Genomic DNA, 56,107 nt, shown 5'->3' on the forward strand with positions numbered 1-56,107 from the left:
GCCCTGGTAGAGCTGGTCGAGGTCCGGCCGCTCCTCGCGGTCCACCTTGATGTTGATGAAGCCCTCGTTCATCAACCGGGCCGTCTCCGGCGACTCGAACGACTCGTGCGCCATGACGTGACACCAGTGACACGCGGAGTAGCCCACCGACAGGAGGATGGGCTTGTCCTCCGCCTTCGCTCGCGCGAGGGCCTCGTCGCCCCAGGGGTACCAGTCCACGGGGTTGTGGGCGTGCTGGCGCAGGTACGGCGAGGGCTCCCGCGCCAGGCGGTTGGTGGGACCGGAGGTCGGAGGGGAGGCGGCCATGCGGACTCCAGGGAAAGGGGGCCTCTCCCGGAGATAGGAAGTGGCCGGGGGGTGGGCAAGCACAAAGGGCCCAACACTCCTCTGGCCAACGGGCGCCCGGTGCGCTTTGTCCAGAGACGTGAGCCCGCCGTCCCCTTCCGCCGCCCCCTCCCCGGCCACCGGCACTGGCATGAAGGCCTGCCTCGCCCTGCTCGGCGCGGCGGTGGTGGGACGGCTCGCGCTGTCGCTGGGCACGGACGTCTACTTCGACACGGCGTACTACTGGCAGTGGGCCCGGCACCTGGATTGGGGCTACTACGACCATCCCCCCATGGTGGCGTGGCTCATCGCCGCGCTCGGCCCCCGGGGCACGTCCCTGCTGTGCGGCGCCGGCACGGTGGCCGCGGTGTGGGGGCTGGCGCGTGACGTGTACGGCAGCCGCGAGGCGGCGTGGCGCGCGGCGGCGCTGTGGAGCGCGGTGCCGGCCAGCATGGTGGCCGGCGTGTGGGCCACGCCCGACTCACCGCTGCTGCTCTTCTGGACGCTGGCGCTGTGGGCGCTGTGGCGCGAGCGCTGGGTGTGGGCGGGACTGGCGTGCGGGCTGGCGCTGCTGTCCAAGTACCCGGCGGTGCTGCTGGGGCTCATCTTCCTGCTCGCGGCGGCGCGGGCCCGGCGGCTGCCCCGGGGGGCCTGGCTCACCGCGGTGCTGGCCGCGCTGTGCTTCGTGCCGGTGGTGCTGTGGAACGCGCGGCACGAGTGGGTGGGCTTCCTCTTCCAGCTCCGCCACGGCCTCGGCGGACAGGGTGGCTGGCAGAGCCTCGGCGAGTACGTCCTGGGGCAGCTCGCGCTCGGTGGCCCGGTGCTGCTGGTCCTGGCCGGGGTGTACGCGGTGCGGGGGCCGCCGGAGCAGTTCCTGCTGCGCATGGCGGCGGTGGTGCCGCTGCTCTTCTTCGGCTACGCGGCGGCGCGAACGCGCGGGGAGGCCAACTGGCCGGCGGCGGCGTACGTGGCCGCGTCCGTGGGCGTGGCCGGCATGCGGCCGGTATGGCGGCGCGCCGTGGCGGCCTCGGAGCTCGCGTTGGTGCTGGCGGTGGGCTCGCACAGCTTCTTCCCGGTGCTGCGCTTCGAGCGCGACACGGTGCTGTGGCGGACCCATGGCTGGAGCGTGCTGCGAGAGCTGGCCACGCCGGAGCGGCTGTTCCCGGGCATGGACGCGCGCAATCTGGCCGCCATCTACGCGCCCGACTACCAGCTCGCGTCACAGGTGGCGTACCACACGGGCCGTGTCACGCACACCGCGCCTCCCGCGAGGTTCAGCCAGTACGACCTGTGGCCGCCACCCTCCCTGCGTCCCGGGCAGGAGGTGCTGTGGGTCATGGAGGAGGGAGGCCCGGGCCCCCCGGACGAGCTGTCGTTCCGCTTCACGCAGATGAGTGACGCGGTGGAGCTGGTCAGCGGCTACCGTGGGCGGAGGCTGCACCGGTTCTGGGTGTGGCGGCTGTGGGGACTGCAGGATTGACGGTGCCGTCAGGAGGGCGGAACCTTCGAAACCTGGGAGAGAGGCCGGACGCATGCACGGCATGACGGGGCTCACGAACGAGCTGCGCGACCAACTGGAGAGCCTGGAGCCCCTGCTCGGGGCCCGGGCCTCGCTCGCGCCGGACCGGGCGCGTGCCCCCACTCCGCGCGAGCTGGCCGAGCGGGTGACCGCGGGCGGAGGCGACGAAGCGCGCCTGCGGGCCTTCACCCACGGACTGGACGCCATCATCCGCGCGCTCGCGGAGAGCTTCCCGGACAACATCTTCTGGGACCTCGACTACCCGGCCCGGTGTCTGTGGGACGCCGGAGGGCCTCGCGAGATGGAGTCCTTCACCCGCCGGGTGATGGCGCTGTGCCACGGCTTCGGCGCCAGGTCCGAGCTGCGCTTCCGCTACGCGCACGACTTCTTCTTCGGCTACGACTGGGCACGCTGGGTGACTCGTGAGCCCGCGCGGCGCTCGGCCATCCGTCCCTTCGACGCGCCCTTCCTCGACTACCTCGAGGTGCGGAGGGAGGAGCTGCTCGCGCTCATCGCCAGCAACGACGCGAAGTACTCGCGGCTCCAGGGCGCGGAGTTCCGCAACCCCTTCGGCTTCTCGCGCGAGCCGGAGGAGGAGGCGCGGCTGCACCAGGCGCTCGCCCGGGAAGACCTCATCCCCGTCAAGGCGTGGCGGCTGGACGGCGAGCCCCGGTGGAATCTCCCCTTCGCGGACCTGCGCACGCAGACGGCACGCCGGCTGGGCCTGTCGCGGGAGGCTTCGTCATGACGGGGCCGCGGGCCTGACGCCGGGGCTCGTGGGCTCCGGAAGAATCCCACCTGCTCCACGCAACCCCGGGCCTCTCCTTCCGACAATCCAGGAAACGGCTGTCCCCCGCCGGCTTGCCGGAGCCCCCCATGACCAGCATCTCCGCCTCCCGTCCACGCAGCGTCGCCACCGCGGCTGCCGCCGCGACGCCCCCCACCGTGCGCCAGGGCTCCAAGGGCCCCGTGGTCGCGGACCTGCAGCGCCGGCTGGCCGCCGCTGGCTTCAACCCGGGCCCGATTGATGGCGACTTCGGCCCGAGGACCAAGGCCGCCGTGGTGGCCTTCCAGCGCGCCAAGGGGCTGGAGCCGGACGGCATCGTCGGGCCGAAGACGTGGGGCAAGCTGCAGGCCGGTGGCGTGAAGCCCCCTCCCTCCAACCCGCCCACGGGCCGCGGCACCGCCGAGTCCTTCGTGCAGAAGGCGCTCTCCCAGCAGGGGGACCGCTACATCTTCGGCGCCGAGGTCAACCTCAACGACCCGAACCCGAAGGCCTTCGACTGCTCGGAGCTGGTCCAGTGGGCGGCCCACCAGGCGGGTGTCAGCATCCCCGACGGGACGATGAACCAGCTCCCTCACTGCCAGAAGAAGGGCACCACCATCTCCGTGGCCGAGGCGCTGCGCACGCGCGGCGCGCTGCTCTTCCGTCCTGGCCATGTCGCCATCAGCCTCGGAGACGGGCGCACCATCGAGGCGAAGGGCAGGGCCTACGGCGTAGGCATCTTCAACGCCAACGGCCGCGGCTGGACCACCGGCGCGCTCGTGCCCGGCCTGAAGTACTGAGCGGCGGGAGCCAGGGGCTTGACTTGCGTCAAGCCTTCTTGCGCGCGCGCTTCAGCGGGGCCGCCCGTTTCTTCACGCGCGGCCTCGAGGTGGCCGAGGGAGGCTTCGCCCGAGGCGCCTTCGCACGCGGCGTCACATCATCGAACTCGTAGAAGCGCCTGCGAACGAAGTACATCGCGTTCATCAGCGCGTCCACGGGCCCGACGCCGTAGGCGTATTCGATTCCCTTGGTAACGTGTTCAAAGGACAGAGGGCAGTACCAGGTCTTCCCGTCCGCAACGGGAGCGGGACGACCAATGAGGATGTGGGAGATTCGTTGGGCTCCGTCCTCGGTCCTGTACTGCCAGTGGTCGTCCGCGATCGGGTCATCAATGGAGGAGAGCTTGGGGCGCCAGTCCTTCATGGTTCATCCTCCTGACCGCAGTCGCCCGAGTCGTCACATTCGTAGATGGCGTGGCACATGCCGAAGCACGACACCTTCGAGCCCTTCGTTGCCGCCCAACACAGGGCTTGCCTCCTGGGACTCCTGAGTCGCCTGCAGAAAGGCTTCAAGGACCGCGCCGCCAGCCTCACAGGCTTCCAGGCAGGTCTTCTTGTTAGCCGGCGCTTCGGAGTCCGCCTCGGACGCGCGCCAGGATGAACCTGCATGAGGCGGGCACCCTTCCGGGTTCAATGCGCAGAAGCTTCCGGGTTCGCGTGGATAGCCATCCCGAAGAACTCCGCCTCGGATTGGAGGTGATGCCGCACATCGCGGGACCTCCAGCAACCGGGCGTCCGACAATCCGCGCCATGGTAGCCTGCTGTCGGGCCCGGAAACCCGGTCGTCTGGCGTGAGGTTCCCTGGGCGACATCTTCGCAATGCGCGTGGAGCCACATCAGGAGCCGCGCGGTGGCTCCCCATTCCCGGGCTACTCGCCCTTGGCCGCCTTGTCCTCGCGCCACCACTGCGTCATGCGCTCGTGGACCTCCGCCTCGTAGCCTTCCTTGCTCGGGCGGTAGAAGACGGCGCGCTCCAGCGGCGGGGGCAGGTACGTCTGCCCGGGCGCGTAGTGGTCCTTGAAGTTCCACGGCGTCTGATAGCCCTTCCCGTGGCCCAGCTCCTTCATCAACTCCGTGGGCGCGTTGCGCAGGTGGAGCGGCGGCCCCAGGTTGGGGTGCTGCTCCAGCGCCTCCAGCGCCGCGTTCATCGCCTGGTAGGCGCGGTTGCTCTTCTTCGCCGTGGCCAGCGTCACCACCGCGTGCGCGACGAAGAGCCGCCCCTCCGGCATGCCCACGGAGTGGAAGCCCTCCTCGCAGGCCCGGACGATGGTGATGGCCTCGGGCATCGCCAGGCCCACGTCCTCCACGGCAATCACCTTCAGCCGGCGCCATAGCGACACCACGTCCCCCGTCTGGAGCAGCTTCGCCGCCCAGAAGATGGCCCCCTGCGCGTTGGAGCCCCGGCAGGACTTCTGGAGCGCGCTCAGCAGGTCGAAGTGCTCATCCCCATCCTTGTCATGCCGCGACAGGCTGGTGCCCACCGCCTCGCGCGCCGTCTCCGGCGTGATTTCCTCACCATCCCCGGTGAGGTTCGCCGCCAGCTCCAGCGCCCCCAGCGCCTTGCGCACGTCGCCCGCGCCGCCCTTCGCCAGCAGCGTCAGCGCCTCTTCGCCAAGGGTCAGCTTGCGCGCCCCGAGCCCCCGCTTCACGTCCGCGAGCGCCCGGGTGAGCGCCGTCTGGATGTCCGCGAGCGTGAGCTCCTTGAGTTGGAACACGCGGCACCGGCTGATGAGGGCGGGGCGCACCTCGAAGCTGACGTTCTCCGTCGTGGCCCCCAGCAGGACGAGCAGGCCGCTCTCCACGTGCGGCAGCGCCTGCTCCTGGACGTTCTTCGCCCAGCGGTGGATTTCGTCGACGAAGAGGACTGTCCGCCGGGAGTACCGGTTGCGCTGGAGCTCCGCCTCGGCCACCACCTCGCGGATGCGGGGAATGCCGTCGGACACCGCCGAGAGGATGACGAACTCCGCGTCCACGCTCGACGCCAGCATCCGCGCCAGCGTCGTCTTGCCCACGCCCGGCGGCCCCCAGAACAGGGAGGACACGATGGACTTCCGCTCGATGAGCTGACGCAGCGGCGCACCGGGGCCCAGCAGGTGGCCCTGCCCGATGAACTCATCGGGCGTGCGCGGGCGCATCCGCTCGGCCAGCGGCGCGAAGCGGTTCACATCGACGGAAGCGGAGAAGAGGTCGGGACCTGCGCTCATCGCCCTGGAGGCTCCCCTCCGCGGGCCCCTCCGTCAACCCTCGGACTCCAGCACCTCGATGAGGACCTGCCCCAGCGTCAGGTCCGTCAGCGCTGCCCGGAAGGCGTCCACCCGGGTGACGGGAAGCTCCAGCCGGTAGCCCACCGTGGCGGCGTACTCCTCCGACACCACCTGGGCCTCGTACTCCGGCAGGAGCCGCCGCATGCCGTCGATGCTCGCGTACTCCAGCTCGACGGCGAGTCGGACCTTGCGCACACGCTCCGTGGTGGGAAGGCTCTCAAGCGCCTGCTGGACACAGCCGGTGTAGGCGCGCACCAGCCCGCCCTTCCCCAGCAGCGTCCCACCGAAGTAGCGGGTGACGACCATGGCCACGTCCCCCACTCCGCCGTGGAGCAGCGCCGTGAGCATCGGCCGGCCCGCCGTCCCGTGGGGCTCGCCGTCGTCGCTCATGCCCACCTGGGCGGTGGAGCCGGGCGGCCCCACGACGTAGGCCCAACAGTTGTGGTTCGCGTCCGGGAACTCGTCGCGGACGCGGGAGATGAAGGCCTTCGCCTCCTCCACCGTCGGCGTGTGGGCGGCCGTGGTGATGAAGCGGCTCCGCTGGATGTCCTGCTCCACCCGGTGGAGCCCCACCGGGATGCGGTAACGCTTCTCGTCCATGGGGCGCGTCAGTCGCGACGGCCGCGTGCGCGGTAGAGGTCTTCGTAGAGACGCTGGAAGAGGTGCCCACCCAGCGCGAGCCCCTGCTCGATTTCCTCCGCGCCGCGAGCCTCCGCGTCATACGGCGCGTCGAGCTGGCGGTAGAAGCCATCCGCGTGCTCCTCGTCGAGCGTCGCGTGCGTGGGGTAGTGCACCACCTTGTCCGCCGCCAGCCACCCGCGAGAGACGATGCCGCGACCCAGCGCCAGGGAGATGCCGCTGAACAGGTCCTCGATGGCGCCGAACACGGCGAGCCCGGTGAGCGGACTGTCGAACGCGGCGACTCCCGTCAGCGCGACGTTGAAGGCGCGCACCTCCGGCCAGGGCGCGAGCCCCACCCGGGACAGGTCCGCTCCGAGCCGCTCCAGCAACAGCCGGAACGTGCGCTCATGGCCGTGCGCCAGCTCCCCGCGCCCGTGCTCGTCGAAGATGTTCTCCACCAGGGGCAGGCGCTGGTCGGGCCGCGGCAGACGGCTCGCGAGGATGGCCATGGGCCGGGAGAAGTGCGCGACGGCGGCGAAGAACTGGAGCTGCGTCTCGACGAAGTCCTCGCGCTCGAACGAGCCGTCCCTCAGCGCGCGCAGGTAGGGCCACTCCAGCGCGTTCCACTCCGCCTTCAACACGGCGATGCGCTGGCGCAGCTTCAGATTTCGGACGAGGGAAGGTGCACCCATGCTGGCGCTTCTACCGGGAAGGTGAGGTCGAGAGAATAGACAGTGCACACCGAGTCGGGAGAAACGCCCGCGCCCCGCAGCCAGTCGATGTGGTTCTCCAGCCGTTCATCGATGCTGAAGCAGGCCAACGCGTCCCCGCCCCGCGCCACGAGCTCCTCACCGCAAGTGCGCAGGTACCCCGCCCAGCCGTGCGTCCAGGCGTCCGGCGGCGCGGCGAGGTGGACGAGCGGCCAGGGGCTCCGCGTCGACAGCCGCTGGAGGTCCTTGCTCCCCGCCGTCGTGCACCACCCAGCGCCTTCGAGCTTCCGGCCCGGCGCGGGTCCGAGGCGGAGCCCCTCCCCCACCGGAAGCCGGGGTCCCCCCCGGGGGTCCAGCTCCGCCAGCCGCGCGGGAGGCACGAAGTAGAGCACGAGCCGGCTCGCGGGCCGCCCCATCCGCAGCGGGTTCCAGCCGCGGGCGGTGCGCATCACATCGCCCCTCGCGCCCCGCATGGCGGCGCCGTAGAGGAACCGGGTGCGCCGCAGCGCGGGGATGCGGAAGAGGTGCGTGAGCCCCTCGAAGATGAGCCTCCGCGACAGCCCGGTGCCGCGAGCATGCTCCACCAGCTTGAGGTCGCAGATGTAGAGCGCCTGGAGCGACCGCGTGCCACGGCGGACCTCGCGGGCCACTCCCGTCACCGAGCCGAGCAGTTCGTCACCGCGCAGGGCGAGCAGGAAGTACGCGTCCCCCATGGACGAGAAGAAGGGGTGGTACTCGGGCCCGTGGTCGATGAAGAAGTGGTCGGCCCCGTCCGCGAGCGGATAGAGGATGCCCTGCTCCAGCCCGCGGAGCCGCTCCACGTAGGGCCCGAGCGTGTCGGGCCGGAGGACCACGAAGCGCACGCCGCTCATGCGCGCACGGGCCTTCGGAAGGCGACCTCGATGCGCTCATAGAAGAGGCTGCGGTCTCTCGCGAGCAGCTCCGCCCCGAGCGCGTCGTCGAACTGGAACGCCGGCTCGAAGAAGCGCCGGAGGTCACGCCGGTTGTTGAGCTGCCGGAAGAGGATGGCGCAGCCCGGCCGGGCCTCTTGCGAGAGCAGCCCGGCCCAGCTCGCCACGAGCGCGTCGTCCGACCAGTCGAAGATATTGGAGAGCGAGATGACGTCGAAGCGCTCCAGCCCGATGACGTCGGGGAGCGAGCCCTCCACGAGCGTGAGCGGCAGGGGCTGCTCCGCGCGCAGGTACTCGGGCATGTCCTCCGCGCGGTAGGCCCCGAGCAGCACATGCTGGAGGAACGGGTTGCGCGCGGCGTCCTCCCGCTGAAGCCCCCGCTCGAACACGGACTGGAAGTAGCCGGGGTAGGAGCCGGGCTCGGCGTGCTGTGTCGCCGCCGGGCCGAACATGGCGTGGAGGAAGGGGTCCGCGAAGGCGAGCTGGAACGCCACCGGCCAGTAGTGCGAGCCGAGCCAGCGGGCCAGCAGCGCGCGGCGCTCCGTGGCGGAGGTCGCCGGCTCGAAGAAGGCCGTCAGCTCCCCCCCGGGAGCGACGAACTCCGCGATGAAGTGGCGCAGCGTGCGGAAGAGCCCCTCGAACTCGCCACGCTGGTTCAGGCCCTCCGGGTCCGTGCTGCCCACGTTGAAGCGCTCCGGCGGCACGCGGCCGAGGCATTCCGCCTTCTGGCGCACGTGGACCAACTGGCACGGGTTGAAGTCGAAGCCCACCAGCTCCAGCTCGGGATGACGCTTCGCCAGGGTGAGGAGGGTGCAGCCCCCGGAGGCGACGGTGAGGACGGCCCGGGCCTTCGTGCGCGCGACGAGCACCAGCTCCAGCTCCGGGTCTTCACGGACGACGGCGAACTTCAATCGGTACGACATTGAGCTCACGGAAAGGCACGCGCCACGGGAGGTGACGTCGACGTCGGATTCGACTGTATGGCATGGTCCCCTCGACCGGAACATCCATGCAGACTCCGACAGCCTCCCTCACGCCCGCACGGCAGCGAGAGCTCGAACAGATCGATGCCCGCCACGTGCCACGGCTCCTCCTGTTCCTGGCGCTCTACATATCCGCCGCGGCACTGTCCGTCCTGCTCGAAGCGCACTCCCAGGCGCTGGTGTGGCTCGCGCGCGCCGGGCTGTACCTCGTCGCTGCGGCGTCACTCCATGGCATCAGCCTGTTCACCCACGAGGCGGTCCACGGCGGCCTGTCCCGCTGGCGTTGGCTCAACCACCTGGGCGGCGCCGCCTGCGCGCTGCCCGTCCTGCAGAACTACGCGGCGTACAAGGTGCTGCACCTGCGGCACCACCGCGACCTCGGCGGCGGGCATGACCCCGACCACTACGCCAACTACACCGGGCGGAGATGGCTGGAGATGCTGATGCACATCGGGCGGCTGCTGCTCGGCTATCCCGCGTACATCACCATGATTCCCATCCTGGGCTGGCGGCACGGGACGTCCTCCGACCGGCGGTGGATTGAGCTGGAGGTGGCCCTGCTCGCGGTGGGCGCCGCGCTCGCGGTGGCCTTCGTGCCGGGGCACGTGCTGCTCCATGCGTGGGTCATCCCCATGCTCATCATCAACACGCTCGTGAACATCCGGGGAATGAGCCAGCACACGTTCCTCCCGGAGAGCAACCATCCGGTCCGCGGCTCGCGCACCATCCTGTCCAACCCGGTGACGCGCTTCTTCATGTGCAACGAGAACTACCACCTCGAGCACCACCTCTATCCGCGCGTGCCCTGGTACAACCTCCCCGAGCTGCACCGGACGCTGCGCGCGGAGCTCATCGCCCAGGGCGCTCCCTTCATTCCCTCCTACTTCTCGTTCGTGCGCGGCGTCGTCAGCGGCTCGCTCATTCGCGACGCGAAGAGCGCCACTCCGGATGTCTGAGCGGCCGTACCTGCACGAGGCACTGCTGGCCGCCTTCGGGCTGGCCCTCTCCGTGGCGCTCCTGCTCGTCGCGGGCCCCGGTGCTCCCGTGACGCAGCAGGTCCTCGGGGCGACCGCCCTGTTCGTGGCCGGCGTGGCGGTGCTCGCGCGGCTGGACGGGCTCGCCCATGCGTTCCGCCCGAGGCTGCTGCTCGCCTATGCGGCGACGTTCTTCTTCTACTCCTCCGTGAAGCACACGATTCCAGCGCTCGGGCTTCCGTCGCGGGACGGGTGGCTGCTCGCCGCGGACGTGCTCGTGTTCGGCGTCACGCCCGCCGCGTGGCTCCAGCGGTGGAGCACGCCGTGGCTCAATGACCTGTTCAGCGCGAGCTACCTCGCGTTCCACGCGTACCTGCACCTCGCGATGGCGTGGGCGGTCGTGGGCCCGCGCGCGCGGGCGGAGCGCTTCTTCACCCACGTCTTCTCCGCGTACGTGCCCGGAATCGCCGGCTACTACCTGCTGCCGGGACTGGGCCCCGCGGCGGCCTGGCCGGAGCTGTTCACCATCCCCATCGAGGGTGGCTGGCTCACCCGGCTGAACGCGGCCGTCGTCGCGAGCGGCTCCTCCGCCTACGACATCTTCCCCAGCCTGCACACGTACATCACGCTCGTGCTGCTGGAGCACGACCGGCTCGCACACCCGCGACGCTTCCGGGTGCTGCTGCCCGTCGCCACGGCCATCATCCTGTCCACCCTGGTGCTGCGGTACCACTACGCCGTCGACGTCCTCGCGGGTGCGCTGTGGTTCCTCGCCTTCCGCGCCGTGTTCCCCCGCCTCCAGGAGCGCTGGACGCGGTGGTTGTCAGGGAGAACCTCCATTTCCCTGACCGGGTAATCCGGCGGAAGCTCCGGAGCCTTCACGGAGGTGCACCGTCACGAGGGGTCAGGATCTTCAGTACGTGCTGGATTGGATTGCCGTGAGGAGAAGCTAGCAAGCCTTGCCGCCGGTCCGTGGCGCGTCGGGCGCGGCGAGGCTCTTCCGCAGCGCTCCCGGAAGCGCGAAGGCCACCAGCAGCGTGGCCAGCGTGCCGCCCGTCCCGGCGACGACCAGCGTCACCGGGGCGGAGGTGGCATCGAGGAGCAGGCCTCCGCCGACGTACGACAGGGCCGCGGCCACGCCGATGGCGCCGTAGAGGTTGCCGAAGACGCGGCCGAGCATCCCCGGAGGCACCACGCGCTGGATGAGCGTGTTGGTGGCCACGTCCATCGCCGCGATGCCCACGCCGCGCACGGTCTGCATCGCCAGCGCGGCGGAGACGGCCCAGGCCAGCCCGGTGAGCAGGTTGCCCACGCTGCTCACGGCGAATCCCACCAGCAGCAGCACCGGCATCGACGCGCGCGCGCCGTATCGCGCCAGCAACGCATAACCGAGCACCAGCCCCACTCCGACCGAGCCCAGCAGGAGTCCAACCGCCGGGTCGCCCGCGCGGAAGGTCTCCTTCGCCAGCACCACCAGCGCCACGTCGTCCACGCCGTTGAACGCGACGACGGCGCAGAAGCCCAGGCCGATGCCCCGGACCGCCGGAGCCGACAGGATGTAGCCCAGCCCCAGCCTCGCCTGCCGGAGGAGCGACACGGGCGCGCCGTGCGCCTCGGAAGCAGCGGGCGGCAGCGACCGCACGGAAGCCAGCATCACCGCCGAGGCGAGGAACGAAGCGGCATCCACGAGGAGCACGCCCCGGACGCCCACGAAGGGCAGCAGCGCCGCCGCGACGAAGGGGCCGAGGGCCTCGGCGGAGTTCGTTCCGAAGCCGAGGGTGGAGTTCGCGGTCTCCAGGTCGCGCTCCCTCACCAGCGCCGGCACCGCCGCACGGGACGCCGGCTGGAACACCTGCCCGGCGACCGCGCGGACCGCCACCAGGGCCAGCAACAGCGGCAGCGGCGGCAAGGTCAGCGCGATGAGGAGAAGCAGCGCGCCCTGGAGGAGCTCGCAGGCAATCATCACCCGCTTGAGGTCGAACCGGTCGCTGATGGCCCCCGTGATGGGCCCCAGCAGCGACGGCGCGAAGTCACCAACGAGCAGCAGCAGCGACACCGCGAGCGCCTGCCCGGTGGTGCCAGCCACGTGGAGCATCAGCGCCACCAGGCTGAGCGAGTCCCCCGTGAAGGAGATGACTCGCGCGGACCACAGCGCGCGGAACGCCGCGTTGTGCCGCAGGAGCCCCAGTGCGCCCGCACCACGCTCCCCGGCTCCGTCTTCAGCAGCCGGGACCGGCATGCATGTCTCCTCGGATTCGACGACGGGGTGGCGCGCACCCTAGGCGAGCGGGCCGGGCCACTCCATCCCACGGCGCGCCGCGTCAGGAAAGGCCCGGAGATTCTTGGGGGTCCCAGGTTGCCGGCAGGATGGAGGCTGACTGAATAATGACATCTCGTGGGTACGCTCACTCTCAGTGCCTCGCCGCTCCTCTGGGAGCAGTTCCTCGTCGGCGCGCTCGACGGAGAGGCCGGGCTGCGTCCGGAGCTGCATCCCCTCCTGACACGCTGGCAGCGCTCACGGACGCTCGGGGCGCCGAGCACTGGTGTGCCCGACGAGGGCCCCAGCGTGGGACGCATGGCGCTCCTCGAGCGGCGCGCCCGGATGGAGCCGGTGTGGCGCGAGGTCGAGGGAATGATGGAGGTGCTCGCCTCGGCGCCCCAGCCATCGGGCCGGGTGGCGCTGCTCGCGGACCGTGATGGCGTCATCCTCGCCACCCGCAGCTCGGGCGGTGACTTCCGCTCCCGCGCGGACGACGTGCGCCTCATCGAGGGCGCCCGCTGGGACGAGACCTCCCGGGGCACCAACGCCATCGGCACCGCGCTGGCCGAGTCCTCCGCCGTCGCCGTGGTGGGCCCGGCGCACTATGCGCAGCTGCACCACGGACTCGTCTGCTACGCCGCCCCGGTGCACGACCCGTTTGGAGAGCTGGTGGGCGTGCTGGACGTCACGGGCCCCGCCGGTGCGGCGGACCCCCTGGTGCTGGTGGCGGTGGCGAGCATGGCCTTCGCGGCCGAGGCCCGCCTGCGCGAGCTGGCCTGGGCGCGCGTGGCCTCCTCGACGCGAGGGGGGCTGCAGGCGCGGCTGGCGCGAGAAGACGGCCCGGTCCTGCTCCTGGAGCCCCCGGGACGGGTGCGCCAGGCCAACGGCGCCGCGCGCGCCCTGCTCGGCGGCGCGGCGGTACCGGGCGCGGACTGCTCCAGGTCCGGAGTGCTCGGGCTGACGTGGCAGGAGTTGAAGGAGGCGGCGCTACAGGGAGAGACGCTCGAAGCCCGGACCTCCCGTGGCTCCTCGTGGCGCGTCCACGCCGAGGCCGTGGGGGACGGAAGCGGCGCCGCCGTCGCGGTGCTCGTGCGGCTCGAACCGCTCGTGATTCGTGCGCGTCCCGCCGCGAGCACAGAGGCACCTCCGCCTCCCGCCGAGCCGAAGCAGGGGCCCTGGGCCGCCATCAAGGGCAGCGACCCGCACCTGCTCGCCACGCTCCGGGAGGCGGCACGCTTCGCGCCCACGGGGCTTCCGGTGCTCCTGCTCTCGGAGACGGGCACGGGCAAGGAGCTGCTGTCGCGGGCCCTGCACGCAGCGAGCAACGTGGCCACCGGGCCCTTCGTGGCCGTCAACTGCGGGGCGCTCTCGCCCGCGCTCCTGGAGAGTGAGCTGTTCGGCCACGCGCCCGGTGCCTTCACCGGCGCGCGTGCGGGCGGCGCGGACGGCAAGCTCGCGGCGGCGGATGGAGGCACCCTCTTCCTGGACGAGCTGGCGGAGATGCCGCCCGCGCTCCAGGTGCTGCTGCTCCGGGTGCTCGAGGACGGGAGCTACTCGCGCGTGGGTGAGTCCCGCGTGCGCCACACGCGCTTCCGTCTCATCGGCGCCACCTGCCGCGACCTCGACGCCGCCGTGCGCGCCGGCACCTTCCGCTCCGACCTCTACTACCGGCTCCAGGGTGCCATGCTGCGGCTTCCTCCCCTGAGGGAGCGCGTGGACCTGCCCGAGCTGGCTCGGGAGCTGCTCACGGAGCTGGCGGAGGCCGCGGGCCAGCCCCGGCCCACGTTGTCGCCCGCCGCGCTCGCACGCCTCGCGGCCCACCGCTGGCCCGGCAACGTGCGCGAGCTGAAGACGGTGCTGCGCCTGGCGCTCGTGCGCGCCGCGGGCGCTCCGGTGCTGGACGTGGATGCGCTGCCGCCCGAGCTTGGAAGTGGCCCGGCTCCGGCCGATCCGAGGGTGGCCCCTCTACCCCCTCCTCCTCCGGTCCAGGAGGAGGCCCCCCGCGCGCTGAGGGAGCTGGAGGTCCACGCCATCCAGGACGCGCTCGCTCGGAGTGGTGGCAACGTGGCGCAGGCCGCGCGACGCCTGGGCATCGCTCGCAGCACGCTCTACCGGATGGTGGAGCGCTTCGGCATCGTCCTGCCGCCCCGCTCCTGAGCACTCCGCGCACCCGCGGCGCTACCGCCGGGTGGAGCGGCGGCGTGCCTTGCCGCCGCTCGCATGAGCACTCCGTGCCCTTGAACTCCACGTCCAGTTGGCGCGCCGCGGCATCGCGCTCGCATGCCCCGGACACTGTCCCGCTCCGCGCGACGGAGGTGTCCCGCCCCGCGCCACTCCTGTCCGCGACAGTGTCGCGGAGCGGGACACGACGCGCCGCGACGTCGGCGGAGGCCGGGCTGGCACGGGCGCTGCTTTGGGAGAGCCACCGACAACCCGCAGGCCAACCCCGAAGCGAAGAGGAGAGCGCAATGATCTACGCCGCCCCCAACCAGCCCGGCTCCAAGGTGACGTTCAAGTCCCGCTATCAGAACTTCATCGGCGGCCGCTGGGTGGAGCCCGTACGCGGTCAGTACTTCCAGAACATCAGCCCCGTGACGGGCCAGCCCTTCTGTGAGGTGGCGCGCTCCACCGCGGAGGACATCGACAAGGCGCTCGACGCCGCCCACGCGGCGCGCGTTGCCTGGGGAAAGACCTCCCCCACCACCCGGGCCAACATCCTCAACAAGATCGCCGACCGGATGGAGCAGAACCTGGAGATGCTCGCGGTGGCGGAGACGTGGGACAACGGCAAGCCGGTGCGCGAGACGCTCGCCGCCGACCTGCCGCTCGCCATCGACCACTTCCGCTACTTCGCCGGCTGCATCCGCGCCCAGGAAGGCTCGGTGGGCGAGCTGGATGCCGACACCGTCGCCTACCACTTCCATGAGCCGCTCGGCGTGGTGGCGCAGATCATCCCCTGGAACTTCCCCATCCTGATGGCCGCCTGGAAGCTGGCGCCGGCGCTGGCCGCGGGCAACTGCGTGGTGCTCAAGCCCGCGGAGCAGACGCCCGCCGGCATCCTGGTCCTCACCGAGCTCATCCAGGACCTCCTCCCGGACGGCGTGCTCAACGTCGTCAACGGCTTCGGCATCGAGGCCGGCAAGCCCCTGGCCAGCAGCAACCGCGTGGCCAAGGTGGCCTTCACCGGTGAGACGACCACGGGCCGACTCATCCTCCAGTACGCCAGCGAGAACCTCATCCCGGTGACGCTGGAGCTGGGCGGCAAGAGCCCCAACATCTTCTTCGACGACGTGATGGCGAAGGACGATGACTTCTTCGACAAGGCGCTGGAGGGCTTCGCCATGTTCGCCCTCAACCAGGGCGAGGTCTGCACCTGCCCCTCTCGCGCCCTCATCAGCGAGCGCATCTACGGGCAGTTCATCGAGCGCGCCGTCGAGCGCGTCAAGCGCGTGAAGCCGGGCAACCCGCTGGACACCACCACCAATCTGGGCGCCCAGGCCTCCAACGACCAGCTCGAGAAGATTCTCGGCTACATCGACATCGGCAAGAAGGAGGGCGCGAAGGTGCTGACGGGCGGCGAGCGCGTGGAGCTGCCCGGCGACCTGAAGGGCGGCTACTACGTGGCCCCTACCGTGTTCCAGGGCAACAACAAGATGCGCATCTTCCAGGAGGAGATCTTCGGGCCCGTGGTGAGCACCACGACGTTCAAGGACTTCGACGACGCGATGCGCATCGCCAACGAGACGCTGTACGGCCTGGGCGCGGGCGTGTGGACGCGCGACATCAACCAGGCCTACCGCGCCGGGCGCACCATCGAGGCGGGCCGCGTGTGGACCAACTGCTACCACCTGTACCCCGCGCACGCGGCGTTCGGCGGCTACAAGCAGTCCGGCATCGGGCGTGAGAACCACAAGAAGATGCTGGACCACTACCAGCAGACCAAGAACCTGCTGGTGAGCTACAGCCCCAAGGCGCTGGGGTTCTTCTGAATTGCTGCTGCAATAGCGTGGGCTGATGGTAACGCCCGGGCGGTCAGGCCCCAGGCAGGCTCTCCCTCGACTCCCCGCGGGAGGCGGGCAGGATGTGCTCCCCCACCCGCTGTCGAAAGGACCTGCCATGGCCTCCCGTTCCCTGCCCCTGTTCCTCCTTGGCGCCGCCGTGCTCGGCGCGTGCGGAGGCCCCGAGACGCCCGCCACCGAGACGGGCGAGGGCGTCCTCGTTCCTCCCGTGGAGACCTCCGAGCCGTCCGGCGGCGTCTCCGCCATGGCGTACTGCGATGACGTGACGACGTGGGACCCCGCGTGGGCCAACCTGGAGGCGCAGGTGCTCACCCTGGTGAACCAGCGCCGGGCCGCGGGCGCCACCTGTGGCGGCGTGGCGAAGCCCCCGGCACCCGCGCTCACGCTCGACACGCGGCTGCGCTGCGCGGCGCGCAAGCACTCGCGGGACATGGGGACGAACAACTTCATGAGCCACACCGGCTCGGACGGCTCCACGCCGTGGCAGCGCATCACCCGCGCCGGCTATACGTACCGGAGGGCCGCGGAGAACATCGCCGCGGGGTACTCCACCGCGTCCGCCGTGGTGAGCGGGTGGATGTCCAGCACCGGGCACTGCAACAACATCATGAACCCCGCCCTGGTCCACCTGGGCGTCGGCTACTTCTACGCGCCCAACAGCACCTACAAGCACTACTGGACGCAGGACTTCGCCAGCCCCTGAGAGGTATAGAGGGCGAGGCTTATGGACCTCGTCCTTCTCCTCGTCGGGCTCGTCAAGGTGGTTTTCGGCGGCCTCGTGGCCGCGCTCGGCATCTGGCTGGGGCTTCGCGGCCTCAGCCGCATCCTCGGCACCAACCCGGTGGAGGAGCTGCGCCAGGGCAACACCGCCGCCGGCGTCGTGCATGCCGCCACCCTGCTGTCGCTGGGCCTGCTGGTGCAGCACGCGGTGCAGGCCACGTCGGACGCGGTGGACCTCACCGTGCGCACCCCGCCCTTCCAGCCGCTGATGGTGGGCAAGCTGCTCGCCGTGGCGGTGCTGCACGTGGGGCTGTCGCTGGGCGTGGGCGTGGCGGTGCTGGCCATCGGCATCCTCCTGTTCGACCGGATGACGCCCGGCATCGACGAGCTGGCGGAGGTGCGCAAGGGCAACGTCGCCGCCGCGCTCATCCTCTCCGCCATCCTGGTGGTGCTCGCCATGCTGACGGCGCCGGGGCTCCAGGCGGCGCTCAACGGCCTCATCCCCTTCCCGCAGCTCCCCGAGGGGGCGCTGCGTGCGCCGGCCTGAGCGGACGGAAGGCGCGCCCATGGCCTCCGGCTCCTCCAGCCCCTGGAAGACGCTCTTCAAGCTGCTGCTCGCGGGCATCGGCTTCGGGAGCTGCCTGTGCTGCTGCGGGCTGGGGATGCTGGGACGGCTGGCGGACCTGGACGTGCGCGCGCCACTGCCGGGCTTCCCCAGCAGCGTGCGCACGGTGGACCTGGGCGCGGTGCTCCTGCCTCCCGGTACGCCGCCCCAGGGCGCGCACAACTACGAGTGGCGGGCGGAGAGCATCAGCCCCCCGCAGCACTTCCTGTCCTACAAGCTGGGCGAGGAGCTGGCGGAGGAGCTGGAGGCGAAGCACGTGGCCCTGGGCCGGCGGCTGCGCTACCGCTCCCTGGGCAGCGAGCGCTTCACCTACAACGCCCCGGCGGGGTGCAGCGCGGACATGCGCTGCATCTACGAGGAGCTGATGCGCACCAACGCGGAGCCGGTGCGGGTGCTGGGCGACCGCTTCGTCACCTCCATCCGCGAGCGCGGGCTGGACGCGGCGCAGTCCGCGCAGCTCATCGTCGCCTTCGTGCAGCGCATCCGCTACGAGCTGCCCACGGACGAGCCCTTCGGCATCGTCCCCCCGGCGCTGGTGCCCGCCCAGGACCGGGGAGACTGCGACTCCAAGGCGGTGCTGGCCGTCATGCTGCTGCGGCAGGCGGGCATCGACGCGGTGGTGCTCTACTCGGACCCGCTGGCGCACGCGGCGGTGGGCGTGGGGCTGCCGGGCAGCGGCACCCGCCTGCGGCACGGCGGGCGCAGCTACCAGTACGCGGAAGTCACCGCCGAGGGCTGGCCGCTGGGGATGATTCCTCCCCAGTACGACAAGCCCCGGCTGTGGCAGGTGCTGCCGCTGTCCGGCGCGGCGGACACCGCGGGCTGAAGGCCCCCGCCACGCTACGCGGGAGCCGGCTCCGACGCGGCGAGCACGCCGCGCAGGTAGTCCTCGTAGGCCTCCTTCATGGGCAGCTCCGAGTCCACCTTCAGCCGCCGGCGCGACGTCTGCGTGCGCTGGCCGTTGCGCGGGTCCACGCCCTCCTTCAGGTACTGCTCCCAGCAGATGGCGCTGCCGCGACGCTGCCAGAGCGGCAGCTCGTTGAAGTTGACGCCGCGCTGGAAGAGCAGCTCGTTCTTGAAGCCCACGTTGCGGCCGTCCAGCTCTCGGGTGGCCTGGGACGCCGTGCGGCCCTCCTTGCGCAGCGTCCAGTAGCACCAGCCGTGCAGCGCGCACCGGGTGCCGTCCGACTGCCGCCACTGGAAGTAGTCCAGCACGGAGCGCTCGTTGACGCCCAGCCACGCGCGGCTGTCGAACATGGCTGGCACGCCCGCCACGTGTGTGAAGGTGGCGCTCGCCAGGCCCGCGGACAGCGAGACGACCTTCTCCACCGAGCGGTCGAACAGCGACCACTCCGGCCGGAAGAGGACGGAGATTTCGTCGCTCTGCGTGTACGCGTACACGCCCTGGAGGTCCTCCAGCAGCGCGCTGGCGGTGCGAACCATGAACTGGTGGAAGGCCGGGTCGAAGGGCTTCTCGAAGCGCGCCTCGGTGAAGCGCGAGAAGCCGCGGCCGTCCACGCGCAGCACCGTCCACGCCCCCGGCAGCAGGCGCAGGCCGTGGAACGTCTCGCCCTGTCTCATGCGGTCCGCCAGCTCATCCGGTTCCATCGGACTCCTCCCTCCACTCCTCGACGCGGAAGCCGCCTTCCGCGCTCAACGTCACGTGGTACAGCACATCGAAGCCCTCGGCGCGTTCCGGCCGCCGGAGCAGTTTCACCGTGGCGAACAGCGCCACCTCCGGCACCCGGGCCCGTCCCTCGCGCTGCGCGTTTCGGGCGAGGCAGAGCTTCAGGTCCGAAGCAAAGGAGTACCCGATGACACGCGCGCCGTGCTCCCGGCCCAGGGAAATGAGGGGCGCGCGCACCTCGGGCGACGGGTTGGTGTTGTCCACCACCACCGGGCGCCCCGCCGCGAGCGCCTCGGAGATGTACCGCCGCTGCCGCGCCTCCTTCCGGCGCGCGTGAGGCCACAGGTCCTTGCTCACCAGCACGTGCGTGCCGGCGAAGCGCTGCCGGTAGAAGCTGCTCTTCCCCGAGCCTTGCAGACCGATGAACAGGACCAGTTCCATGGCGGAGCCTCTCCGGACGCGGCGCCACGACCGCGACTGACGCCCTCTCCTCTTCAGTGACGCCGCCTCGCGCGGATGTCACCTCTTCCAGCCGTCCCCCGGCGTGGGCCGGTGGTCCCCTGCTCCGGGAGCCCCGGCCCCGCCGCACACCGGGCGAACCCGGCGCACGCTCGGCGACACGGCCCACGACAGACGCTGGCCGGCGACCCGTCCCGGTGGCATGACGTGCCCATGGCCCGTGACGTCTCCTTCTTCGACCAGCTCGGCTCGCTCCTCGCCCGGGAGCGCGAGGCCGAGAAAGCCCGCCTGGCTGCCCTCGCCGAGAGCCTCTCCCTCCAGGAGCGCGAGGAGCACGGCCTGTCCGTCCTGGACCTGGAGTCCCTCGAGGAGGAGGTGGGCCTGGGCGGCCGCTTCCTCGTCACCCTGGGCCGCGCCGACCGCCGCCCCATTCCCACGCGCCTGCACAACGGCGACCTCGTCGCCGTCCTCCCCCGCCGCGCCGAGGTGAAGGAGCCCGCCCGCGCCCTCATCTCCCGGGCCACCGCCACCCGCATCCAGCTCGCCTTCGACCGCTCGCCCCCGCCCTACGTCCACGAGGGCCTCCTGCGCCTGGACGTCGTCCCCAACGACGTCACCTATGACAGGCTCCGCGCCGGCCTCCAGCGCATCAAGGCCATGGACAAGGGCACCGAGCGCCGCAAGCGCGAGGTGGTGCTGGGCAACGAGCCCCCGCGCTTCGACACGCCCCGCGACTTCGAGCCCACCCGCCCCCTCAACCCCGAGCAGCTCGACGCCACCGCCCGCGCGCTCGCCGCGGAGGACTTCTTCCTCGTCCACGGCCCGCCAGGCACCGGCAAGTCCACCGTGCTCGCCGAAATCGCCGCCCAGGCCGTTGCCCGCGGGCAGCGCCTGTTGTGCACCGCCGCCAGCAACGCCGCCGTGGACCACCTGCTGGACCTCTGCCTGGACAAGGGCCTGCGCGCCATCCGCGTGGGCCACCCCGCCCGCGTCGCCCCGCGCCTCCAGGAGCACACGCTGGACATCGTCGTGGAGGACCACCCGGACCGCGCCGTCTCGCGGGAGCTCTTCGACGAGGCCTTCTCCCTCCTCGGCTACGCGCGCCGCCAGCGCACGCAGGGGCGCAGCCGCGAGCGCTTCGCCAACGCCCGCGCCTCCACCACCGAGGCCAAGGGCATGCTCGACGAGGCCCGCGCCCTGGAGAAGAAGGCCGTGCGCGCCGTGCTGGAGCGCGCCGACGTCATCTGCGTCACCCTCGCCAGCCTCGACTCCGGCGTGCTCTCCAACGAGAAGTTCGACCTGGCGCTGCTGGACGAGGCCACCCAGGCCACCGAGCCGCTCGCGCTGCTCGGCTTCCTGCGCGCCCCCAGGGTCATCCTCGCCGGAGACCCGCAGCAGCTCCCGCCCACCGTCCTCTCCCTGGAGGCCGCGAAGGCCGGGCTCGGGGTGAGCCTCTTCGAGCGCCTGCTCAAGGACCACGGCGAGGGCGTCAAGCGCATGCTGCGCGAGCAGTACCGGATGAACGCGCGCATCATGGACTTCCCCTCGCGCGAGATGTACGGCGGCGAGTTGCGCGCCCACCCCTCCGTGGCGGACCGCACGCTCGCGGAGGTCCTCAACCCGGGCGCCGAGGTGGACGCCCCGCCCGTCATCTACCTCGATACCGCCGGCAAGGGCTTCGAGGAGGAGGTGGAGCCCACCACCAGGAGCCTCTTCAACGACGGCGAGGCGAACCTCGTCGAGGCCCGCGTGCGCGCCCTGCTCTCCCTGGGCCTCTCACCTCGCGAGCTGGCCGTGATTACGCCCTACAGCGCCCAGGCCCACCGGCTCCGCGAGCGCGTGGAGGCGCTCCATCCCGACGTGGAGGTGGACACCGTGGACGCCTTCCAGGGCCGGGAGAAGGACGCCATCCTCGTCTCCCTCACCCGCTCCAACGGCGAGGGGCAGCTCGGCTTCCTCACCGACCTGCGCCGCATGAACGTGGCCCTCACCCGCGCCCGCCGCCACCTCTTCGTGGTGGGCGACTCCGCCACCCTCAGCGGCCACCCCTTCTACGCGCGCTTCATCGAGGGCACCCAGGCCACCGGCGCCTGGCGCTCCGCCTGGGAGTGGCCCGACGCGATGGAATAGCCTCACACCCGGCGTACGGGTCCAGGACGCCCCAGCCCTGGGGTACTACGCAATGAGTGCGAGTCAGCCGCGCCAATTTTGTCGCAAGGCTGCACAAATTTTGTCACCCGGCGGGCCGGGAATGGGGTGTTCTGCCGGAAATCCGGGCATTTGGCGCAAGGGCGGTGTCCGGCACGGAACATGCTCACTCCCCAGGTGGGGAGGAACCGCCACAATGTCTCAGCGACCGACAGTGACAAAAGAGAACGACGTCTGGGTTCTCCGTATCGAGAAGGACAACGGGAAGATGCAGGAGTACCGCTGCGCCACCGAGAACCAGGCGCGGCAGCTCGCGATGGTGTTGTCCAAGCCCGACACGGGTGGACCGCCGCGCGCTCCGGCCGAGTCTCGCTGAAGACCCCGCCACCTCCGCGGCGGCCACGCGCGTGGTGGCGGTGGGCTCGCGAGCCCGATAAGGCACGGGGCAGGAGGTCCCCGTGCCCGCAGCAGCCCCACCCCTCGAGTCCCGCTTCATCGATGCCCAGGGCCTGGCCCTGCATGTGCGCCATCGCCCCATGGGCGGCGACGGCCCGCCCGCCGTCCTGTTCCTCCACGGCTGGCTGGACCACTCCCACAGCTTCGACCCCGTCCTCCCCCACCTGCCCGAGTGGCGCCTGGTGCTGCTGGACTTCCGGGGCATGGGCCGCAGCGGCCACGTGGGCGGCGGAGGCACGTACCACTTCAGCGACTACGCCCTGGACGTGGAGTCCGCGCTGGACGGGCTGGGCCTGAAGGAGGCGCACCTCGTCGGCCACTCGCTGGGCGGCATCGTCTCCCTGGCCTACGCCGCCGCGCGCCCGGAGCGCGTGAAGAGCGTGTCGCTGATTGAGAGCCTGGGCCCGTCGGGCGGCGCGCCCGCCGCGGCGCTGGAGCGGCTGCGCTCCTTCCTGAACGACTCGCACCGCCCACCCAACCGCAAGCGCTACGCCTCCGTGGAGGACGCCGCCGCCCGCCTGCGGGAGAACAACCCGTCGCTGCCGGAAGCCGCCGCGCTCCTCCTCGCCCGTCACGGCACCGAGCCCTTCGAGGGAGGCGTGGCCTTCACGTTCGACCCGCGCCACCGCCGCCGCTTCGGCATGGCCCATGACGAGGCGCAGTGGCTCGCCGTGCAGTCAGGCGTCACCTGCCCCGTGCAGCTCATCCGCGGCAGCGACGGGCTGGTGCCCGCCGAGGCCGTGCTGAAGCGCCGCCTGGAGGCGCTGCCGACGCTCGCCGGTCCGCCAGTCGTCATCCCCGGCGGCCACCACGTCCACATGGAGCAGCCGGAGGCCGTGGCCGGAGCGCTCGCCCGCTTCATCCGCTGAGCCCCGAAGCGCTTCCAAGAAGGCGGGGAAACTTCTTTCACCCCCCAGGGCAAGCGTGTTCCCTCCTTCCCCCCTGGTGGGTGCCGCACCCCACAACCCCCCGATTTCACGGGGCCTCCCCACGCGCGCGGGTTGGTACGCGATTTGATTGGAGAGCGCGCGGTGGCTCATGCACCGGGCGCGAGGCGGGTGCGTGCGGGGAGAAGGGTGGGGAGCGGAAGATGAGGATGGGGCTGAGGGGGCGTGTGCTCGCACTGGCGTTGCTCGCCACCACCGGGGTGGCATGCCACGAGGGGGATGAGACCCGCGCGGTGCAGGCGACAGCGGTGCTGGACGTGGACGTGCTCGACTTCGGCGAGGTGCCGGTGGGCGAGTGGCGGGAGAAGGAGGTGCGCATCCGGAACGTCGGCTACGTGCCCTTCTTCGCGCTCGAGGCCCTGGGGCTCGCCGGCAACCCCGCCTATGAGGTGGAGCTCGGGGAGGGCGGCGGCAGGGTGATGCCGGGGGACTCGCACCTGGTGCGCGTGCGCTTCCACCCGCTCGAGGAAGGCGCCACCGAGGAGACGGTGCACGTGTCCACGGACGCCAACCAGGGCGCCGAGGCACAGGTGCGCGTCATGGGCCTGGGCACGCCCACGCCCATCGGCGTGGACCCGCCCGTGCTGGACTACGAGACGCTGGAGGTGGAGAGCGAGCGCACGCTGGAGGTCACCGTCACCAACCCGGTGGACCTGCCGCTGACGCTCGTGGTGCAAGGTGACAACCCGGACCCCTTCACCCCGGACACCATCACCATCCCCCCCTTCGCGTCGCAGCGGGTGAGCACGAAGTACCTGCCCCGGACCCTGGGCCGCATGGGCGCCCGCCTGGAAGTCCGCTCGTGCGAGGGCTGCACGCCCTCCGTGGTGGACCTGAAGGGCAACTCCGTGGCCAACGCCTTCGCGTTCGACCCGGCGCCGGTGCCGTTCGACCAGATTCCGGTGCACGAGCGGACGCAGTCGTACACCCGCGCGCGCAACATCACCTGGCGCCCCGTCACCATCTCCAGGCTGGCCACCAGTGACTACGCCTTCCAGCCGCTGTCGAAGCCGGAGGGCACCACCGTGCAGCCGGGCGAGACGGTGGAGGTGAAGATGGAGTTCGCGGCGCGCTTCTCCGGACCCAACGTGGGCGACCTCACCGTGCACTACGACTCCGACAAGGCGCGGCAGTCGCAGGTGATTCTGGACGCGCGCGGCGGCCGGCCCACGCTGGCGGTGACGCCGGTGTCGCTGGACTTCGGTGAGCTGCCGGTGGGCGGCAAGGTGGAGCAGGTCATCCGCATCTCCAACGCGGGCAGCAACGGCAACCTGCGCTTCACCGGCGTGCGCGCGACCGGCGCCAGCGCCCAGTTCAGCGTGGACGTGCCCACCCGGGGCACCCAGCGCTACGCCTGGAGCGGCGGCACCTGGCCCACGCTGGAGGCGGACGGGTTGACCATCGCCCCCGGCAACGACGCGCTGGAGCTGAAGGTCTACTTCGAGCCCAAGGCGGAGGGGAGCTGGCGGGCCACGCTCTACGTCCGCTCGGACGACATGTTCAACCCGGAGCGGCAGATTGTCCTCACCGGCCGGGCGCGCGCCAGCGGCCCCTGCGTCTACGAGTTGCTGCCGCAGCCGGCCCTGGACTTCGGCAACGTGGTGCCCGGACGCGGCGCGGTGCTGGGCTTCTACTTCCGCAACCCGGGCCGCGCCGAGTGCGCGGTGAAGGACATCCACATCTCCAACGACGCGGGCGGCGCGTTCTTCATGCCCGGCGGCCGGCTCACCGGCGGCGTGGTGGTCTACGACACGGCCTTCAGCGCCATGGTGGCCTTCCGGCCTCCAGCGGCGGGCACGTACACCGGCGAGCTGCGGATGACGGTGAACAACCCAGCCGCCCCCACGGTGACGCTGCCCCTGAGGGGCGTGTCGCGGGCAAGCTGCCTGGTGGCGACTCCCTCCTACGTGGACTTCGGCCCCATCCGCTACGACTGCGCCACGGCGCCGCGCAAGACGTACGTCTCCAACCGGTGCAGCGCGCCCATCACCGTGTCCGGCGCGGAGATTGGCAACGGCACCAGCCGCCAGTTCTCCCTGCTGACGTCCATCTCCCAGCCGCGCGTGCTGGCGCCGGGCGAGGGCTTCGAGCTGGAGGTGGGCTACGCGCGCAACGTGCACGGCCAGCACTACAGCCCGCTGTACCTGCGCACCAACAGCGAGCCGGACCCGTTCCTCATCCCGCTCCTCGCGGAGACGAACCACGAGGGCATCCAGGTGGACCGCTACACGCAGGGCACGGACAGCCAGCTCGACGTGCTCTTCGTGGTGTCCAACACCACCACCATGGCCCCGTACCAGGACCGGCTGCAGGCGGCGATTCCGTCCTGGCTCCAGCAGGCGCGAGACAGGGGCGTGGACGTGCGCGTGGGCGTCACCAGCACGGGCCTGGTGGCGCGAGGGGCCCAGTGCGGCGGCGGCGCCAATGGCGGCGAGGCCGGGCGCCTCTTCCCGGTGGACGGAAGCAGGCCGCGGGTCGTCTCCAGCACCAACCCCAACGCGGCCCACCTCATCCAGGACAACCTGGAGGTGGGCCTGTGCCACAACCTGGTGCAGGGCCTGGAGACGATGCGCGCGGCCCTGTCCGCGCCGCTGTCCGAGCAGACGGATGACCCGCGCACCCCGCAGGCCAACGACGGCAACGCGGGCTTCACCCGCGCGGCGGCCCGCATGGCGGTGGTGGTGCTGGCCGACGAGGACGACAACTCGGGCTTCAGCCCGGATAGCTACATCCAGTTCCTCCGGACGCTGAAGGGCACGGGCATGTCACACCGCAGCCAGCTCTACGCGCTGGTGCCCACGGACAACAGCTGCACCACGGCGGGCAACGAGGCGGACCGCTTCACCGGCGTGGCGAGCGGCACGGGCGGAGCGGTGGACTCCATCTGCCGGGCCAGCTACCTGCCGCTCTTGGAGTCGGTCCTCCAGCGCGCCGGGGCCCTGCAGGCGGACTTCCCGCTCACCGCCGCCCCCACCGGCACCGCGGAGATGACGGTGCGGGTCCAGGGCCAGGTGGTGCCGGCGGACCGGTGGACGTATGACGCGGACCGCAACGCCATCATCTTCGGCACGGGGGCCGTCCCCAGCCCCGGCCAGGCGGTGGAGGTCCGCTACCGCAGCGTGTGCCGGGCCCCTCCGCCCGCTCCGTGAGGATTCACCGGCCCGGGGGTTGACAGCGGGGTCCGGGCTGCGCGGGAAATGACGCGCCGCGGGCTTCCTCCCCCGGGCCCGGCGCGGCTATCGTTGCGGTCGACGTGGAAACGTTCGGCCGCTACGAGCTGCTCCGGAGACTCGCCATCGGCGGCATGGGGGCCGTCTATCTCGCCCGGCAGAAGGGCCCCGTGGGCTTCCAGAAGCTGCTGGTGCTCAAGCGGCTGCTGCCCCACCTGTCCGAGGACGACGAGTTCATCCAGATGTTCCTCGACGAGGGGCGCATCGCCGCGCACCTCAACCACCCCAACATCGCGCAGATATACGATTTGGGCGACGTGGACGGGCAGTACTACATCGCCATGGAGTACGTGCACGGCGAGGCGGTGGGCCCCCTGGGCGTGCGGGCCCAGCAGCGCAAGGTGAGCATCCCCCTGGGGCTGAAGTGCCGCATCATCGCGGATGCGGCCGCCGGCCTGGATGCGGCGCACAACGCGCGCAGCCCGTCCGGGCGCAAGCTGGCGCTGATCCACCGGGACGTGTCACCGCAGAACGTGCTGGTGGGCTTCAACGGCGGCGTGAAGCTCATCGACTTCGGGGTGGCCAAGGCGTCCGGGAAGCTGTCCCAGACGATGGTGGGCACCATCAAGGGCAAACACGCGTACATGTCGCCGGAGCAGGCCCGGGGCGAGCCGCTGGACTGCCGCTCGGACGTGTTCGGCCTGGGGACGGTGTTCTACGAGCTGCTGACGCTGACGCGGCTGTTCAAGCGGGACACCGAGTTCGCCACGCTCAAGGCGGTGGTGGGGGCGAAGATTCCCCCGCCGTCCGAGGTGGTGCCGGACATCCCGAAGGCGCTGGACGCGATTGTCTTCAAGGCGCTGGCGCGCAAGCGCGAGGAGCGCTTCTCCACCGCGGGTGAGTTCCAGCTCGCCCTGGAGGAGTTCCTCATGCAGCACAAGCTGCACTCCACCACGGCGCACCTGGCCGCGTTCATGCGCGAGATGTACGCCGAGGAATTGGAGGAGGAGCGCTTCGCCGCCGAGCCCACCGTCATCCACTACGACCCGAAGCTCGCGGCGCGGCTGGCGGCCAGCGCGCCTGCTTCGGAGGCGAAGCCGGCGCGGCAGGGCGGTGCGAGCGGTGGTTCGTCGCCCGGGGCCTCGCCGGTGCCGGCGGCGCACGGCAAGGGGCCGGGGGGTTCGTCCGCGTCCGCCTCGCCGGTGCCGCCCGCCCAGGGCAGGAGTGCCGGCGGCGCGGCCCGGAGCGCGGGGGGTGGCTCTTCCGCCTCGGCCGCGCCCGTGCCCTCCTCGCAGGGCCGGAGCCCGGGGAGTGGCTCGCCGGCACCGGGCAGCCACTCCTCCCCGTCCGCTTCGCCGCTACCGCCCTCACCGGCACAGGGCCGGGGTGCGGCCATGAGCAAGGCGCCGGCGGCCCCCGCCCCGAGGCCCGCTCCGAAGCCGGCACCGCGAGCGGCGCCGGGGGACGTTGCCCCGGCCCGGCGCGTGCCTCCGCGAGGCAACGGCGGCCACGGAGATGGCGAGCCGTAGCTCCGAGCCTTCCGCCGCGCGACAGGACACCCGCTGAAGCGCCGGAGGGGCCTGACGGAATGCCGTGTGTCCCTCCGGTTCAACGGGCATCCGGAGCCGTCAGAAGCTCTTCCCGTCGACCTTCATCACCTTGATGCTCTCGAGGTCGACGCCGTCGAGGCAGCGCACGTTGACGGCGACCATCTGCCTGCCATCCGGCGTGGTGCCCTTCCCGAAGGAGCGCACGCCACACGTGGAGCAGAACAGGTGGTGGATGACCTTCTTGTTGAACTGGTAGTCGGTAAGGTCCTTCTCCCCGGAGCGCAGGGTGAAGTTCTCCACCGGGACGAAGCCCAGCATCGTCCCCGTCTTGGAGCAGATGGAGCAGTTGCACGACACCACGGGCTGGGACAGGTCCAGCTTCACGGAGTACCGCACCTTGCCGCAGTGACAGCCACCCTCGTACGTCTTGAGCTCGGTCATGCGCGCATCCTGCCGCCGGCCCCCCCCGGAGTGCATTGTAGAAACGCGACAGGTGCCGGCTACAGGCTCGCCAGCGCCACGCGGTACAGCGCGCGGTAGCCCATGCGCGGCGCGGCCTCGAAGCGGTCCGCGTTGAAGATGTCCTTCAGCAGGGCCAGGCCCTCCGCGGACGACTGCAACGCCAAGAGCGACGTCTCCAGCGTGCGCACCAGCTCCGGCTGCAGGCCCATGGCCACCGGCACCCCGTCATTCGGGGCCTCGTCCGTGTACGCAATCAGCTCGAAGCGGCGCCCCGCGCCCGCGCCCAGCACGTCCTCCACACCCGTGGAGTACGTCAGGCCCGTGGAGGCCGGCGGGCAGAAGACGCTCGCCACGTCCGCCTTGCCGTCCAGCACCGCCTCCAGCACGCCCCGGTACGAGCCCGTGAAGTGCTGCGCGAAGAAGGCCCGCGAGGGCTCCAGCCCCTGCGTCTTGAGGTAGGCCGTGGGCAACAGGTAGCCCGCCACCGAATCGCGGTCCACCCACGCCGCCGTGGTGCCCTTGAGCCGGTCCAGCGTCAGCCCCGAGCCCGCCCGGCCCACCAGGGCCGCCCGGTACGAGGACATGCCCCGGCGCACCCCTCGCACCACCACCCGCACGCCCATGGCTTCCATGCGCGCACAGACGAAGGGCGGCGCCCAGGCCGCGTCGGCCCGCCCGGACAGGAGGTCCTTGGCGAGCGTCTCGTAGCTGGGCGCCACGCTCACCTCCACCAGCTTGCCCAGCGCCCGCTGGAGAAAGGCCGCGAGCCGCTCCGCGCGCTCCCGCGCCGTCTCATTCCCCAGCGAAGGAGGCAACCCGAAGCGGAACGAGTGCCGGGGGCCGGATGGGACTTGTAGGGTCATTCAGCCGTATTAACTACCCCTCCCTGCCCAGTCGCGCCACTTCGTCGTCAGCCAGCCCGAAGGTGGCCTGGAGCATATCGAGGATTCTCTGCTCCGCCGGGCTCGGCTCCCCCGCCGCGTGGGCAATCTTCGTGGCCAGCCGGAAGGCCTTCACCCGCTGCACGTGGGTGGTGAGCCCGTGGGCCAGCACCTGGAGCCGCTGCGGCAGCCCCTCGGCGGCCAGCGCCGACACCGACTCGCTGACGAAGCTCTGCGCACGCTCCGGGCTGACGTTCTCGAAGAGCGGGTCCGCCGCGAAGCTCTCCACCAGCGCCCGGGCCTCGGCCTCCTTCAGGTGGCCGTCCGCCGCGCTCACCAGAACCATGACTTCCGCGAAAAGCCGCTCCAGCGGCTCGCCCAGCGCCTCCGCCAGGCTGCCGCCGTTCTCGATGACGTCGATGATTTGGGCCACCTCGTCCTCGGAGATGCCCAGCGCGGCCTGGAACGTCTTCAGGAGGCCCAGCTCGTTGCGCGTGGCCCGCTGGTCCGCAAGGGCCACCGCCGCCGCCAGCCCGAAGGCCAGCATCCGGTTCTTGTGGTCCGGCAGGCGGCGCCGCAGCGAGGCCAGCACCTCCTCCAAATCCTTCGCCTCGGACAGCCGCGCGGCGCTGGTCTCCACCAGGGCGTTGAGCTCGTCCGGCTTCGTGCCCTCGAACTCCGGCCGCTCCAGCACGCGGCTGAGCAGCGTCTGCATCTCCCGCTGCGAGACGCGGCCGTCGGCCATCGCCGCCAGCAGCATCGCCTCCACCAATGCGCCGTTGCGCTCCTTGCGCGCTTTTACTGCCTGCTCTCGAGCCATGGGCTGGCGCTCCCTTGCGTGTCCTTCGAATCGTTCGTCGGTGCCCCGTCTTCCCGCGCGTTCAGCGGGTCGGGGTTGAGCGTCTTGTCCAGCAGGTGCGTCGGCCGCACGTTCATCATCGCGTTGAGCACGCTCTGACGGACGTTCGGAATCTCCTTGCCCAGCTCCTCCATCAGCCGCTGCATGCGCTTGCGCTGCAGGTTCTCCTGCGAGCCGCACAAGTCACAGGGGATGATGGGGAACTGCATCAACTCCGCGAACTTCGCGATGTCCTTCTCCGGCGCGTAGCACAGCGGCCGGATGACCACGTTGCGCCCGTCGTCGCTGCGCAGCAGCGGCGGCATCGCCTTGAGGGAGCCGGCGAAGAACAGGTTGAGCAGCAGCGTGTGGATGAGGTCGTCGCGGTGGTGGCCCAGGGCAATCTTGGTGCAGCCCAGCTCCACCGCCGCCGTATAGAGGACGCCGCGGCGCATCCGCGAGCACACCGAGCACTGCGTCTTCCCGGGAGGCGTCTTCTCCAGGACGATGCTGTAGGTGTCCTCCTTCAGCATCTTGTAGGCGTAGCCCTCGCGCTGGAAGTACGACTCCAGCTTGTCCGCCGGGAAGCCGGGGTGGCCCTGGTCCAGGTTCACCGCCAGCAACTCGAATTTCACAGGCGCCCGCCGCTGCAGCTCCCGCAGCAGGTGCAGCATCGTGTAGGAGTCCTTGCCCCCGGACACACCCACCATGATGCGGTCCCCCGCCTCGATGAGGCGGTGGTCCGCGATGGCCCGGCCCATGTGGCCAAGCAGACTCTTTTCCAGGCGCTGGACGTCATTCATCGGCGTGGCCATCCTAGCGGCGGCCCGGGAAAAAACACCTCAAAGGGAAGGCCCGGTCCGCTAGCCTGCCCAGCCCGATGCCGACCTACCCGCAGGGTGCCGTGGACGTGGTGGATGCCGCTGGGGCGCAGAGCGCCACTCGCAAGCTGGAAGAGGCTCGCGAGCTGGCGGTGGACCTGGAGGCGGACTCCATGCACGCCTTCCGCGCCCGGCTGTGCTTCCTCCAGCTCGCCACCGATACCGACGTCTTCCTCTTCGACACGCTCCAGCCCGGCGTGGACGCGCGCCTGCTCGCCCCGCTGATGGCGGACCCGGCGCGCACCAAGTTCTTCCATGCCGCCCAGGGCGACCTGCAGTTCCTCGCCGAGGCCGGCGTGCGGGTGCAGGGCCTCTTCGACACCCACCGGGCGGCCACGCTGCTCGGCTGGCCCAAGGTGGGCCTGGCCGACGTGGCCCGCGAGCGGCTGGGGGTGGAGCTTCCGAAGGAGCACCAGCAGTCCGACTTCTCCATCCGCCCGCTGCCGCCGGGCATGCGCGACTACATCGCCAACGACGTGCGCTACCTCACCGAGCTGGGCCGCCAGGTGCGCGAGGCGTGCCGCGAGGCCGGCATCCTGGAGGAGGTGCTCCTGGACTGCACGCGCCTGTGTGACGAGGCGGTGGCGCGGCCGGACGTGGGCGCGGACTTCAAGCCCAAGCTGCCTCGCGCCGGGCTGTCCCCCGCCCAGGTGACGCTGGCCAACGCCGTGGCCCACGCGCTGCACCGCAAGCGGCTGGAGTGGGCGGAGAAGGAGAACGTCCCCATGGGGCGGATGCTCTCCAACATGGCGCTGGGAGACATCGCCGTGAAGCTGCCCGCCAACCCGCGCGAGCTGGCGCGCATGGCCGGGGTGCGGGGCTCCTTCGTGCGGACGTACGGCGACGCGGTGCTCGCCGTCGTGCGCGAGCATGTGGAGAAGGCGCGCCGGGGCGAGCTGGAGCCGGAGCGGGAGCAGAAGGGTCCCCGCGACGCGAACCGGCGCAAGCGCGAGGACGCCCTCAAGCAGTTCCGGGTGGAGAAGGCCACCGAGCGCAAGGTGACGCCCAGCGTGGTGCTGCCCAACCCCGTCCTGGACGTGCTGGCCTCCCAGCCTCCCAAGAGCCTGGAGGAGCTGGCCGCGGTGCCCTACTTCGGAGAGAAACGGCTCCAGCTCTACGGGCCGGCGCTCATCGAGCTGCTCGCGCAGTACCCGGTGCTCAACAGCTGACACGGGGAGTGACACTCCCACCGCAATCTTCTCGCGCGCGAGAGGACGAGTCCGGCGTGCCTCGCGCGCGTCAGGGGTGACACCCGCGAGGAACGCTGTCGCGGCGGCGGCGCGGGTGGTGGAATGCCCGCCACTCGTGGGCCGTCCCGGCTCGCGAGCGGAGAGCTTCCCGATGCGGTTCGGACACCTCGGCTCGGCCACGTGGTTCCTGCTGGCGCTCACCCTCGCGAGCTGCGCGGGCACGCGACGGGAGGCGCCCTCCCCCACGGCCGCCCCTCCCGCGAGCGAGGCCAGCGGACAGGCCGCACCCGCCGATGACGAGGCGCGCGTCCTCACGCCTCCCGGACTGCGGCTGGACGCGCGCGCACGGCCCACCCGGCAGACGGTGACGCTGGAGCTGGACCCGCGGCAGGAGGCGTTCCGCGGCACGACGGACGTGGAGCTCTCCCTGCCCGAGGCCACCCGGGAGCTGTGGCTCCATGCCGAGGAGCTGTCCGTGGAGGACGCCGTCCTCGTCCTGGGCGGCGGCGGGCGCGTGCGCGTCTCCGCGCTGCCCCTGGGAGACCTCCTCGCCCTCGTGTCCGAGCAGCCGGTGGGCCCCGGCACCGTCACGCTGCGCGTGGAGTACACGGGCCGCGCGCCCACGCAGGAGAACTCCGGCATCTTCCGCGAGGAGGAGGACGGGCGCTGGTACGCGATGACGCAGTTCGAGCCGCTGTACGCGCGGCGCGCCTTCCCCTGCTTCGACGAGCCCTCCTTCAAGATTCCCTGGCAGCTCACCCTGCGCGTGCGCGCGGAGGATGGCGCCTTCTCCAACTCGCCGGTGGAGGCCGAGGAGCGCGGCACGGACGGCTGGAAGACGGTGCGCTTCCAGCCCACGCCGCCGCTGCCCTCGTACCTCGTGGCCTTCGCGGTGGGCCCGTTCGAGGTGGTGGACGCGGGCACCGCGGGCCGGAACCACGTGCCGGTGCGCATGGTGGTGCCGCACGGCCGCGCCGCCGAGGCCACGTGGGCCGCGCGAGTCACGCCGCCGCTGCTGGAGCGGATGGAGGCCTGGTTCGGCACGCCCTACCCCTACTCGAAGCTGGACGTGCTCGCCCTGGCCGGCGCGCAGGGCGGCGCCATGGAGCACCCGGGCCTCATCACCTTCGGCGCGCAGGCGATGCTGGGCCCGGTGGAGGGGGACTCGGTGTGGCGCCAGCGCTACTTCGCGGAGACGCAGGCGCACGAGCTGGCGCACCAGTGGTTCGGCAACCTCGTCACCATGGCGTGGTGGGACGACCTGTGGCTCAACGAGTCCTTCGCGGACTGGCTCGCCTACAAGGTGGTGACGCAGTGGAAGCCCGAGTGGCGCTGGGACGTGCGCCGGGTGGAGGCGCGCGGACACGCCATGGAAGAGGACCGGCTGGTCAACGCGCGCAGCATCCGCCAGCCGATTGAGTCCCCCGGCGACATCAACAGCGCCTTCGACGGAATCACCTACGGCAAGGGCGCCGCGGTGCTGGCCATGTTCGAGTCCTGGGTGGGCCCGGACGCCTTCCAGCAGGGCGTGCGCCACTACCTGGAGGCGCACGCGCGTGGCACCGCCACCACCGCTGACTTCTTCCGCGCCCTCTCCGCCGCCACGGGCCGGGACGTGGCGCCGGCCTTCTCCACCTTCCTGGACCAGCCCGGCGTGCCGCGTGTGGCCATGGAGCTGCAATGCCCCGCGGGCGCGCCGCCCCGGCTCGCGCTGGAGCAGCGGCGCTACCTGCCGCTGGGCTCGCCCGGCATGAAGGACGGGGACGGCTCTCGCCCCTGGCAGGTGCCCGTGTGCGTGCGCTACGGCGCCGGAGGGAAGGAAGGGCGCGCCTGCACGGTGCTCACCGGCGCCTCCGGCACACTGGTGCTGGAGGAGGCGAAGGGCTGCCCGGACTGGCTGCACCCCAACGCGGACGGGCGCGGCTACTACCACGCGCTCCTGCGCGGAGACGGACTGGAGCGGCTGTCGCGCCGGGGCGGCAAGGGGCTCAGCGTCCCCGAGCGCCGCGTGCTGATGGACGACGCACAGGCGCTGGTGGCCAGTGGAGACCTGGACGTGGCCCAGGCGCTGACGCTGACCACGCGGCTGTTGCGGCCGGAGGACCCGGACCTGGTGGAGGGCGCGGTGGGCGTGGTGGGCAGCGTGCGCGACGAGTTCGTGCCGGACACGCTCCAGCCCCACCGGGCGCGCTTCGTGCGGAGCCTCTTCGGCGGCCTCGCGCGCAGGCTGGGCTTCGTGTCCCGCCCGGGCGAGAGCGAGGACCTGCGCATGCTGCGCCCCCTGCTGGTGTGGATGGTGGCGGACGTGGGCCAGGACCCCGCCCTGCGCACCCAGGCCCGCCAGCTCGCCCTGCGCTGGCTGGAGGACCGGAGCACGCTGCCGCTGGACGCGGCGCATGCCGTGCTCGGCACCGCCGGGGCCTCGGGTGACGCCGCCCTGCACCAGCGCCTGCGCGAGGCCCTGCGCACCGCGTCCCAGGGCCGCGAGCGCGAGCTCATCTACACCGCGCTGGGCGCCTTCCGGGAGCCCACGCTCGCGCGCGCCAGCCTGGAATTGCTGCTGGCGCCGGACGTGGACGCGCGCGAGGCGCTGCCCATCCTCTTCGGCCAGCTCTACGGCCCCACCACCCGCGCGGGCGCCTTCGACTTCCTGCGCGAGCACTTCCAGCTCCTGCTCCAGCGGCTGCCTCGCGACACCGCCGCGTGGCTGCTCAACACCGGCGGCGCCTTCTGCGACGCCGGGGACCGCCAGCGCGTGGCCGGCTTCTTCGCGCCCCACGCGGCTCGAATCGAGGGCGGCGAGCGCGTGCTGGCGCAGGCGCTGGAGCGCGTGGACCTGTGCATCGCCCAGCGCGAGGCGCTGCGCCCCGGACTGGAGCGCTTCCTCGGCCGGTACTGAATCAGCGCTTGCGCGCCAGCATCATCCCGTCGCGCACCGTCAGCAGCACCTGCTCCACGCGAGGGTCCGCCGCCACCTTCGCGTTGAAGGTGACAATCGCGTGGTCATCCGTCGCCTCCGGCTGCAACACGCGGCCGGACCAGAGCACGTTGTCCGCGACCACCAGCCCGCCCGGACGCAGCAGCGGCAGCACCGCATCCCAGTACGCGCCGTAGCTCCCCTTGTCCGCGTCGATGAAGGCGAGGTCGAACGGCCCCTCCAGCGTCTTCAGCGTCTCCAGCGCGGGCCCCAGGCGAAGCTGAATCTTCCGCCCGTGGGGACTGCGCGCGAAGAAGGAGCGCGCCACCTCGGCGGCCTTGGGGTTGATGTCGCAGGTGACGAGCTCGCCGTCATCCGGCAGCCCCTCCGCCATCATCAGCGCCGAGTATCCGGTGAATGTCCCGATTTCGAGGACTCGCCGGGCCCCGGAGAGCGCGACGAGGAAGCGCAGGAAGGTGCCCTCCACGCGCCCCACCTGCATCTGGGGTGAGGCCATCTGCGCATAGGTGATTTCCCGGAGCTCCTCGAAGAGCGGCGCGGGTGCCGTGGTGTGCGCGTGCGCGTACTCCTCGATTTCCGGCGGTACGAGGGTGAGCTTTGGCATGGCCCACCGTTTAACACGTCCGTTGAGGCACCTCACTTCGGGTTGCCGTCCGGAACGGCGTGCATAGCTTTGTCGCCGCTTCGGAGGTGCGCGCCATGCTGGGAGCCAGAGTGGGCGGTGCTCGCGCGGATATCGTCCGATGCATCGCCGCGAGCCTTCAGTGCCAGGCCTCGTGCGAGGAAGGCATGGCGCGAATGGTGGCTCGCGGACAGCCCGTGGGCTGCGAGGAGGTGCGCCTGCTCCGGCAATGTGCGGAGCTCTGCGAGCTGAACGTGCGCGCCCTGAAGAAGGAGAGCCGGCTGGCCCGCCGCACCGCGAGCCTGTGCTTCGAGCTGGGCAACCGGGTGGCCCGCACCGCGTGGCTGGACGCGGAGGACGCGGCCTCGTACGCGCTCGCCAGGGACGCGCTGCAGCTCGCCCGCGCGTGCCGGCCGCTGCTGTTCGCCTGCTGACAGTCAGGGCTTGTCAGCAGCGCCGTCTTTCCGGGAGATAGGCCTCCGAGGTCTCCCGTGACGAACGCCTTCCTCATCGGCCCCACCGTGTACCTGCGCCCGCTGGAGCGCGAGGACGCGCCCCGGCTGGCCGGCTATCTCAACAACCCCGCGGTGCGCCGCACGCTGGCCACCTACCGGCCCATCACCGTGGCGCAGGAGCAGGCGCGGCTCGAGGCGCTGACGAGCAGCGACCAGGACGTGGCGCTCGGCGTGGTGCTCCGGGACGGGGACATCCTGCTCGGCGTCACCGGGCTGCACCGGCTGGACTTCCGCAGCCATCAAGCCGAGTTCGGCCTCTTCATCGGCGACTCGACCCACTGGGGCAAGGGGCTGGGCACCGAGACCACGCGGCTGATGCTGGACTACGGCTTCGGCACGCTGAACCTGAACAAGGTGTGGCTCCAGGTCTACGGGCACCACACCTCGGCCCAGCGCGTGTACGAGAAGGCCGGCTTCCGCCGCGAGGGCGTGCAGCGCGAGCAGTACTTCGTGGAGGGGCGCTACGTGGACGGTATCCTGATGGGCATCCTCCGCGCGGAGTGGACACCCCTGCTGCCGGAGCTGCGCGAGGTGGCGAAGGAGGCCTCCTCGCGCCAGAACCGAGGGCCCTACAACGTGACGCCGTAGAGCGCGCCGTACTTCGACTTCAGGTACGCCAGGAAGTCGGTGTCCGAGAGGCCGTGCCCCGTCACCCCGCGCACCAGCTCCTCCGCGGGCAGGCGGAAGCCCTGGCTGTGGACGTGGGTGCGCAGCCAGTCGCGAAGGGGCAGCAGCTCGCCCCGGCGCAGGTGGCCGGTGAGGTCCGGCAGCGCGCGCTCGGCGGCGCGGTAGAGGGACGCCGCGTAGAGGTTGCCCAGCGAGTACGTGGGGAAGTAGCCCAGCTCGCCCCAGGCCCAGTGGATGTCCTGGAGCACGCCGCGCGTGTCGTCGGGTGGAGTGATTCCCAGGTACTTCTCCATCCGCGCGTTCCAGGCGGCGGGCAGGTCCTCCAGCGGCAGCTCGTCGCGCACCAGGAGCAGCTCCAGCTCGTAACGCAGGACGATGTGGAGGTTGTACGTCACCTCGTCCGACTCGATGCGGATGAGCGAGGGGCTCACCTCGTTGACGGCCATGTGGAAGCCGTCCAGGTCCACGCCGGCCAGCGCCTCCGGGAAGGCGGCGCGCAGCGCGGGGAAGTAGTGCTCCCAGAAGGGCCGGCTCCGGCCGACGATGTTCTCCCACAGCCGGGACTGGGACTCGTGCAGGCCCATGGAGGGCGCCGAGGCCAGGGGCGTGCGGTAGTGCTCGGGCGCGAAGCCCTGCTCGTACAGGCCGTGGCCCGCCTCGTGGATGGTGCTGAAGATGGCGGGCAGCGGAGTGGACTCGTCCACGTGCGTGGTGAGGCGCACGTCCAGCGGGTGCGTGCCTCCCGTGAAGGGGTGGATGCTGAGGTCCTGCCGGCCCGCCTCCAGGTCGAAGCCCATGTCCTTGAGCAGCCGCAGCGTGAAGGCCCACTGCGCGTCCTTGTCGTACCGCCGCCCGTCGAAGAGGCGGGGCACCTCGCGCCGCGCCCCGGCGAGCTTGCCCACCATGGGGATGAGGTGCTCGCGCAGCGCGGTCAGCACGGGGGTGAGCCGCTCCACGCGCATGCCGGGCTCGTGGCCCTCCAGCAGCGCGTCATAGCGCTCGCCGCCATGGCCGTAGGCGTCGGCCTGCTCGCGGCGCAGCTCCAGCAGGCGCCTCAGGGCGGGCTGGAAGAGGGCGAAGCGGCGCTCCTTGCGCGCCTCGCGCCAGGCGTGGAGCGCCCGGCTCTGGGCCTCGGCCAGGGCCTTCACCAGGTCCGAGGGCACGCGCACCTCGCGCTCCCGGTCGCGGGAGAGCACGCGCACCATGGCGCGCTCGTCCTCGGAGAGGTCCTGCGTGGAGGCCTTCGCCAGGGCCTCGCCCAGCCGGGGGTCCACCAGGCGCTCGTGGTGCAGCCCCTGGAGCGTGGAGAGCTGATGGGCCCGCGCGGGGCCCGCCTTGGCGGGGAGGTACGTCTCCTGGTCCCAGGTGGCCAGGCCGATGAGTCCTTGGAGGTCGCGAAGCTCCTGCATTCGGGAGAGCAGCCAGGTGTCCATGCCCGGGATTCTTAGCGCGCTTCGTGGCGGTCCTTCACGGGAGACGTACTCGGGGGTATGAGGGCTGCGCGATGGCCAACGTCCTCAAATTCTTCATGTCGCCCGACGATGAAGTCGCCTTCTTCCGCTTCCTGGAGCGCTACCCGCTGGAGGTGTACCCCCGGCGCGTCCCCGAGGACTGGGAGACCTTCCGCGCCACCCTGGAGAACATCCCCCGGCTCCCGCCGGAGGACCTCTACATGGTGGCCACCGACATCGGCGCCGCCATCGTGGACAAGGTGAAGCGCGGGCCGGACAAGGGCCACTGGCGCATCGACGAGGTGCGCTCGCCCGTCATCTTCATGGAGCGCTCGCGCCCCAACGAGGAGGGCGAATTGCTCAACGGCCAGCTCTGGGCGGAGCTGGACATCACCGCGCAGACGGGCCGGAAGAACGCGGCACCGGACAGGTTCCGGCGCCTGTTCATGGAGATTGAGGAGTTCGTGAAGAAGACCTACCGCAAGGGCGAGCCCAAGGGCTTCTTCGTCGGCCCCAAGGCCGCGCGCCTCTACAAGGAGGGGCTCGTCCTGCGCGATTCCGCCTTCCGCGGCGGCACGGTGGCTCCCTACAAGTAGGAGCCACCGCCGTCACCGGGGACTAGGAGCCGGTGGCCGCCTCGGCCACCTTGCGGAGCATGGGCGCCTCGGAGAGGAACTTCAGCTCCGGGTGCTTGTCCTCGGCGTGCTGGAGCGCCCAGTCGTCGCGGAAGAGCACCAGGGGCAGTCCGTCCCGGTCCTGCACCGTCTGACGGTTGCCCTCCCAGTCGAACGACTTGGGGTCGAAGTTGGGCCCCACCACCCAGCGCGCGTGGCTGAAGGGCAGCCGGTCCAGGGCAATCTTCGCCCCGTACTCGTGCTCCAGCCGGTACTGCAGCACCTCGAACTGGAGCGCGCCGACCACGCCCACGATGGGGTCCTTCATGCCCATGTGGAGCTGCTGGAAGATCTGGACCGTGCCCTCCTCGGAGAGCTGCTCCAGCCCCTTCTCCATCTGCTTGCGGCGCAGCGGGTCCTTGGAGCGCACCACGGCGAAGTGCTCCGGGCTGAAGCGCGGCACGCCCTCGAACTCCACCTCGTTGCCCTCCGCCAGCGTGTCGCCGATGCGGTACTGCCCCGGGTCGAACAGGCCGATGACGTCCCCGGGCCACGCGTCTTCAATCGCCGTGCGCTCGGCGGCCATGAACTGGCTCGGCTTCGCGAGGCGCACTTCCTTGCCCAGGCGCGAGTGGAAGGCGCTCATGCCCTTCACGTAGCGGCCGCTCACCACGCGCATGAAGGCGATGCGGTCGCGGTGCGCCGGGTCCATGTTCGCCTGAATCTTGAAGACGAAGCCCGCGAACTTGGGATTGGTCGGCTCGCGCGGGCCCTTCGTCGTGGGCCGCGAGGTGGGCGCCGGCGCCAGGTCCAGGAAGGCATCCAGGAACGGGCGCACGCCGAAGTTCGTCATGGCGCTGCCGAAGAACATGGGCGACAGCTGCCCGGAGTCGCACTTCTCGCGGGTGAACTCGTCGCCGCCGATGTCCAGCAGCTCGATGTCGCCGTGCAGCTTCGCCAGCTCCGCCTCGGTGAGGACGGTCTTGATTTCGTCCGAGTCGATGGACACCGAGCGCTCGGCCACCTCCGACTCGCCGTGGGAGCCCTCGGCGGAGAAGACGTGGACGACGCGGGCCTGCCGGTCATAGACGCCCCGGAAGTCCGGCCCCATGCCGATGGGCCAGTTCATCGGATAGGAGCGGATGCCGAGCACCTGCTCCAGCTCGTCCATCAGGTCCAGCGGCTCGCGGCCGTACCGGTCCAGCTTGTTGACGAAGGTGAAGATGGGGATGCCGCGCATGCGGCAGACCTTGAAGAGCTTCTTCGTCTGGGGCTCCACGCCCTTGGCCGCGTCGATGAGCATCACCGCCGAGTCCGCCGCCGCGAGGGTGCGGTAGGTGTCCTCGGAGAAGTCCTGGTGGCCCGGGGTGTCGAGCAGGTTCACCGCGTGGTCGCGGTAGGCGAACTGGAGCACGGACGAGGTGACGGAGATTCCACGCTCCTTCTCCAGCTCCATCCAGTCGCTGGTGGCGTGCCGCCGCGCCCGCTTGGCCTTCACGCTGCCGGCCAGGTGGATGGCGCCGCCGTAGAGCAGCAGCTTCTCCGTGAGCGTGGTCTTACCCGCGTCGGGGTGGGAGATGATGGCGAAGGTGCGCCGCCGGGCGACCTCCCTGTCGAGCTCGTTCGTCATGACCCGGGGCCAACTATCACGGGCGGTCTTTCCTTGCAGCCCGCAACGAGCGCCGGGCGGTCAGGCCGGACCCCGGACGGCTCGGCGGGGGCCTTCCGCTCCCCTTCCCCACCCGCCCTGGAGCCTCAGCCGAGCAGCTTCCGCTTGGCGGCGGTGAACTCCTCGGCGGTGAGGTGGCCGCGCTCCCGGAGGACGGCCAGCCGCTCCAGCTCGGAGGCCAGGGTGGGAGCGGAGGAGGCCGTGGGCTGGCTCGCCTCCTGGTCCGCGGTGAGCAGGGCGTTGCTCAGGCTGGAGGCCACCATGCCAATGAGGCCAATGCCCATCAGCATCAGCACCGTGGCGCAGACACGCGCCAGGCCCGTCTGCGGGGTGATGTCGCCGTAGCCCACGGTGGTGGCGGTGACGATGGCCCACCAGACCGCGTCCGGGAACTGAGACAGGCTGGGGTTGGTGTGCCGCTCCAGCACCCACACCACGGTGGCCATCCCCATCACCACCGCGAAGGCCACGAGCAGCGTGTGGCCCAGCTTGTAGCGGTTGAACAGCGCATCCAGCACGGTGAGGGTGCGCATGCGGCGGTACGCTGTGAGCAGCCGCAGCAGGCGCAGCAGCCGCGTCAGGCGCAGGAGCTGGGCGGCGCGCAGCAGGCTGAGGCCCTCCGCGTACAGGGGCACCAGGCCGGGCAGCTCGTACCAGTGGCGGCGCAGGAAGTCCCCGCGGTCCTTCGCCCGCGACAGCCCCCAGAGGAAGTCGCCAAGGAAGATGAGGACGAAGCCCAGGTCGATGGCGGCGAGCACCTGGAAGCGAGGGTCCGGCCACTGCAGTCCCTCCAGCTCCACGTAGAAGATGGGGCCCAGGCTCGCGAGGGCCAGCACCATCATCACGAAGTCCCGCAGGGCGGGTGCGCGGGACTCGGTGGCCCGCGCTTCCTCTTCCGTGACGGGTCTTGCCTCCACTACCTGGGAAACGACTTCCTCGGGTCTCATCGGCCCGGCACGGTAGCGCTCCGTCGCATCGGCTGGGAATCCCGCAGCGGGAGGGCCACCCGGGGAGCGGACGGGCGTCGGGATGTGCCCTGGCCAGAGGGCAGACGGCGGACGGCGGAATGGAGCCTCCATTCCACCCGGCGCGCCCCGGGTCACCCGTGAGCCCCACCCGGCCTGAGCGCAGGTGGCGGAACGGAACGTCCATTCCACCCACAGCGCCCCGCACCACCGCGAAGCTCCCCCAGCCAGAGGGCAGTCGGCGGAACGGAACGTCCATTCCACCCACAGCGCCCCGCACCACCGCGAAGCTCCCCCAGCCAGAGGGCAGTCGGCGGAATGGAATGTCCGTTCCGCACGGCACGCCCTGGGTCACCCCGCGAGGCCCGCCCAGCCAGAGGGCAGACGGCGGAATGGAATGTCCGTTCCACACGGCGCGCCCTGGGTCACCCCGCGAGGCCCGCCCGGCCAGAGGGCAGGCGGCGGAATGGAATGTCCGTTCCACACGGCGCGCCCCGGGTCACCCGTGAGCCCCACCCGGCCGGAGGGCAGGCGATGGAATGGAACGTCCGTTCCGCCGGCCGCCCACCGTGCCCTCCTGGACGCCCTGCTCCGCGCCCGGTGTGCCAGGTCCGGGGCTGGACGTCGCCACTCCGTCGCCCCACCTTCACGGTAGTCATGGGCGTGGAGTGGAAGGACAACATCGACATCGCCGACGCGCTGGAGCGTGTGGCGGACCTGCTGGAGGCACAGGACGCGATGCCGTTCCGGGTGAGCGCCTACCGGAAGGCGGCGAACACCATCGCGACCTGGCCCAGGCCGGTAGTGGAGGTGTTCACCTCGGAGGGTGAGGCGGGGCTGCGCAAGCTGCCGGGGGTGGGCAAGAGCATCGCGGCGGCGGTGGCGGAGTTCGTGCGGACGGGCCACCTGGGCCTGCTCGACAGGCTGGAGTCAGAGTCCTCGCCCGAGCAGCTCCTCGCCAGCGTGCCCGGCATCGGCCCGGAGCTGGCGCGGCGCATCCACGAGGAGCTGGGGGTGCGGACGCTGGAGGAACTGGAGCAGGCGGCGCACGACGGGAGGCTGGAGCAGGTGGAGGGCTTCGGCCCCCGGCGCGGGCAACAGGTGCGGGAGCTGCTCGCCTCGAGGCTGACGCGGAGCCGGCGTGCGGCCGCGCGGCTGCATGCGGCGCCGGACAGCGGGGAGCAGCCGGAGATTGGACTGCTGCTCCAGGTGGACGAGGAGTACCGGCGGCGCGCGGCGGCGGGAGAGCTGCGGACGATTGCGCCGCGCCGGTTCAATCCCTCGGGAGAGGCGTGGCTTCCGGTGCTGCGCCGCAAGGTGGACGGCTGGAACATCCGGGCGCTCTTCTCCAACACGGCGCTGGCGCACCAGCAGGGCACCACGCGGGACTGGGTGGTCCTCTACTTCGACAAGGAGGACGAGGAGGGCCAGTGCACCGTCGTCACCGCGCACGGTGGTCCGCTCGACGGCAGGCGCGTGGTGCGCGGCCGGGAGGTGGAGTGCCTCGCGTACTACGGCGTGGAGGCCGAGGAAGCCGAGGCGCCCCAGCCCGGGGCCTGAAACAGCGGCCCCCTGCGCACGAGGCCCGGGACACCCCAGGCCCCGCGCGTGACACGACTCAGTCGTACGCCGCGATGTAGTCGAAGATGGCGGCGTAGAACTCCGGCTCGTCGAAGGTATCCGGGCCCACGCCCACCACGTCCAGGTGGTCCTGCGAGATGACGCTGGACATGGACGTCATCTGCGCGCTGGTGGGCGCGTTGAGGCTCGTGACGGCCGCGATGGACGTGTCGGTGCTCACCGAGTCGAACCCGAACGTGGACTCGGAGTAGCGCAGCCGGTAGCCCATCTGCTGCGAGTTGATGCCCACCAGGCCGTCGTCATCCGCCTCGTTGCGGATGCCGTCGCCGCAGCCGCCCGCGCCGTCGTTGTCGCCGTCCCCCGCGCAGTACCCATCACCGTCGATGTCGAAGAGGAACTCGCTCAGCAGGTACAGCGCCGGATTCACGTTGAGGCCATTCTGCGCGGTGATGAGCGACACGTACCGCCCCGCGTACGTGCTGCTCACCGGGTACTTGTCGTTGTACGCCTTCATGCCCGTGGTGGCGCCGTCGGCCGACGAGTAGTCGTTGTAGACGAGCTGCTTGGCGCCCGCGTACGCGTCATTGCCCGGCGCGTAGACGATGTCGCCGTAGTACTTCGCCAGCGCGGCCACCACGCTGGTGACACCCGGCTTCAGGTCCAGGATGTACTTGGCCACCGGCGAGCCCCGGTGCGGAGAGGACACGCTCACCAGCACCGCCACCGACGTGACGCCCCGCCGCTCGCGCAGCACCCGCGCCGCCTTGCGCGCGTCGATGCCGCCCTGCGAGTGGCCGATGAGGTTCACCTTCGACGCGCCCGAGGTCGCCATGAAGCCCTCGATGTCGTTCGCCAGGTCCAGCCCCCGCACCTCCGAGGACTGGAACGGCGCCACCTGCGCCACGAAGGAGCGCTGCCCCGAGTCGATGTCCTCGTTGCAGTCCACCTCGAGGAATGCGTCGCACGCGTCGCCCACGAACATGCCGTAGTCGTCGCCCCAGTAGTCATAACCGAGGATGTCGTCGAACCCGGCCATGCCATGCGCGAACACCACCGGGTACGTCGTCCGCGCCGCGCCCGCATGGGCCTCGGGTCCAAGCCCGAGCACTCCCGTGCACACTGCTGCCACGAAGACTGCGTGAAGCCTCCTCATCACCGGCTCCTTCCTTCAACTGCTGGGGGGGATTCGTCACGCTACTCCCGTGATTCACCGGGAGAGCAGAGAGAGCCTAAATCAGTTGACATTTGAATCAACCGAGTCACCCCGACCCCTGGAGTAGGGCCCACCCCGGTGCGGAAGGGACACCGGGGCGGGAGGCGAGACGCTCAGTTGGCGGGCGTGTACCGCTCGGTGGCTGCCAGGGAGCCGCTGGAGCCCTGGCCGCCGGTGACGAGCACGTTGCCGGAGGTCAGCCGCGCCACGCCGGCGTACGTCAGGGGCGTGGAGAGCGAGCCGCCGGGGGTCCACATCCCCGTGCCCGGGTCGAACACCTCGGAGGAGTCCTGGATGCCGACGGAGGAGCCGCCGTCTCCCGCCAGCACCAGCACCCGGCCGGAGGGCAGCAGCGACGCCATGGGCCCGTAGCGGGCCGCGGACATGGACGCCACCACGGTCCACGTGCCGGTGGCCGGGTCATACAGCTCGGCGGAGGCGAGCGCGCCGCGCGCCCCCCAGCCGCCCGCCACCAGCACCTTGCCGGAGGGCAGCAACACCGCCGCGTGCCCGTAGCGAGTGACCGACATGGCGCCCGTGGAAGTCCACGTGCCCGTGGCCGGGTCATACAGCTCCGCCGTGGCGGTGTCGCCCTCGGGCGTGGTGCCGCCGGCCACCAGCAACTTGCCGGTGGCCAGCAGCGTGGCGCTGTGGAAGAGGCGCCGCTTGCTCATGCTCCCCGTGGCGCGCCACGTGCCGGTGGCCACGTCATACAGCTCGGCGGTGGCGAGGATGCCGGTGTAGCTGGAGCTCAACCGGCCGCCCACCACCAGCACCTGCCCCGTCGACTCCAGCAGCGTGGCGGTGTGGCGCGAGCGCGTCGTGGCCAGCGCGCCCGTGGCCGTCCAGGTGCGGGTGGCCGCGTCATACAGCTCGGCGGAGGACAGGAAGGAGGAGGAGCTGGACTGGCCACCCGCCACCAGCACCCTGCCGGAGGGCAGCACCGTGGCGCTGTGCAGGTAGCGTGGAGTGAGGAGCGTGCCCGCCTCCGTCCAGGCGCCCGCCGCCTCGTCGTAGAGCTCCGCGCCCTGCAGCGCGCTGCTGCCCGTGGCCGTGCCCCCCGCCACCAGCAACCTGCCGGAGCCCAGGGCCGTCGCCGTGTGGTGGTAGCGGGCCGCCGTCATGGGGGCCGCGGGGAGCCAGGGCGGAGTGGACGGCACGTAGCGCTCGGCCGTGGCGGAGTCCGGTTCCCCGTCCGCGCCACCACCCGCGACGAGCACCTCGCCCGTGCTCAGGAGCGCGGCGACATGGCCGAACCGGCTGCTGCTCATGGGCCACCGCGTGAACCACCGGTTGCTGGTCGGCTCGTACAGCTCCACGCTCTGGAGATACGTGTCACCGCCGTCGGTGCCGCCGGTGATGAGCACCTCGCCCGAGTGCATCAGCGTGGCGGTGTGGTTCGCCCGCTCCGCCAGCAGGAGGCTCGTGGTGGGCGCCCACGTGTTCGTGGCCGGCTCGTACAGCTCGGAGCTCCGCGTCGCGGTGATGTCGTCGACCTGGCCGCCCGCCACCAGCACCTTGCCCGTCATCAGCAGCGTGGCCGAGTGGCCGGAGCGCACGGTGCCCATCGGCGCCGCGGCCGTCCACGTGCCCTTGGCCGGGTCATACAGCTCCGCGGTCCGGAGGAACTCGCCATGCGGACCGCTCCGGCCGCCCGTCACCAGCACCTGGCCGGACGGCAGCAGCGTGGCGGCGTGCCCCACGCGGGGCACGGAGAGGTCTCCCGTCACCGTCCAGCTTCCCGTGGCCGCGTCGTAGAGCCGGGCGCTCCTCAGCGCCTCGCCCTGGCCGTTGTCACCGCCCACCACCAGCACCAGCCCGGAGCTCAGCAGCGTCGCGGTGTGGCCGGAGCGCAGCGAGTCCAGGCTGCCCGTGGCCGTCCAGGTGTGGTTGGACGGGTCATACAGCTCGGCGGTGCCGGTGGACGCGGCGGAGGAGTCGCCACCCACGGCGAGCACCTTCCCGGACGGCAGCAGCGTCGCGGTGTGGCGGCGCCGGATGGTCACCATGGTGCCCGCGCTGGACCAGCGCCGCGCCTTCGCGTCGTACAGCTCCGCGCTCAGCGACGACTGGCCGCCGGCCACCAGCACCGCGCCCGAGCGCAACACCGTCACGCTGTGGTCCACGCGCTTCGTCGTCATGCTGGGGGCGGTCGCCCAGGGGGCGCTCTCGCCTTCGCCCAGCCACGAGGCCTGCGTGTCCGGGGCCTCCTGATTCAGCGCTTCTGCAAAATCCTCGTGTGAGCAGCCCGCCAGGGCGAGGGTCAACACGAGCACGGCCATGGGGCCGGACCCGGGATTTCTGAACATGGGGGGAGTCCTCTTTCTGACTCTGAGGGGGGGTTGAAGCGGCCTTTACCCCAGCCGGAGCCCCCGAGGCCATCTCACCCGCCAATACTGAACACTCACGTCCTACCGTGGGGCCGGGGCCACCCACCTCCTGGCAGGCTGGCGGACAGGCAGCGTGCTAGCTGCTGGCGGACGTGTAGTGACCGATGGAGTGCAGCCACACCCGCCGCGCCAGCCACGCGAAGACGACCGCGCCCACCACGGCGCCGGCGAGCGCGTGGAGCGGAAGCCGCCCCAGCATGGCCTCCGCGGGGAAGGTGGTCATCAGCGCCAGGGGGATGACGTACGTGAAGACGAGCGTCAGCGCGCCCTTCGCCACGCCCTTGAACACCGAGGACGGCCAGCGCGCGAAGTCGAAGATGGACGTGAAGAGGTACGTGAGGTTGTCCACGCGCACGACGTAGAAGGCGGCGCTCACCGTCAATATCCACAGCGAGTAGAGCAAGAGCGTGCTGGTGCCCAGCAGCAGCACCGACGACAGCAGCCCCGGCACCGAGGGCCACCGGCCCAGCCGCGAGAAGGCGTAGACGAACAGCCCCAGCCCGGTGAGCACGTTGAAGGCGCGCCAGGGCAGGAAGCGCTGGGTGGACACCAGGAACTGCGCGTCCGCGGGCTTGAGCAGCACGAAGTCCAGCGTGCCCTTGCGGATGTGCTCCACCACGCCGGTGAGGCTGGGGTTGATGGCGCCCTCGAGGATGCCTTGCAGCAGCGTGAACCAGCCCACCACCAGCAGCGCCTCGCCGAAGCTCCACCCCTCCACGACGGGCCGCTCACCGTAGACGACGAACAGCGGCGCCAGCGCGGTGAAGGTCCAGAAGAGGGACGTGAGCCCCTCGGTGAAGAAGTCCGCGCGGTACTGCACCGCCAGCAGGCCGGACGCCTTGAGCTGGATGCCCAGCAGTCTCAGGTAGCGCCGCACCATGCCCCTACCCTCCGAACGCCGCGAAGCGCCGCACGCCCTGCTTCCACACGAACACCGCGAGCGTGCCCATGACGGCCACCCAGGCCCACTGCGCCCCCAGGAGCCACAGCACCTCGCGCCAGCCGTGCGCGCCCGTCATCACCTCCACCGGCAGGCCAATCTGGTAGCGGAACGGCAGCCAGTCGATGAGGGTGCGCAGCGCGGGGGGCAGCAGCTCCACCGGGTACATGTACCCGGAGCAGACGAAGTAGAGGACGAGCCACACCTCCATCACCTTCTGGCTGCTGCCCCAGAAGAAGCTCAGCGCGCCGATGGCCACGTTGGCCAGGAAGGAGATGGCCCACCCGCCCAGCACGGCCACCACGAAGAAGGCCCACTGCCACGCGTGCTGGGGCACGGCCCGGGAGCCCACCAGCACCACGCTCAACACCATCACCGGCACCGCGACGATGAGGCGCATGGGGAAGCCCGCCACGTTCTCCGCCGCGTAGGCCCACAGCGGGGAGATGGGGCGCAAGAGGCGCATGGACAGCGTCCCCTGCCGCACCTCCCAGTTGATGAGCCACGCGGCCCAGGAGCTGGTGAGCTGGCGCACCGCGAAGGTGGCCAGGAAGTAGCCCACGAAGTCCTCCTGGCCGAAGCGGCCCACCGGCGCGTCCCGGGCCACCGCCATCCACAGCACCATGTTGACCAGCGGCATGGTGGTGGACAGCACCCAGATGAACATCTCCGCCCGGTAGGCCACCGCCTCGGCGAAGCCCACCTTCAGCAGCGTGGGCATGGCGCGCAGGGTGTTGCGGAAGCTCATGCCGTCACCGACTCCCGCGAGGCGTCCTCGGCGGCGGCCTCGCGCCGGGCCTTGTTCTCCGCGAACAGCTCGCTCATGACCTCCTCCAGCGGCGCGTTCTCCACCGTGAGGTCCGTGACGGGCAGCCCCGCCAGCGCGCGGGAGATGGTGGCGTTGACGGCCTCCTGGCGCACCTGGAGCACCGCGGTGCCCGCCTCGTGTGTCACCACCTTGCCCAGCGGGGCCAGCCGCGCGGCGTCCACCTCCTCGGCCAGCCGCAGCACCACCCGCTTCTCCGGGCGCACCCGCTGCACCAGCGCGTCCAGGCTGCCGTCGTAGGACAACAGGCCCTTGTCGATGACGATGACCCGGGGGCACAGCGCCGCCACGTCGTCCATGTAGTGGCTGGTGAGGATGAGCGTGGCGCCGTACTTCTCGTTGTATTCCTTGATGAACGTCCGCATGGTGGCCTGCATGGACACGTCCAGGCCGATGGTGGGCTCGTCCAGGAACAACACGCGGGGCCGGTGGATGAGCGCCGCGGCCAGCTCGCACTTCATCCGCTCGCCCAGGGAGAGCTGCCGGGTGGGCTTGGTGATGAGGTCCCCGATGTCGAGCAGCGCCACCAGCTCGTCCAGCGTCTGCTTGTACTGGATGGCGGGCACGTCGTAGATGGCGCGGTTGAGCTCGAACGTCTCCGCCGGAGGCAAGTCCCACAGGAGCTGCTGCTTCTGCCCCATGACGAGCATGATTTTCTTGAGGAAGGCCTCCTCCCGGAGCCGGGGCACGTGGCCGTCCACCGTCACCTCGCCGTCCGAGGGGTGGAGCAACCCCGAGAGCACCTTGAGCGTCGTCGTCTTCCCGGCGCCGTTGGGGCCCAGGAAGCCCACGCGCTCGCCGGGGCGGATGTCGAAGGAGATGCCATCCACGGCCTTCACGGTGGTGTAGGAACGGTGGACGAGCGAGCGAAGGGCCGCCTTCAGGCCCGGCGGGCGCTTGTGGACTTTGTAGTGCTTGCGCAGTCCGCGGACGGAAATCATGTGCGACAAGGGTTTAACGCGGTCGCCCCCGGGTGGCGACGCCTGAGTTGAAGCCTTGGCGGAATGACAACGGGTTGACGTGGCCGCCCCGGGAAGCGGCCCCAGAAGAGTCGAAGGTTTGGCGGGATGAGCAACGCGTACAGCAAGGACCTGGAGCGGTGGATGCCGAGGCTCATCGCCGTGTGGCGCGCCTCGCGCGGCAGGGGCGACGGGCCGGAGACACGCCTCACCCCCCAGGAGGTGAAGGAGGTGGGCGCGGGCGTCCGGCAGCTCTCCCTGGGCCTCACGCGCGAGCGGCAGCTCGCCGGGGCGCGGTACATGGATGACCCGCGCCTGCTGGGCGCCTACCTCCTCTTCTACTGGCCGGTGTCCTACGCACAGGCCCGGCAGGTGTTGGGCGAGCTGCCCAACCGTCCCCGGCAGGTGCTCGACCTGGGCAGCGGCCCGGGCCCGGTGGCCTTCGCGGCCATGGACGCGGGCGCCAGCGAGGTGACGGCGGCGGACCGCAGCAAGGCCGCCCTCAACCTGGCGCGCGCCCTGGCCACCGAGGCCGGCGAGGCCCTGGCCACCCGGGAGTGGGACCCGACGAAGAAGGCCGCCGCGCTGCCGGAGGGGCAGTTCGACCTGATTACGATGGGCCACGTCCTCAACGAGCTGTACGGCACCGGCGAGGGGGCCACGGCCCCGCGCGCGGCGCTGCTGGAGGCGGCGCTGGCGAAGGTGAAGCGCGGCGGCAGCCTGCTGGTGATGGAGCCGGCGTTGCGCGAGACGAGCCGCGGCCTGCTCCACGTTCGCGACGCCATGGTGGAGCGCGGCTACGCGGTGCGCGCGCCCTGCATGTACCGGGGCGCCTGCCCGGCGCTGCTGAAGGAGACGGACTGGTGCCACGCGGAGCGGCCCTGGCCCATGCCCCGCGTGGTGGAGGAGCTGGCGCGCGCGGCGAGCCTGCACAAGGAAGCGCTGAAGATGAGCTACCTGGTGCTGGCGCCCAAGGGCGAGGGCTGGCCGGAGCTGACGCCGGGACGGCTGTTCCGCATCGTCTCCGAGCCGCTGGAGGGCAAGGGGCGCCGGCGCTACATCGGCTGCGGCCCGGAGGGGCGCGTGGGCCTGGCCATGCAGGAGAAGCACCGCACGGAGCGCAACGAGCGCTTCCTCAAGCTGAACCGCGGGGACGTCATCTCGGTGACGGAGACGGAGCCCAAGGGCGACGGGCTCGCGCTGGATGACCGCACGGAGGTGCGGGTGGTGGCGCCGGCCGGCAAGGGCGTGCCCCCGCCTCCGCCTCCGTCGAAGGAGGACGCGCCGTCGAGCCCGGGAACCCCGGGCCCGGGCGCCCCCTCCTGAAGCCGTCCCGGCCTCCTGTCTCCGCGGGGCCTGGGCAGGGCTTCAGGCCGTGCCCGCCCCTGGCTCACGGGCCGGGGATGGCCTCACGCCGTCCCGGCCTCCTGGCGCGGCACGGTGCCGGGGCCGGAAGGTCAGTGGAGGCGGTGCGCGTAGCCGCCGGTGAGGACGTCCCGCATGTGGCGGAACGCCTGCACGCTGTCCTTCATCGCGCTCACCGCGCCCTGGGCGAGGACGGTGGCCTGCACGCGCACGAGCCGCAGCCGGCGCTCGCGAGCGGGGGTGACGCGGGCCTTCGGGTTGTTCATGAGGGAGGCGATGTTCATGGGGACGCTCCGGGGGTTGGAGTCATCGGAAGTGTCCACGGCGCCCGCAAAGTCGGCGTTGCGCCCGGGAAACTTCGGCGTCACATCGCGAGCGGATGAGCCTGCCCGCCTGGAGTCCTGGCGGGCCAGCGTCGGCTGGAGGACGCCCGTCTGCCCCCGGGCCGGGTGTCATGCGTCCGTGACGCGGGGTCCGGTGGCGGGGAGCGCTCTGGTACGGTGACGGCATTCCCGCCGTCACGGAAAGCCCGCCTCGTGTCCGTTCCCAACAGGCCGCCGCGTTCTCTGTACCCGCCCCTGGAGCCCTACCGCACCGGGCACCTGCGCGTGTCCGCGCTCCACGAGGTGTACTTCGAGGAGTGCGGCAACCCGCGCGGCAAGCCGGTGGTCTTCATCCACGGCGGCCCGGGCGGCGCGACGGACCCGAGGCAGCGGCGCTTCTTCGACCCGGACGCGTACCGCATCGTCCTCTTCGACCAGCGCGGCTGCGGGAAGAGCACTCCGCACGCGAGCCTGGAGGAGAACACCACCTGGGATTTGGTGGCCGACATGGAGCGGCTGCGCGAGCACCTGGGCATCGAGCGGTGGCAACTCTTCGGCGGCTCGTGGGGCAGCACGCTGGCGCTGGCGTACGCGCAGACGCACCCGGAGCGCGTCACGGAGCTGGTGCTGCGAGGCATCTTCCTGCTGCGCAAGCAGGAGATTGACTGGTTCTACCAGCGCGGCGCGAGCGCCCTGTTCCCGGACGCGTGGGAGCACTACCTGGCGCCCATTCCCCCGGAGGAGCGAGGAGACCTGCTGGCCGCGTACGCGCGCCGGCTGCTGGGGAACGACCGGAAGACCCAGCTGGAGGCCGCGCGCGCCTGGAGCGTGTGGGAGGGCCGCACGAGCTGCCTGTACCCCAACGCCGAGCTGGTGGCACGCAACAGCATGGACACGTTCGCCATCGCCTTCGCCCGCATCGAGTGCCACTACTTCGTCAACCGGGGCTTCCTGCGAAGCGACACGCAGTTGCTCGACGACGTGCACCGCATCCGCCACCTCCCCTGCGTCATCGTCCAGGGGCGCTACGACGTGGTGTGCCCCCCGGAGAGCGCGTGGGCGCTGCACAAGGCGTGGCCGGAGGCGGACTTCATCATCGTCCCCGACGCGGGCCACTCGGCCAACGAGCCCGGCAACACGGCGGCCCTGGTAGAGGCCACGGACCGGTTCCGCCAGCACTGAAGAGGCCAGCCCCCTCGGGCCTCACGCCGGCGGCAGCGCGGCCTCCGGCTCCGGAGCCCTGGGGCGGAAGTGGAGGATGACCCACAGGCCGAGGAGCGCGGCCACCGTCACCACGCCCTCCCCCGCGACCGGCCCGGCGGCCTTCCCCACCGCGACGGTGACACCGTTGAAGAGCGCGTGAGCGCCCACCGCCAGCCAGTACCACCTCACCTCGCCACGCACGAAGCGCTGGAGCACGAGCACGGACATCGCGATGTGGAACACCATCGCCCCCGCCCGCTCGTACGCGCCCAGCAGCGGCTCCCACCAGCGCAGCGCCGCGAAGGCCGCCTTCGCCTGCCGCACCTGCTCCACCTGCTCCGGCTTCAGCGGCAGCGTGGACGGGTCCAGGCTGGACAGCGCCACCATGTTGATGAGCCCCAGCGCCGCCAGGCCGCCAATCAGCACGGCGGACTCCAGCGCGCCATGGCCCGCCCCGAAGCCCACCGCGTCCCGCCAGCGCCGGGAGTCCTTCAACGGCTTCTGGAACGCCCACAGGCGCGCCGTCTCCTCGAAGAGGCCCGCCGTGAGCGACAGCACCACCACCCAGGCGACCATGAGCGCCTGGGAGGACTTCAGCGCGTCGCGCAGGAGGAACTGGACGACCTGCACCAGCGGCACGCGGGTGAAGAGCTGCGACAGCGCGAAGGCCAGCGCGCCCCACCCCACCACCTTCCAGGCCACGCCCAGCCGGCGGCGCGCCCACAGCACCACCGCCACCGGCATCAACACATCGAAGGCGATGGCCGCCACGAAGCTGGCGACCACGCGCAGGTCCAGTCCCGCGGGCATCCGGAGTCCCTCCCTCCAGAGGGCTACCTAAGCCAGATGCGCGTCACCACGAAAGGCACATCCGCCGGGGTGCGGCCGACTCCGAAGACGTCAGCGGCCGCCCAGCGTGGTGGCCAGCTCCTCGTAGAGGTGGATGGCGCTGCGGATGGACTTCTCCCAGTCACCCAGGTGCAGGCTCTCGTTCTCGGAGTGGGCGTACGTGTACGGGTCCTCCACGCCGATGAGCAGCGCCGGCACGCCGCCCAGCTCGCGGGCGAAGGGCTCCACGAAGGGAATGGACGCCCCGCAGCCGATGGCCACCGCCTTGCCGCCGTAGCCCTTTTCCAGCGCGCGGAACGCCGCCTGGAACGCCGGGTGCGACGGGTCCGTGTACCACCAGCCGGACGCGCCCTCCGTGTGGAAGCTCAGCTCCAGGCCCCACGGGCACACCTTGCGCAGGTGCTCCTTCAGCCGCTCCTCCACGTCGCGCGGCTCCAGGTCCGGGACGATGCGGATGCCCACGCGCGCCCACGCCGAGTCACAGATGATGTTGCGCGCATCCTTGCGGCTGCTGGCCTGGATGGCGTTGATGGCGATGCTCGGCTGACGCCAGTTCATCTCGAACGGGTGCTGCCCGCCGCCCAGCACCTGCACGCCCGGGAGCAGGCCCACCTGCTCGCGGAAGTACGCCTCGTCGCCCGGCAGGGACTGGATGCTCGCGCGCTCCGCCGCCGTCAGCGGCCTCACCCGCTCCTGGATGCCCTCAATCGCGATGGAGCCGTCCGGCTTCGTCAGCGTGGCCAGCATCCGGCACAGCGCCATGACGGGGTCCGGCACCGGCCCGCCCCACATGCCCGAGTGCACCGCCTGCTTCAGCGCGCGCACCTCCACGTCCACCGTGACGAGCCCGCGCAGCGCGGTGGTGATGGAGGGCAGCCCCGTGTCGAAATTGGAGGTGTCCGTGAGGACGATGGCGTCCGCCTTCAACAGCGCCGCATGCTTCTGGAGGAAGGCGCTCAGGTGATTGCTGCCAATCTCCTCCTCGCCCTCGATGATGACCTTCACGTTGAGGGGGAGGCGGCCCGCCCCCTTCAGCCACGCGTCCACCGCGGAGGTGTGCACCACGATGCCGGCCTTGTCGTCCGCCGAGCCGCGCCCGTACAGCCGCCCGTTCCGCTCCTGGGGCTCGAAGGGCGGGCTCTTCCAGGCCGACTCGTCCCCGGCCGGCTGCACGTCATGGTGCGCATACAGCAGCAGCGTGGGCCTGCCCGGCGCCTCGAGCACCTCCCCATAGACGTACGGGTGGGCCCCCTCGATGTCGAGAAGTTGAACGTTTTCAAACCCACGGTCCCTGAGCAGCTTCGCCGTGGCCTCGGCGCCCCGGCGGACGTGGGCCGGGTCGAACCCGGGGAAGGAGACGCTGGGAATCCGGACGAGCGTCTTCAGGTCATCGAGGTACGCCTGCTTCTGGGACTCGAAGTGGAAGAGTGCCTTGTCAGTGGACATGGTCATCCCATAGCCCAAAAGGCAGGCAGGCGCTTCACGTGGCCCGCGCGAACCTCGCGGGGTCAGCATATCATCCGACGCCATGCCTGAGACCCCGACCCTGCTGCTCGTGGACGACGACAGCTTCGTGCGCCGCATCCTCAAGGACGTCATCGCCGAAACGGGCATCGAGCTGCGCCTGCTCGAGGCCGCCGATGGCGAGGAAGGGCTGGCGGTGGCCGCGCGAGAGAAGCCCGCGGTCATGTTCCTGGACCTGTTCATGCCGAAGAAGAGCGGCCTGGAGGTGCTGGGCGCCATCAAGAACGTCTCGCCGACGACACGCGTGCTGGTCATCAGCAGCATGGACGCCGAGCCCGTGGTGGAGCAGGCCATGGCGGCGGGCGCCGTGGGCTTCGTGGGCAAGCCCTTCCATCCGCTGGAAATCGCCTCGGCCGTGCGCCAGGCGCTGGCTCACTGATTCACGGGGTGTCTGCGTGTCGTCTCCTGCTGTGGGTTATTGGGTAGCGGACAACCTCGGACGCGTGCTGGGCCCCCTGGCCCTCCAGGCCCTGAGAGAGCTCATCGCCTCCGGGCGGCTGAAAGCCGCGGTGCGCGCCTCGAGGGACGGCACCCAGTGGGTGGCCCTCCAGGAGCTGCCCGAGCTGAGCGACCTGTTCACCACCGCGCGGCCCACGCAATCCGTCGAGCAGCAGCAGGCCGAGCGCCTGCGCACGCAGCTGCGCGGCCTGCAGAACCTGCCCGCCCACGAGCTCTTCGGAATCAAACCCCACGCGAGTCTGGACGAGCTGCGGCTGGCCTACTTCCGCATGGCCAAGCGCTTCACACCGGACCACCTGGCCCCGGACACGCACCCGGAGCTGCGCAAGGTCTCCGCCGAAATCTTCGACTTCCTCTCGCGCCGCATGCGCGAGGCGGAGGCCCTCTACGCGCAGGGCGCGCAGCAGCAACGCCCGGCCCCGCCCCGGCTGGACGTGTCCGGTGCCCCGGCCGTGGCTCCGGTGATGGCGCCCGTCGCCCCCGTGGCGCCGCCCGCGCCCGCCATGACGCCCCGGCCGCCGCCCGTGGCCGCCGCGCCCGTCATGCCGGCCCGCCCGCCTCCCGTGGTGCACGCGGCGCCCGCCGCGCCACCGCCCACCCCGATGCGCCCCGAGCCCGTGGTGGCCCGCGCGCCCGCCCAGTCGACCGTCCGCAAGGCGGCGACGGCCCCCACCTACTCCAGCGCCGAGTTCGTGGGCCTGGAGCGGCGCTCGGATGATCGCATCCACGCGGACGTGAAGGTGACGCTCCAGAACGCCGGCATCTTCACCGACCACCGCATCATCAACCTGTCCTCCGGCGGACTCTTCATCGCCACGGACAAGCCGCTGCGGCTGGGGACCCAGGTGGAGCTGACGCTGCGGTTCGACGACCCGGCGCGGGTGATGACGCTGCGCAGCTCCGTCATCTGGGAGAACTCGCTCGAGGACG

Annotated in this window: 51 protein-coding genes (2 of these 51 only partly in view); 25 read left to right on the forward strand and 26 right to left on the reverse strand. The window is 71.3% G+C overall.

The window, feature by feature from the left end:
* On the reverse strand, positions 1-306 hold the 5' end (the start) of the coding sequence (locus tag K8638_RS31705) for a thioredoxin domain-containing protein (RefSeq protein WP_223758422.1). The gene continues 1,779 nt to the left of window position 1, outside the view; only the first 306 of its 2,085 coding nucleotides appear in the window; it begins with the start codon at positions 304-306; its stop codon lies off the left edge, out of view.
* A gap of 169 nt (positions 307-475) precedes the next feature.
* Between K8638_RS31705 and K8638_RS31710 the strand changes: the two genes are divergently transcribed.
* From K8638_RS31710 to K8638_RS31720, 3 genes are all read left to right on the forward strand, one after another.
* Complete coding sequence (locus tag K8638_RS31710; protein ID WP_223758423.1) at positions 476-1,804, forward strand: glycosyltransferase family 39 protein; 1,329 nt, start codon at positions 476-478, stop codon at positions 1,802-1,804.
* Between the two features lie 52 nt (positions 1,805-1,856).
* On the forward strand, positions 1,857-2,591 hold the full coding sequence (locus tag K8638_RS31715) for a ferrochelatase (RefSeq protein WP_223758424.1): 735 nt from the start codon (positions 1,857-1,859) through the stop codon (positions 2,589-2,591).
* Positions 2,592-2,719: 128 nt separating this feature from the next.
* Positions 2,720-3,409: a peptidoglycan-binding protein gene (locus K8638_RS31720; RefSeq protein WP_223758425.1), complete on the forward strand. Its 690-nt coding sequence runs from the start codon at positions 2,720-2,722 to the stop codon at positions 3,407-3,409.
* Positions 3,410-3,437: 28 nt separating this feature from the next.
* Here K8638_RS31720 and K8638_RS31725 read toward each other — a convergent pair whose 3' ends face one another.
* The 6 genes from K8638_RS31725 to K8638_RS31750 all read right to left on the reverse strand — a co-directional run bounded on the left by K8638_RS31725 (position 3,438) and on the right by K8638_RS31750 (position 8,877).
* Positions 3,438-3,812, reverse strand: coding sequence for a hypothetical protein (locus K8638_RS31725; protein ID WP_223758426.1), 375 nt, complete (start codon positions 3,810-3,812; stop codon positions 3,438-3,440).
* Positions 3,813-4,317: 505 nt separating this feature from the next.
* Complete coding sequence (locus K8638_RS31730) at positions 4,318-5,652, reverse strand: replication-associated recombination protein A (RefSeq protein WP_223758427.1); 1,335 nt, start codon at positions 5,650-5,652, stop codon at positions 4,318-4,320.
* A 33-nt stretch (positions 5,653-5,685) separates the two neighbouring features.
* Positions 5,686-6,312 (reverse strand): YigZ family protein, encoded by a 627-nt coding sequence (locus tag K8638_RS31735; protein WP_223758428.1) that lies wholly within the window; start codon positions 6,310-6,312, stop codon positions 5,686-5,688.
* A gap of 8 nt (positions 6,313-6,320) precedes the next feature.
* Complete coding sequence (locus tag K8638_RS31740) at positions 6,321-7,025, reverse strand: TenA family transcriptional regulator (protein WP_223758429.1); 705 nt, start codon at positions 7,023-7,025, stop codon at positions 6,321-6,323.
* Positions 6,995-7,915, reverse strand: coding sequence for a GNAT family N-acetyltransferase (locus K8638_RS31745; protein ID WP_223758430.1), 921 nt, complete (start codon positions 7,913-7,915; stop codon positions 6,995-6,997). The genes K8638_RS31740 and K8638_RS31745 overlap by 31 nt, the downstream gene beginning before the upstream one ends.
* Positions 7,912-8,877 carry a DUF3419 family protein gene (locus tag K8638_RS31750; protein WP_223758431.1) on the reverse strand — a complete coding sequence of 322 codons (966 nt, stop codon included), beginning with the start codon at positions 8,875-8,877 and terminating at the stop codon, positions 7,912-7,914. Before K8638_RS31750 ends, K8638_RS31745 begins: the two co-directional genes overlap by 4 nt.
* 86 nt (positions 8,878-8,963) lie before the next feature.
* On the opposite strand from K8638_RS31750, the gene K8638_RS31755 reads away from it, so the two are divergent.
* Both K8638_RS31755 and K8638_RS31760 read left to right on the forward strand, forming a co-directional pair.
* Positions 8,964-9,893 carry a fatty acid desaturase gene (locus tag K8638_RS31755; protein ID WP_223758432.1) on the forward strand — a complete coding sequence of 310 codons (930 nt, stop codon included), beginning with the start codon at positions 8,964-8,966 and terminating at the stop codon, positions 9,891-9,893.
* Entirely contained in the window at positions 9,886-10,767 is an 882-nt protein-coding gene (locus K8638_RS31760) for a phosphatase PAP2 family protein (RefSeq protein ID WP_223758433.1), read from the forward strand. Before K8638_RS31755 ends, K8638_RS31760 begins: the two co-directional genes overlap by 8 nt.
* Positions 10,768-10,860: 93 nt before the next feature.
* Here the strand turns inward: K8638_RS31760 and K8638_RS31765 are convergent, their stop codons facing one another.
* Entirely contained in the window at positions 10,861-12,150 is a 1,290-nt protein-coding gene (locus tag K8638_RS31765) for an MFS transporter (protein WP_223758434.1), read from the reverse strand.
* 156 nt (positions 12,151-12,306) lie between these two features.
* Between K8638_RS31765 and K8638_RS31770 the strand changes: the two genes are divergently transcribed.
* From K8638_RS31770 to K8638_RS31790, 5 genes are all read left to right on the forward strand, one after another.
* A complete protein-coding gene (locus tag K8638_RS31770) occupies positions 12,307-14,328 on the forward strand; it encodes a sigma 54-interacting transcriptional regulator (RefSeq protein ID WP_223758435.1) in 2,022 nt (673 codons plus the stop codon).
* A gap of 311 nt (positions 14,329-14,639) precedes the next feature.
* Positions 14,640-16,160 (forward strand): aldehyde dehydrogenase, encoded by a 1,521-nt coding sequence (gene adh / locus K8638_RS31775; protein WP_223758436.1) that lies wholly within the window; start codon positions 14,640-14,642, stop codon positions 16,158-16,160.
* Positions 16,161-16,287: 127 nt separating this feature from the next.
* On the forward strand, positions 16,288-16,893 hold the full coding sequence (locus K8638_RS31780) for a CAP domain-containing protein (RefSeq protein ID WP_223758437.1): 606 nt from the start codon (positions 16,288-16,290) through the stop codon (positions 16,891-16,893).
* Positions 16,894-16,914: 21 nt separating this feature from the next.
* Positions 16,915-17,457, forward strand: coding sequence for a DUF350 domain-containing protein (locus tag K8638_RS31785; RefSeq protein WP_223758438.1), 543 nt, complete (start codon positions 16,915-16,917; stop codon positions 17,455-17,457).
* A 19-nt stretch (positions 17,458-17,476) separates the two neighbouring features.
* Positions 17,477-18,361 (forward strand): transglutaminase-like domain-containing protein, encoded by an 885-nt coding sequence (locus K8638_RS31790; protein ID WP_223758439.1) that lies wholly within the window; start codon positions 17,477-17,479, stop codon positions 18,359-18,361.
* Between the two features lie 14 nt (positions 18,362-18,375).
* Here K8638_RS31790 and K8638_RS31795 read toward each other — a convergent pair whose 3' ends face one another.
* Entirely contained in the window at positions 18,376-19,143 is a 768-nt protein-coding gene (locus K8638_RS31795; protein ID WP_223758440.1) for a tRNA(His) guanylyltransferase Thg1 family protein, read from the reverse strand.
* A complete protein-coding gene (locus K8638_RS31800) occupies positions 19,130-19,603 on the reverse strand; it encodes an ATP-binding protein (protein WP_223758441.1) in 474 nt (157 codons plus the stop codon). The genes K8638_RS31795 and K8638_RS31800 overlap by 14 nt, the downstream gene beginning before the upstream one ends.
* Before the next feature lie 231 nt (positions 19,604-19,834).
* On the opposite strand from K8638_RS31800, the gene K8638_RS31805 reads away from it, so the two are divergent.
* The 5 genes from K8638_RS31805 to K8638_RS31825 all read left to right on the forward strand — a co-directional run bounded on the left by K8638_RS31805 (position 19,835) and on the right by K8638_RS31825 (position 27,871).
* Positions 19,835-21,751: an AAA domain-containing protein gene (locus K8638_RS31805; protein ID WP_223758442.1), complete on the forward strand. Its 1,917-nt coding sequence runs from the start codon at positions 19,835-19,837 to the stop codon at positions 21,749-21,751.
* Between the two features lie 214 nt (positions 21,752-21,965).
* The gene (locus tag K8638_RS31810) at positions 21,966-22,145 is read left to right on the forward strand and encodes a hypothetical protein (RefSeq protein WP_223758443.1); all 180 of its coding nucleotides are present in this window, start codon (positions 21,966-21,968) and stop codon (positions 22,143-22,145) included.
* A gap of 82 nt (positions 22,146-22,227) precedes the next feature.
* Positions 22,228-23,094, forward strand: a complete 867-nt coding sequence (locus K8638_RS31815; protein WP_223758444.1) for an alpha/beta fold hydrolase — start codon at positions 22,228-22,230, stop codon at positions 23,092-23,094.
* 221 nt (positions 23,095-23,315) lie between these two features.
* Positions 23,316-26,321, forward strand: a complete 3,006-nt coding sequence (locus K8638_RS31820; RefSeq protein WP_223758445.1) for a choice-of-anchor D domain-containing protein — start codon at positions 23,316-23,318, stop codon at positions 26,319-26,321.
* A 104-nt stretch (positions 26,322-26,425) separates the two neighbouring features.
* Entirely contained in the window at positions 26,426-27,871 is a 1,446-nt protein-coding gene (locus tag K8638_RS31825) for a serine/threonine-protein kinase (RefSeq protein WP_223758446.1), read from the forward strand.
* A gap of 99 nt (positions 27,872-27,970) precedes the next feature.
* Here K8638_RS31825 and K8638_RS31830 read toward each other — a convergent pair whose 3' ends face one another.
* The 4 genes from K8638_RS31830 to ttcA are packed head-to-tail and all read right to left on the reverse strand — an operon-like array spanning position 27,971 to position 30,888.
* Positions 27,971-28,333: a GFA family protein gene (locus K8638_RS31830; RefSeq protein WP_223758447.1), complete on the reverse strand. Its 363-nt coding sequence runs from the start codon at positions 28,331-28,333 to the stop codon at positions 27,971-27,973.
* A 59-nt stretch (positions 28,334-28,392) separates the two neighbouring features.
* Complete coding sequence (locus K8638_RS31835) at positions 28,393-29,217, reverse strand: phosphate/phosphite/phosphonate ABC transporter substrate-binding protein (protein WP_223758448.1); 825 nt, start codon at positions 29,215-29,217, stop codon at positions 28,393-28,395.
* 13 nt (positions 29,218-29,230) lie between these two features.
* Entirely contained in the window at positions 29,231-30,055 is an 825-nt protein-coding gene (locus K8638_RS31840) for a tellurite resistance TerB family protein (protein WP_223758449.1), read from the reverse strand.
* Entirely contained in the window at positions 30,034-30,888 is an 855-nt protein-coding gene (ttcA, locus tag K8638_RS31845; RefSeq protein WP_223758450.1) for a tRNA 2-thiocytidine(32) synthetase TtcA, read from the reverse strand. Before ttcA ends, K8638_RS31840 begins: the two co-directional genes overlap by 22 nt.
* Positions 30,889-30,953: 65 nt before the next feature.
* Here ttcA and K8638_RS31850 point away from each other — a divergent pair, with 65 nt between their 5' ends.
* Together K8638_RS31850 and K8638_RS31855 are read left to right on the forward strand one after the other, a co-directional pair.
* The gene (locus K8638_RS31850; RefSeq protein WP_223758451.1) at positions 30,954-32,123 is read left to right on the forward strand and encodes a ribonuclease D; all 1,170 of its coding nucleotides are present in this window, start codon (positions 30,954-30,956) and stop codon (positions 32,121-32,123) included.
* Between the two features lie 172 nt (positions 32,124-32,295).
* The gene (locus tag K8638_RS31855) at positions 32,296-35,043 is read left to right on the forward strand and encodes a M1 family metallopeptidase (protein WP_223758452.1); all 2,748 of its coding nucleotides are present in this window, start codon (positions 32,296-32,298) and stop codon (positions 35,041-35,043) included.
* 1 nt (position 35,044) lies between these two features.
* On the opposite strand, the gene K8638_RS31860 is transcribed toward K8638_RS31855, so the two are convergent.
* Entirely contained in the window at positions 35,045-35,686 is a 642-nt protein-coding gene (locus tag K8638_RS31860; protein ID WP_223758453.1) for an O-methyltransferase, read from the reverse strand.
* 95 nt (positions 35,687-35,781) lie between these two features.
* Between K8638_RS31860 and K8638_RS31865 the strand changes: the two genes are divergently transcribed.
* Complete coding sequence (locus K8638_RS31865; RefSeq protein WP_223758454.1) at positions 35,782-36,138, forward strand: hypothetical protein; 357 nt, start codon at positions 35,782-35,784, stop codon at positions 36,136-36,138.
* A gap of 57 nt (positions 36,139-36,195) precedes the next feature.
* Complete coding sequence (locus K8638_RS31870; protein ID WP_223758455.1) at positions 36,196-36,807, forward strand: GNAT family N-acetyltransferase; 612 nt, start codon at positions 36,196-36,198, stop codon at positions 36,805-36,807.
* Here the strand turns inward: K8638_RS31870 and K8638_RS31875 are convergent.
* The gene (locus tag K8638_RS31875; RefSeq protein ID WP_223758456.1) at positions 36,789-38,279 is read right to left on the reverse strand and encodes a carboxypeptidase M32; all 1,491 of its coding nucleotides are present in this window, start codon (positions 38,277-38,279) and stop codon (positions 36,789-36,791) included. The genes K8638_RS31870 and K8638_RS31875 overlap by 19 nt on opposite strands.
* A gap of 71 nt (positions 38,280-38,350) precedes the next feature.
* Between K8638_RS31875 and K8638_RS31880 the strand changes: the two genes are divergently transcribed.
* Positions 38,351-38,893, forward strand: coding sequence for a hypothetical protein (locus tag K8638_RS31880; protein WP_223758457.1), 543 nt, complete (start codon positions 38,351-38,353; stop codon positions 38,891-38,893).
* Between the two features lie 22 nt (positions 38,894-38,915).
* On the opposite strand, the gene K8638_RS31885 is transcribed toward K8638_RS31880, so the two are convergent.
* On the reverse strand, positions 38,916-40,541 hold the full coding sequence (locus K8638_RS31885) for a peptide chain release factor 3 (protein WP_223758458.1): 1,626 nt from the start codon (positions 40,539-40,541) through the stop codon (positions 38,916-38,918).
* Positions 40,542-40,666: 125 nt separating this feature from the next.
* Positions 40,667-41,497, reverse strand: coding sequence for an ion transporter (locus tag K8638_RS31890; protein ID WP_223758459.1), 831 nt, complete (start codon positions 41,495-41,497; stop codon positions 40,667-40,669).
* 705 nt (positions 41,498-42,202) lie between these two features.
* On the opposite strand from K8638_RS31890, the gene K8638_RS31895 reads away from it, so the two are divergent.
* A complete protein-coding gene (locus tag K8638_RS31895; RefSeq protein ID WP_223758460.1) occupies positions 42,203-43,105 on the forward strand; it encodes a helix-hairpin-helix domain-containing protein in 903 nt (300 codons plus the stop codon).
* A 58-nt stretch (positions 43,106-43,163) separates the two neighbouring features.
* Here the strand turns inward: K8638_RS31895 and K8638_RS31900 are convergent, their stop codons facing one another.
* The 5 genes from K8638_RS31900 to K8638_RS31920 all read right to left on the reverse strand — a co-directional run bounded on the left by K8638_RS31900 (position 43,164) and on the right by K8638_RS31920 (position 49,436).
* A complete protein-coding gene (locus K8638_RS31900) occupies positions 43,164-44,279 on the reverse strand; it encodes a triacylglycerol lipase (protein ID WP_223758461.1) in 1,116 nt (371 codons plus the stop codon).
* Positions 44,280-44,452: 173 nt separating this feature from the next.
* On the reverse strand, positions 44,453-46,648 hold the full coding sequence (locus K8638_RS31905) for a kelch repeat-containing protein (RefSeq protein WP_223758462.1): 2,196 nt from the start codon (positions 46,646-46,648) through the stop codon (positions 44,453-44,455).
* 157 nt (positions 46,649-46,805) lie between these two features.
* Positions 46,806-47,609, reverse strand: coding sequence for an ABC transporter permease (locus K8638_RS31910; protein ID WP_223758463.1), 804 nt, complete (start codon positions 47,607-47,609; stop codon positions 46,806-46,808).
* Positions 47,610-47,613: 4 nt separating this feature from the next.
* Entirely contained in the window at positions 47,614-48,417 is an 804-nt protein-coding gene (locus K8638_RS31915) for an ABC-2 family transporter protein (protein WP_223758464.1), read from the reverse strand.
* Entirely contained in the window at positions 48,414-49,436 is a 1,023-nt protein-coding gene (locus K8638_RS31920) for an ATP-binding cassette domain-containing protein (RefSeq protein ID WP_223758465.1), read from the reverse strand. The genes K8638_RS31915 and K8638_RS31920 overlap by 4 nt, the downstream gene beginning before the upstream one ends.
* Positions 49,437-49,562: 126 nt before the next feature.
* Between K8638_RS31920 and K8638_RS31925 the strand changes: the two genes are divergently transcribed.
* Positions 49,563-50,780 (forward strand): small ribosomal subunit Rsm22 family protein, encoded by a 1,218-nt coding sequence (locus tag K8638_RS31925; protein ID WP_223758466.1) that lies wholly within the window; start codon positions 49,563-49,565, stop codon positions 50,778-50,780.
* A gap of 131 nt (positions 50,781-50,911) precedes the next feature.
* Here K8638_RS31925 and K8638_RS31930 read toward each other — a convergent pair whose 3' ends face one another.
* A complete protein-coding gene (locus K8638_RS31930) occupies positions 50,912-51,103 on the reverse strand; it encodes a hypothetical protein (RefSeq protein ID WP_223758467.1) in 192 nt (63 codons plus the stop codon).
* Between the two features lie 252 nt (positions 51,104-51,355).
* Between K8638_RS31930 and pip the strand changes: the two genes are divergently transcribed.
* Positions 51,356-52,324, forward strand: coding sequence for a prolyl aminopeptidase (pip, locus tag K8638_RS31935; RefSeq protein WP_223758468.1), 969 nt, complete (start codon positions 51,356-51,358; stop codon positions 52,322-52,324).
* Between the two features lie 21 nt (positions 52,325-52,345).
* Here pip and K8638_RS31940 read toward each other — a convergent pair whose 3' ends face one another.
* The gene (locus K8638_RS31940; RefSeq protein WP_223758469.1) at positions 52,346-53,155 is read right to left on the reverse strand and encodes a YhfC family intramembrane metalloprotease; all 810 of its coding nucleotides are present in this window, start codon (positions 53,153-53,155) and stop codon (positions 52,346-52,348) included.
* A 90-nt stretch (positions 53,156-53,245) separates the two neighbouring features.
* A complete protein-coding gene (locus K8638_RS31945; RefSeq protein WP_223758470.1) occupies positions 53,246-54,646 on the reverse strand; it encodes a M20/M25/M40 family metallo-hydrolase in 1,401 nt (466 codons plus the stop codon).
* A 76-nt stretch (positions 54,647-54,722) separates the two neighbouring features.
* On the opposite strand from K8638_RS31945, the gene K8638_RS31950 reads away from it, so the two are divergent.
* A complete protein-coding gene (locus tag K8638_RS31950) occupies positions 54,723-55,097 on the forward strand; it encodes a response regulator (RefSeq protein ID WP_223758471.1) in 375 nt (124 codons plus the stop codon).
* 16 nt (positions 55,098-55,113) lie between these two features.
* Positions 55,114-56,107, forward strand: the 5' portion of a protein-coding gene (locus K8638_RS31955; protein ID WP_223758472.1) for a TIGR02266 family protein. The gene runs 101 nt beyond the window's last position; 994 of the gene's 1,095 nt are visible here — the first part of the coding sequence; it begins with the start codon at positions 55,114-55,116; its stop codon lies off the right edge, out of view.

Origin of the sequence: Myxococcus sp. RHSTA-1-4, from assembly GCF_020037125.1 — a bacterium.
Classification (GTDB): domain Bacteria; phylum Myxococcota; class Myxococcia; order Myxococcales; family Myxococcaceae; genus Myxococcus.

Coding starts and splice junctions, on each gene's coding strand:
- K8638_RS31710 (WP_223758423.1), top strand. CDS start 476: ATGAAGGCCTGCCTCGCCCTGCTCGGCGCGGCGGTGGTGGGACGGCTC.
- K8638_RS31715 (WP_223758424.1), top strand. CDS start 1,857: ATGCACGGCATGACGGGGCTCACGAACGAGCTGCGCGACCAACTGGAG.
- K8638_RS31720 (WP_223758425.1), top strand. CDS start 2,720: ATGACCAGCATCTCCGCCTCCCGTCCACGCAGCGTCGCCACCGCGGCT.
- K8638_RS31725 (WP_223758426.1), bottom strand. CDS start 3,812: ATGAAGGACTGGCGCCCCAAGCTCTCCTCCATTGATGACCCGATCGCG.
- K8638_RS31730 (WP_223758427.1), bottom strand. CDS start 5,652: ATGAGCGCAGGTCCCGACCTCTTCTCCGCTTCCGTCGATGTGAACCGC.
- K8638_RS31735 (WP_223758428.1), bottom strand. CDS start 6,312: ATGGACGAGAAGCGTTACCGCATCCCGGTGGGGCTCCACCGGGTGGAG.
- K8638_RS31740 (WP_223758429.1), bottom strand. CDS start 7,025: ATGGGTGCACCTTCCCTCGTCCGAAATCTGAAGCTGCGCCAGCGCATC.
- K8638_RS31745 (WP_223758430.1), bottom strand. CDS start 7,915: ATGAGCGGCGTGCGCTTCGTGGTCCTCCGGCCCGACACGCTCGGGCCC.
- K8638_RS31750 (WP_223758431.1), bottom strand. CDS start 8,877: ATGTCGTACCGATTGAAGTTCGCCGTCGTCCGTGAAGACCCGGAGCTG.
- K8638_RS31755 (WP_223758432.1), top strand. CDS start 8,964: ATGCAGACTCCGACAGCCTCCCTCACGCCCGCACGGCAGCGAGAGCTC.
- K8638_RS31760 (WP_223758433.1), top strand. CDS start 9,886: ATGTCTGAGCGGCCGTACCTGCACGAGGCACTGCTGGCCGCCTTCGGG.
- K8638_RS31765 (WP_223758434.1), bottom strand. CDS start 12,150: ATGCCGGTCCCGGCTGCTGAAGACGGAGCCGGGGAGCGTGGTGCGGGC.
- adh (WP_223758436.1), top strand. CDS start 14,640: ATGATCTACGCCGCCCCCAACCAGCCCGGCTCCAAGGTGACGTTCAAG.
- K8638_RS31780 (WP_223758437.1), top strand. CDS start 16,288: ATGGCCTCCCGTTCCCTGCCCCTGTTCCTCCTTGGCGCCGCCGTGCTC.
- K8638_RS31785 (WP_223758438.1), top strand. CDS start 16,915: ATGGACCTCGTCCTTCTCCTCGTCGGGCTCGTCAAGGTGGTTTTCGGC.
- K8638_RS31790 (WP_223758439.1), top strand. CDS start 17,477: ATGGCCTCCGGCTCCTCCAGCCCCTGGAAGACGCTCTTCAAGCTGCTG.
- K8638_RS31795 (WP_223758440.1), bottom strand. CDS start 19,143: ATGGAACCGGATGAGCTGGCGGACCGCATGAGACAGGGCGAGACGTTC.
- K8638_RS31800 (WP_223758441.1), bottom strand. CDS start 19,603: ATGGAACTGGTCCTGTTCATCGGTCTGCAAGGCTCGGGGAAGAGCAGC.
- K8638_RS31805 (WP_223758442.1), top strand. CDS start 19,835: ATGGCCCGTGACGTCTCCTTCTTCGACCAGCTCGGCTCGCTCCTCGCC.
- K8638_RS31810 (WP_223758443.1), top strand. CDS start 21,966: ATGTCTCAGCGACCGACAGTGACAAAAGAGAACGACGTCTGGGTTCTC.
- K8638_RS31820 (WP_223758445.1), top strand. CDS start 23,316: ATGAGGATGGGGCTGAGGGGGCGTGTGCTCGCACTGGCGTTGCTCGCC.
- K8638_RS31830 (WP_223758447.1), bottom strand. CDS start 28,333: ATGACCGAGCTCAAGACGTACGAGGGTGGCTGTCACTGCGGCAAGGTG.
- K8638_RS31835 (WP_223758448.1), bottom strand. CDS start 29,217: ATGACCCTACAAGTCCCATCCGGCCCCCGGCACTCGTTCCGCTTCGGG.
- K8638_RS31840 (WP_223758449.1), bottom strand. CDS start 30,055: ATGGCTCGAGAGCAGGCAGTAAAAGCGCGCAAGGAGCGCAACGGCGCA.
- ttcA (WP_223758450.1), bottom strand. CDS start 30,888: ATGGCCACGCCGATGAATGACGTCCAGCGCCTGGAAAAGAGTCTGCTT.
- K8638_RS31850 (WP_223758451.1), top strand. CDS start 30,954: ATGCCGACCTACCCGCAGGGTGCCGTGGACGTGGTGGATGCCGCTGGG.
- K8638_RS31855 (WP_223758452.1), top strand. CDS start 32,296: ATGCGGTTCGGACACCTCGGCTCGGCCACGTGGTTCCTGCTGGCGCTC.
- K8638_RS31860 (WP_223758453.1), bottom strand. CDS start 35,686: ATGCCAAAGCTCACCCTCGTACCGCCGGAAATCGAGGAGTACGCGCAC.
- K8638_RS31865 (WP_223758454.1), top strand. CDS start 35,782: ATGCTGGGAGCCAGAGTGGGCGGTGCTCGCGCGGATATCGTCCGATGC.
- K8638_RS31875 (WP_223758456.1), bottom strand. CDS start 38,279: ATGGACACCTGGCTGCTCTCCCGAATGCAGGAGCTTCGCGACCTCCAA.
- K8638_RS31880 (WP_223758457.1), top strand. CDS start 38,351: ATGGCCAACGTCCTCAAATTCTTCATGTCGCCCGACGATGAAGTCGCC.
- K8638_RS31885 (WP_223758458.1), bottom strand. CDS start 40,541: ATGACGAACGAGCTCGACAGGGAGGTCGCCCGGCGGCGCACCTTCGCC.
- K8638_RS31895 (WP_223758460.1), top strand. CDS start 42,203: ATGGGCGTGGAGTGGAAGGACAACATCGACATCGCCGACGCGCTGGAG.
- K8638_RS31900 (WP_223758461.1), bottom strand. CDS start 44,279: ATGAGGAGGCTTCACGCAGTCTTCGTGGCAGCAGTGTGCACGGGAGTG.
- K8638_RS31905 (WP_223758462.1), bottom strand. CDS start 46,648: ATGTTCAGAAATCCCGGGTCCGGCCCCATGGCCGTGCTCGTGTTGACC.
- K8638_RS31910 (WP_223758463.1), bottom strand. CDS start 47,609: ATGGTGCGGCGCTACCTGAGACTGCTGGGCATCCAGCTCAAGGCGTCC.
- K8638_RS31915 (WP_223758464.1), bottom strand. CDS start 48,417: ATGAGCTTCCGCAACACCCTGCGCGCCATGCCCACGCTGCTGAAGGTG.
- K8638_RS31920 (WP_223758465.1), bottom strand. CDS start 49,436: ATGATTTCCGTCCGCGGACTGCGCAAGCACTACAAAGTCCACAAGCGC.
- K8638_RS31925 (WP_223758466.1), top strand. CDS start 49,563: ATGAGCAACGCGTACAGCAAGGACCTGGAGCGGTGGATGCCGAGGCTC.
- K8638_RS31930 (WP_223758467.1), bottom strand. CDS start 51,103: ATGAACATCGCCTCCCTCATGAACAACCCGAAGGCCCGCGTCACCCCC.
- K8638_RS31940 (WP_223758469.1), bottom strand. CDS start 53,155: ATGCCCGCGGGACTGGACCTGCGCGTGGTCGCCAGCTTCGTGGCGGCC.
- K8638_RS31945 (WP_223758470.1), bottom strand. CDS start 54,646: ATGACCATGTCCACTGACAAGGCACTCTTCCACTTCGAGTCCCAGAAG.
- K8638_RS31950 (WP_223758471.1), top strand. CDS start 54,723: ATGCCTGAGACCCCGACCCTGCTGCTCGTGGACGACGACAGCTTCGTG.